45 protein-coding genes, 1 tRNA gene and 1 pseudogene are annotated in these 54427 nt (G+C 56.4%); 14 read left to right on the top strand and 33 right to left on the bottom strand.

What is annotated here, in order from left to right; genetic code table 11:
• Positions 1 to 123: 123 nt before the first annotated feature.
• A pseudogene (locus tag ARC85_RS17615) lies at positions 124 to 768 on the top strand (AEC family transporter); the annotation flags it as partial.
• 45 nt (positions 769 to 813) lie between these two features.
• Here the strand turns inward: ARC85_RS17615 and ARC85_RS17610 are convergent.
• Positions 814 to 904: transfer RNA gene (locus ARC85_RS17610), tRNA-Ser, on the bottom strand.
• Between the two features lie 202 nt (positions 905 to 1106).
• Here ARC85_RS17610 and ARC85_RS17605 point away from each other — a divergent pair.
• Together ARC85_RS17605 and ARC85_RS17600 are read left to right on the top strand one after the other, a co-directional pair.
• Positions 1107 to 1637 carry an isochorismatase family protein gene (locus tag ARC85_RS17605; protein WP_153740153.1) on the top strand — a complete coding sequence of 177 codons (531 nt, stop codon included), beginning with the start codon at positions 1107 to 1109 and terminating at the stop codon, positions 1635 to 1637.
• A 21-nt stretch (positions 1638 to 1658) separates the two neighbouring features.
• Positions 1659 to 2327 (top strand): cupin domain-containing protein, encoded by a 669-nt coding sequence (locus tag ARC85_RS17600; protein ID WP_153740189.1) that lies wholly within the window; start codon positions 1659 to 1661, stop codon positions 2325 to 2327.
• Positions 2328 to 2384: 57 nt separating this feature from the next.
• On the opposite strand, the gene ARC85_RS17595 is transcribed toward ARC85_RS17600, so the two are convergent.
• From ARC85_RS17595 to ARC85_RS17580, 4 genes are all read right to left on the bottom strand, one after another.
• Positions 2385 to 2750 (bottom strand): DUF7352 domain-containing protein, encoded by a 366-nt coding sequence (locus ARC85_RS17595; RefSeq protein ID WP_153740154.1) that lies wholly within the window; start codon positions 2748 to 2750, stop codon positions 2385 to 2387.
• 120 nt (positions 2751 to 2870) lie between these two features.
• Entirely contained in the window at positions 2871 to 3770 is a 900-nt protein-coding gene (locus tag ARC85_RS17590; RefSeq protein WP_153740155.1) for a LysR family transcriptional regulator, read from the bottom strand.
• 34 nt (positions 3771 to 3804) lie between these two features.
• On the bottom strand, positions 3805 to 4632 hold the full coding sequence (locus ARC85_RS17585) for a CheR family methyltransferase (protein ID WP_286715634.1): 828 nt from the start codon (positions 4630 to 4632) through the stop codon (positions 3805 to 3807).
• A 35-nt stretch (positions 4633 to 4667) separates the two neighbouring features.
• On the bottom strand, positions 4668 to 5597 hold the full coding sequence (locus ARC85_RS17580) for a chemotaxis protein CheV (RefSeq protein WP_113879677.1): 930 nt from the start codon (positions 5595 to 5597) through the stop codon (positions 4668 to 4670).
• Between the two features lie 185 nt (positions 5598 to 5782).
• On the opposite strand from ARC85_RS17580, the gene flgA reads away from it, so the two are divergent.
• From flgA to ARC85_RS17565, 3 genes are all read left to right on the top strand, one after another.
• Positions 5783 to 6490, top strand: a complete 708-nt coding sequence (gene flgA / locus ARC85_RS17575) for a flagellar basal body P-ring formation chaperone FlgA (RefSeq protein WP_153740157.1) — start codon at positions 5783 to 5785, stop codon at positions 6488 to 6490.
• A 127-nt stretch (positions 6491 to 6617) separates the two neighbouring features.
• Complete coding sequence (gene flgM, locus ARC85_RS17570; protein ID WP_153740158.1) at positions 6618 to 6944, top strand: flagellar biosynthesis anti-sigma factor FlgM; 327 nt, start codon at positions 6618 to 6620, stop codon at positions 6942 to 6944.
• Positions 6945 to 6951: 7 nt separating this feature from the next.
• Positions 6952 to 7422: a flagella synthesis protein FlgN gene (locus ARC85_RS17565; RefSeq protein ID WP_014421703.1), complete on the top strand. Its 471-nt coding sequence runs from the start codon at positions 6952 to 6954 to the stop codon at positions 7420 to 7422.
• A 71-nt stretch (positions 7423 to 7493) separates the two neighbouring features.
• Here ARC85_RS17565 and ARC85_RS17560 read toward each other — a convergent pair whose 3' ends face one another.
• Entirely contained in the window at positions 7494 to 8237 is a 744-nt protein-coding gene (locus tag ARC85_RS17560; protein ID WP_014421704.1) for a cyclic di-GMP-binding domain-containing protein, MshE-related, read from the bottom strand.
• A 204-nt stretch (positions 8238 to 8441) separates the two neighbouring features.
• On the opposite strand from ARC85_RS17560, the gene ARC85_RS17555 reads away from it, so the two are divergent.
• The 3 genes from ARC85_RS17555 to ARC85_RS17545 all read left to right on the top strand — a co-directional run bounded on the left by ARC85_RS17555 (position 8442) and on the right by ARC85_RS17545 (position 11685).
• Positions 8442 to 9050, top strand: coding sequence for a peptidylprolyl isomerase (locus ARC85_RS17555; RefSeq protein WP_153740159.1), 609 nt, complete (start codon positions 8442 to 8444; stop codon positions 9048 to 9050).
• Positions 9051 to 9055: 5 nt separating this feature from the next.
• Positions 9056 to 10951 (top strand): bifunctional tRNA (5-methylaminomethyl-2-thiouridine)(34)-methyltransferase MnmC2/FAD-dependent 5-carboxymethylaminomethyl-2-thiouridine(34) oxidoreductase MnmC1, encoded by a 1896-nt coding sequence (gene mnmC / locus ARC85_RS17550; protein WP_153740160.1) that lies wholly within the window; start codon positions 9056 to 9058, stop codon positions 10949 to 10951.
• Between the two features lie 89 nt (positions 10952 to 11040).
• Positions 11041 to 11685: a CBS domain-containing protein gene (locus ARC85_RS17545; RefSeq protein ID WP_011784677.1), complete on the top strand. Its 645-nt coding sequence runs from the start codon at positions 11041 to 11043 to the stop codon at positions 11683 to 11685.
• 27 nt (positions 11686 to 11712) lie between these two features.
• Here the strand turns inward: ARC85_RS17545 and ARC85_RS17540 are convergent, their stop codons facing one another.
• From ARC85_RS17540 to ARC85_RS17520, 5 genes are all read right to left on the bottom strand, one after another.
• The gene (locus ARC85_RS17540; RefSeq protein WP_286715633.1) at positions 11713 to 14451 is read right to left on the bottom strand and encodes a hypothetical protein; all 2739 of its coding nucleotides are present in this window, start codon (positions 14449 to 14451) and stop codon (positions 11713 to 11715) included.
• A 147-nt stretch (positions 14452 to 14598) separates the two neighbouring features.
• The gene (gene ligA, locus ARC85_RS17535; protein ID WP_286715631.1) at positions 14599 to 16635 is read right to left on the bottom strand and encodes an NAD-dependent DNA ligase LigA; all 2037 of its coding nucleotides are present in this window, start codon (positions 16633 to 16635) and stop codon (positions 14599 to 14601) included.
• A 24-nt stretch (positions 16636 to 16659) separates the two neighbouring features.
• Entirely contained in the window at positions 16660 to 17676 is a 1017-nt protein-coding gene (gene zipA, locus ARC85_RS17530) for a cell division protein ZipA (protein WP_286715629.1), read from the bottom strand.
• A 130-nt stretch (positions 17677 to 17806) separates the two neighbouring features.
• Positions 17807 to 21298, bottom strand: a complete 3492-nt coding sequence (gene smc, locus ARC85_RS17525) for a chromosome segregation protein SMC (RefSeq protein WP_286715627.1) — start codon at positions 21296 to 21298, stop codon at positions 17807 to 17809.
• A 1-nt stretch (position 21299) separates the two neighbouring features.
• Complete coding sequence (locus tag ARC85_RS17520) at positions 21300 to 21980, bottom strand: GntR family transcriptional regulator (protein WP_014421712.1); 681 nt, start codon at positions 21978 to 21980, stop codon at positions 21300 to 21302.
• Between the two features lie 272 nt (positions 21981 to 22252).
• Between ARC85_RS17520 and ARC85_RS17515 the strand changes: the two genes are divergently transcribed.
• The gene (locus ARC85_RS17515; RefSeq protein ID WP_286715625.1) at positions 22253 to 23179 is read left to right on the top strand and encodes a GGDEF domain-containing protein; all 927 of its coding nucleotides are present in this window, start codon (positions 22253 to 22255) and stop codon (positions 23177 to 23179) included.
• A gap of 9 nt (positions 23180 to 23188) precedes the next feature.
• Here ARC85_RS17515 and rluB read toward each other — a convergent pair whose 3' ends face one another.
• The 14 genes from rluB to ARC85_RS17445 all read right to left on the bottom strand — a co-directional run bounded on the left by rluB (position 23189) and on the right by ARC85_RS17445 (position 38930).
• Entirely contained in the window at positions 23189 to 24175 is a 987-nt protein-coding gene (gene rluB / locus ARC85_RS17510) for a 23S rRNA pseudouridine(2605) synthase RluB (protein WP_011784670.1), read from the bottom strand.
• A 41-nt stretch (positions 24176 to 24216) separates the two neighbouring features.
• Positions 24217 to 24882: an SMC-Scp complex subunit ScpB gene (gene scpB / locus ARC85_RS17505; RefSeq protein WP_011784669.1), complete on the bottom strand. Its 666-nt coding sequence runs from the start codon at positions 24880 to 24882 to the stop codon at positions 24217 to 24219.
• A gap of 16 nt (positions 24883 to 24898) precedes the next feature.
• Positions 24899 to 25726: a segregation and condensation protein A gene (locus ARC85_RS17500; protein WP_011784668.1), complete on the bottom strand. Its 828-nt coding sequence runs from the start codon at positions 25724 to 25726 to the stop codon at positions 24899 to 24901.
• Positions 25727 to 25763: 37 nt separating this feature from the next.
• Positions 25764 to 26978, bottom strand: coding sequence for a tryptophan--tRNA ligase (locus ARC85_RS17495; protein ID WP_011784667.1), 1215 nt, complete (start codon positions 26976 to 26978; stop codon positions 25764 to 25766).
• A gap of 195 nt (positions 26979 to 27173) precedes the next feature.
• A complete protein-coding gene (gene sucD, locus ARC85_RS17490; RefSeq protein ID WP_011784666.1) occupies positions 27174 to 28046 on the bottom strand; it encodes a succinate--CoA ligase subunit alpha in 873 nt (290 codons plus the stop codon).
• Positions 28046 to 29212: an ADP-forming succinate--CoA ligase subunit beta gene (gene sucC, locus ARC85_RS17485; RefSeq protein ID WP_011784665.1), complete on the bottom strand. Its 1167-nt coding sequence runs from the start codon at positions 29210 to 29212 to the stop codon at positions 28046 to 28048. Before sucC ends, sucD begins: the two co-directional genes overlap by 1 nt.
• 196 nt (positions 29213 to 29408) lie before the next feature.
• The gene (lpdA, locus tag ARC85_RS17480) at positions 29409 to 30851 is read right to left on the bottom strand and encodes a dihydrolipoyl dehydrogenase (protein WP_011784664.1); all 1443 of its coding nucleotides are present in this window, start codon (positions 30849 to 30851) and stop codon (positions 29409 to 29411) included.
• Positions 30852 to 30886: 35 nt separating this feature from the next.
• A complete protein-coding gene (odhB, locus tag ARC85_RS17475) occupies positions 30887 to 32110 on the bottom strand; it encodes a 2-oxoglutarate dehydrogenase complex dihydrolipoyllysine-residue succinyltransferase (protein ID WP_011784663.1) in 1224 nt (407 codons plus the stop codon).
• 25 nt (positions 32111 to 32135) lie between these two features.
• Positions 32136 to 34973: a 2-oxoglutarate dehydrogenase E1 component gene (locus tag ARC85_RS17470; protein ID WP_011784662.1), complete on the bottom strand. Its 2838-nt coding sequence runs from the start codon at positions 34971 to 34973 to the stop codon at positions 32136 to 32138.
• Between the two features lie 316 nt (positions 34974 to 35289).
• Positions 35290 to 35994: a succinate dehydrogenase iron-sulfur subunit gene (locus tag ARC85_RS17465; RefSeq protein WP_011784661.1), complete on the bottom strand. Its 705-nt coding sequence runs from the start codon at positions 35992 to 35994 to the stop codon at positions 35290 to 35292.
• 15 nt (positions 35995 to 36009) lie between these two features.
• Positions 36010 to 37782 carry a succinate dehydrogenase flavoprotein subunit gene (sdhA, locus tag ARC85_RS17460; protein WP_011784660.1) on the bottom strand — a complete coding sequence of 591 codons (1773 nt, stop codon included), beginning with the start codon at positions 37780 to 37782 and terminating at the stop codon, positions 36010 to 36012.
• A 3-nt stretch (positions 37783 to 37785) separates the two neighbouring features.
• Positions 37786 to 38127 carry a succinate dehydrogenase, hydrophobic membrane anchor protein gene (gene sdhD / locus ARC85_RS17455; RefSeq protein WP_011784659.1) on the bottom strand — a complete coding sequence of 114 codons (342 nt, stop codon included), beginning with the start codon at positions 38125 to 38127 and terminating at the stop codon, positions 37786 to 37788.
• Positions 38124 to 38501 carry a succinate dehydrogenase, cytochrome b556 subunit gene (gene sdhC, locus ARC85_RS17450; RefSeq protein ID WP_011784658.1) on the bottom strand — a complete coding sequence of 126 codons (378 nt, stop codon included), beginning with the start codon at positions 38499 to 38501 and terminating at the stop codon, positions 38124 to 38126. The genes sdhD and sdhC overlap by 4 nt, the downstream gene beginning before the upstream one ends.
• Positions 38502 to 38705: 204 nt before the next feature.
• Complete coding sequence (locus ARC85_RS17445) at positions 38706 to 38930, bottom strand: hypothetical protein (protein ID WP_014421719.1); 225 nt, start codon at positions 38928 to 38930, stop codon at positions 38706 to 38708.
• Positions 38931 to 38977: 47 nt separating this feature from the next.
• On the opposite strand from ARC85_RS17445, the gene gltA reads away from it, so the two are divergent.
• Entirely contained in the window at positions 38978 to 40252 is a 1275-nt protein-coding gene (gene gltA, locus ARC85_RS17440) for a citrate synthase (protein ID WP_011784657.1), read from the top strand.
• Between the two features lie 80 nt (positions 40253 to 40332).
• Here the strand turns inward: gltA and ARC85_RS17435 are convergent, their stop codons facing one another.
• Both ARC85_RS17435 and ARC85_RS17430 read right to left on the bottom strand, forming a co-directional pair.
• On the bottom strand, positions 40333 to 41094 hold the full coding sequence (locus ARC85_RS17435) for a pilin (RefSeq protein WP_049756860.1): 762 nt from the start codon (positions 41092 to 41094) through the stop codon (positions 40333 to 40335).
• Entirely contained in the window at positions 41064 to 41540 is a 477-nt protein-coding gene (locus ARC85_RS17430) for a M48 family metallopeptidase (protein ID WP_049756858.1), read from the bottom strand. The genes ARC85_RS17435 and ARC85_RS17430 overlap by 31 nt, the downstream gene beginning before the upstream one ends.
• A 341-nt stretch (positions 41541 to 41881) precedes the next feature.
• Here ARC85_RS17430 and ARC85_RS17425 point away from each other — a divergent pair, with 341 nt between their 5' ends.
• Complete coding sequence (locus ARC85_RS17425; protein WP_011784656.1) at positions 41882 to 42757, top strand: NAD(P)-dependent oxidoreductase; 876 nt, start codon at positions 41882 to 41884, stop codon at positions 42755 to 42757.
• A gap of 64 nt (positions 42758 to 42821) precedes the next feature.
• On the opposite strand, the gene topA is transcribed toward ARC85_RS17425, so the two are convergent.
• The 3 genes from topA to fadB all read right to left on the bottom strand — a co-directional run bounded on the left by topA (position 42822) and on the right by fadB (position 49082).
• Positions 42822 to 45461 (bottom strand): type I DNA topoisomerase, encoded by a 2640-nt coding sequence (gene topA, locus ARC85_RS17420; protein ID WP_286715623.1) that lies wholly within the window; start codon positions 45459 to 45461, stop codon positions 42822 to 42824.
• Positions 45462 to 45726: 265 nt separating this feature from the next.
• Positions 45727 to 46902 carry an acetyl-CoA C-acyltransferase FadA gene (gene fadA, locus ARC85_RS17415; protein ID WP_011784654.1) on the bottom strand — a complete coding sequence of 392 codons (1176 nt, stop codon included), beginning with the start codon at positions 46900 to 46902 and terminating at the stop codon, positions 45727 to 45729.
• A gap of 32 nt (positions 46903 to 46934) precedes the next feature.
• Complete coding sequence (fadB, locus tag ARC85_RS17410) at positions 46935 to 49082, bottom strand: fatty acid oxidation complex subunit alpha FadB (protein ID WP_153740168.1); 2148 nt, start codon at positions 49080 to 49082, stop codon at positions 46935 to 46937.
• Positions 49083 to 49397: 315 nt separating this feature from the next.
• On the opposite strand from fadB, the gene ARC85_RS17405 reads away from it, so the two are divergent.
• Together ARC85_RS17405 and ARC85_RS17400 are read left to right on the top strand one after the other, a co-directional pair.
• Entirely contained in the window at positions 49398 to 50216 is an 819-nt protein-coding gene (locus ARC85_RS17405) for a hypothetical protein (protein ID WP_222533652.1), read from the top strand.
• A gap of 142 nt (positions 50217 to 50358) precedes the next feature.
• A complete protein-coding gene (locus ARC85_RS17400) occupies positions 50359 to 50790 on the top strand; it encodes a universal stress protein (protein ID WP_011784651.1) in 432 nt (143 codons plus the stop codon).
• Between the two features lie 25 nt (positions 50791 to 50815).
• Here the strand turns inward: ARC85_RS17400 and ARC85_RS17395 are convergent, their stop codons facing one another.
• From ARC85_RS17395 to ARC85_RS17385, 3 genes are read right to left on the bottom strand one after another with little or no spacing between them, the layout of a single operon-like run.
• On the bottom strand, positions 50816 to 51487 hold the full coding sequence (locus ARC85_RS17395) for a DUF6901 family protein (protein WP_011784650.1): 672 nt from the start codon (positions 51485 to 51487) through the stop codon (positions 50816 to 50818).
• Complete coding sequence (locus tag ARC85_RS17390) at positions 51484 to 53421, bottom strand: ATP-binding cassette domain-containing protein (RefSeq protein ID WP_286715622.1); 1938 nt, start codon at positions 53419 to 53421, stop codon at positions 51484 to 51486. Before ARC85_RS17390 ends, ARC85_RS17395 begins: the two co-directional genes overlap by 4 nt.
• Positions 53422 to 53425: 4 nt before the next feature.
• Positions 53426 to 54223 (bottom strand): MOSC domain-containing protein, encoded by a 798-nt coding sequence (locus ARC85_RS17385; RefSeq protein WP_286715621.1) that lies wholly within the window; start codon positions 54221 to 54223, stop codon positions 53426 to 53428.
• Positions 54224 to 54427 lie beyond the last annotated feature (204 nt).

The raw sequence follows: 54427 nt of genomic DNA, 5'->3' as shown, positions 1-54427 counted from the left end.
CTTCCAGAGTTTTATGATCCAGTTTACGACCGTCAGTATGGCGCATGAGTAGGCAACTCCGATAAGGTCGGTTGAACAATGCCTACATTATAAATGATGTCCGCTTACTTTTGTACTTCTTAGTATGTCCAGGGCGCGTTTCGGGGCAATTGTGGCATCGTTGGTCTGGCGTTGGCAGCCAACCTTTACGGCGACTATGGGCTCTCGGCCGGGGGCCTGCTCCTGGCTCTGGTGATTGTGGTCTACAACTCGTTATCGGTGATCGTGTTGCTGGCGTATCAGCCCGGTAAAACCATGAGCCTGACCAACACCCTGCGAGACATTGCCAGAAACCCACTGATCATCGGCGTAGTGCTGGCTATTCCTTTTGCAGCCCTTGAAATCAGGCTTCCCGGATGGGTAATGACCAGCGGCGACTACTTTGCTTCGCTAACGCTGCCCCTCGCCCTGCTCTGTATCGGCGCAACGGTCTCACTGAAATCCATCCGCAGTGACAGCGGCCCGGCCGTGGGATCATCCATCTGGAAGATGGTGTCTTTGCCGGCCCTGTGCACACTTGTAGCCTGGCTGGCCGGCTTTGAAGGGCGCGAACTCGGGCTCATGTTCCTGTTCTTCGCCAGCCCAACGGCAGCGGCCAGTTTCGTGATGGTGAAGGCTCTGGGCGGCAACGATCGCATGGCAGCAAACATTATCGCGTTGACGACCTTGCTGGCGAGTGTGACGGTAACTACCGGGGTGTTTGTGCTGCAGTCGATAGGAGTTGCGTAGAGAGAACCAATAAAAAACCCCAGCATTTCTGCTGGGGTTTTGTATTGGCGGAGAGGGAGGGATTCGAACCCTCGATACGCTATTAACGTATACACACTTTCCAGGCGTGCGCCTTCAGCCACTCGGCCACCTCTCCAATAAACTGTTTCAAATCAGCGATGTCGTCGCTCATTTGAGGGCGCAAACTTTAATGGTTTTGGCGGCGTTTGGCAACTCCATGTTTTGAATTCATCAAAAAAATTTTCCGAAGGGACTTACGACGGCCTCGGACATAACAAACCCCGGATCCATGACGTATCCTTTCAGGAAACCCGCTCAACACGTCCAGGAGAATGACCATGCTGATGAAAGCTGACCAATCCACCCTGTTGCTCATTGATGTCCAGGAACGGCTGATGCCTGCCATTAGCGAAGGCGATGCGGTTGCTGAGCGTTGCATTACGCTGGCAACCATCGCCGGACTGCTTGGCGTTCCTGCGATTGCAACCGAGCAGCTACCTGAAAAGCTTGGGCCGAATCTTGAAGGCGTTAAGGAGCTCTGCTCCACAACCCTGGCGAAAACCCATTTCGACGCCTGCCCGGACGGGCTCATCGATGAATTGCCAGAAGGCCGGCAACATATTGTCATCGGAGGCTGCGAAACCCACGTATGTATGCTGCAAACCGCCCTGAGCCTCCTGGATGCCGGCTACAAGGTATGGGTGGTGGCCGACGCCACCGGGTCCCGTAGCGAACTCGATCGGGACGTTGCCCTGGATCGACTGCACCAGAGCGGCGCTCGCATTGTTACCACTGAAATGGTGGCTTTCGAGTGGATGGTTCACTGCAAGCACCCACACTTCCGGGACATTCAGGCTCTGATAAAGTGAATGACAGAAGGTAGACACGTTATGCTCAACATGGATTTTTCCCAGCGCGTTGTTATTCGTACCCACGAACAGCGCTGGGTCCCCAGCCCCGCCGCAGGCGTTGAGCGCAAGCCACTGGCCCGAGAGGAAGCCGAGCGGGGCCACGCTACCAGCGTTGTACGCTATAAGCCCGGCTCTTCCTTTTCTACCCACGAACACCCTCTGGGTGAAGAGATTCTGGTGCTTGAAGGCGTTTTTTCCGACGAGACCGGCCACTATCCGGCCGGCACCTACATCCGGAATCCTCCGGGCAGCAGTCATGCACCGTTCAGCGAAGAGGGCTGCACCCTGCTGGTCAAACTCCATCAGTTCGACCCGAGAGATACCGCGACGGTTCGAATCGATACCAATGCCGGCCACTGGCTGCCCGGCATTGGCGGTTTACAGGTTATGCCGTTGCACGAATTCGAGCATGAGCACGTTGCCCTGGTGAAGTGGCCACCCAACGAGACCTTTCAGCCACATCGTCACTTTGGTGGAGAAGAGATTTTTGTGCTGTCCGGCGAATTCTGTGATGAACACGGCCGTTATCCCGCCGGGAGCTGGATTCGCAGCCCGCATCTGAGCCAACACCATCCGTTCGTAGAGCATGAAACGGTCATCTGGGTAAAAACCGGTCACTTACCGGTCAATCATTCTCCTGAAACGTAAAAAGGGCCCCAATCGGGGCCCAAGAGAGCGTGCAACGCTGCTAGCTAGAGATGATAGTCAGGACGCGTAACGCCCTTGCCACCCGGCGCCACCCAGCAATTCATCACTGGCCCGCTCATGGCCATTCCCCGTGAGATGCAACTCACCTGCTGGCACCGCGAAGACGTGGTAGGCCTCAGGACCAAACGGATCAAGAGCGGTATCGATGTATTGGAACCGATCCGGAACCGGCTCACCCGACATTGCCACCCGGAACTGCCGTTCCACAGTGGGCGTGGTTACATTCAATGGCTGCTGTACCCAAAGGAAGACCGCTTTATGCGGCACCAGATACTCGCAGCGCACCACTTCATAACCCTCTCTCAAGGTCAGGGTGGTAGGCTCTTTACCAGGTTCGAGTCTGAACTTGTGAATCGTTTTCATAGCTGCGCTCCTCTGGATACTGCGGAATACAATTCCATAATGGAGCAGCGCAAGCTTCGATAAAATAAGTTTTCTTAAGCAAAAAACATCGTATTTTTCGCAGATCTAACAGCTTGAAGCCTAGCGTTCAAAGACCCCCTGACGAGCCTCACAGATTGCCCGCACTCCCTCATGGGCCAGCTTGCGGCTTCGGGTGACTGCAAACAGCTGGTCTGTCACTTCATCGAGCGAAGCAATCAAAGCCACCTGATACTGCCGGCACACCTCATCCTGAATCATCGTAGGGGCCGCGAATACACCAAGTCCCTCCCGACCAAACACCTTGATAAGGGCGCTGTCATCGACTCGGGCAACCAGGTTCATTCGGACATTATTGAGATTGAACCAGTGCATCAGTTTCTCGAAATACGGCGCATCGGTAGCGTTCGCCAGTAACGGCTGGTGATTGAGCGAGTGAGGAAAGCCGGTTTTGAGCTGCTCCGCCAGTTCGGGTGCAGCAAACAGACTGATGGTAGACCGGGATAGCGGATGAACCGCGAAACGTTCAGGAGATTCTGCCTGGGGCATTCTATCGGTCAGTACCACGTCCAGCTCCTTCCGCTTGAGGCTGAGAAGAAGATCTTCCGTCCGGCCGGTCCGGCATTCCAGTTGCACGGGCCGGTTCAGCTTCATCGCCGGGTGAAGGAGGTAATAGGCGATCAGTTTGTGGATAGACGCCGATATGCCCGCAGACAAGGAAAGCGGCCTGTGTTCAGGCCCCGCCCTCAGGGTTTCAGACAACTGACCGGTCAGCTCGAAGATCTCATCGGCATAACTGCGAACCATATGGCCGAGCTCTGTGAGTACCAGTTGCCGGCGCTCGCGGCTGAATAACCGGCCGCCCACCGCGCCTTCAAAGGTCGCAAGCTGACCACTGAGGGTCTGGGGTGCCAGGTCGAGTACCTCGCTGGCTCGGGCAATAGAGCCTTCGCGGCTAATAACCCAGAAATAATAGAGATGTCGGAGGTTCAGATTCTCCACATCGGTCCCCTACTCCGCATTGAAAAGTTCCCGGCTATTTTTTGCGATAGATGATGCCAGGGTGACACTGGACCATTTCGTAGAGATTGGGAAGCCCGTTCAAAGACTCAGAAGCACCAAGAATTAGATAGCCTCCGGGGTTCAGAGCACCATGCAGCCGGGTAAGAATGTCCTTTTTCAGTTCCGCTGAGAAATAGATCAGCACATTCCGGCACATGATGATGTCGAACTTGCCAAGCATGTATCGATCCAGCAGGTTCAATTCCTTGAATTCCACCATGGACTTGATTTGCGGTCGAATCTGCCAACCACCGTTGGCCGAGGGGGTAAAAAAGTGCTTTTGACGCTCCGGCGACAGCCCGCGGCCGATGGCGACCATTTCATACTCGCCTCTCCGGGCAACCTCCAGCACGCTTTTGGAAATGTCCGTTGCCGTGATTTTTACATCCCGCAGCTTACCCGGCCGGGTGCGGCGGAATTCGTCAATTACCATGGCTACGGAGTATGGCTCCTGGCCAGTAGAACAGGCGGAAGACCAGATTCTTAACGGCTGGAGTGAATTGCGCTCGGCAAACTCTGGCAAGAGCTTTTCCTGCAGAATCCGGAACGGATGGTTGTCCCTGAACCAAAGTGTCTCGTTGGTCGTCATCGCGTCGATGACCACCTCGCGCAAGCCTGCCCTTCCAGGCCTCTTTAATCGTTCCAGAAGCTCTCCAAGGGAATTCAGGCTGTTTTCTTCGAGAATGCGCCGAAGCCTGCTCTTTACAAGATACTGTTTGTTATCACCCAGCAGGATGCCGCACGCATCCTGCAGGAACTTTTTAAAGGCTTCGTATTCCTGGGGCGTTATGTCCGCTTTCATTGGATCTCTTCGTGGGTGAAACCATCAGCCGAGCATCAGTGCTGATCAATAATTTCCATTACTCGCTCGGCCAGCTCATCCGGGCTGAATTTCGCCATGAAATCGTCTGCGCCCACTTTCTGCACCATCGCCCGGTTGAAGACACCGCTCAGCGAGGTGTGCAGCATTACATACATTTCTTTCAGAGCCGCATCTTCTTTGATTCTGGTAACGAGGGTGTAGCCGTCCATTTCCGGCATCTCAACATCAGAGATAATCAGAGACAGGTGGTCGTTCGCTTTCGACCCGTCCTGAGTAAGCTCTCTGAGATACTGTAGCGCTTGCTTGCCATCATTTTTGGTAACCACTTCCATTCCGATGGCGGTCAGGCAACGCTCGATCTGCCTGCGAGCCACGGAAGAATCATCCACAACCAGCACGGGCAAATGACCCGGAACGCGTTCCGCACTTCGGCTCACCAGCTCTTCCGTCACATCTTCCCTGAGCGGAGAAACTTCTGCAAGAATCTTTTCTACATCTATGATTTCTACAAGTTTATCGTCAATCTTCGTAACCGCTGTCAGGTAGACATCCTTCCCTGCGCCCTTCGGCGGAGGCAAGATATCTTCCCAGTTCATATTCATAATCCGGTCTACGCCCGTTACCAGAAAGCCCTGGGTTTTACGGTTGTACTCGGTGATGATCACGAAACTGGTAGACAACTGCTCTTGCGGAATACCCGGCAGACCGATCGACATACTCAAATCAATAATGGGAATGGTCTCACCACGAATGTGGGAGACGCCTCTGACGACGCTCCGGCTATTGGGAATCGACGACAGTTTCGGGCACTGAAGAACTTCCTTAATCTTGAATACGTTGATGCCGTACAACTGCCGCCCCCGTAAACGGAACAGCAATAGCTCAAGCCGGTTCTGACCGACTAGCTGGGTGCGCTGGTTAACGCTGTCTAATACCCCTGCCATGATGCTTTACTCCTGGCGTGCCTATACCGGCATCAATATTGCTTTGACCTTTGCAAGGTGTTTTCAGGCCTGTCCAAGACAAATCTTTGACGCCTGCAAACCTGTTAAGGGTTAACGGCCCGACAACCCGAATCCTTAACGTGTTTCGACAAAATCCACAGATACAGACAGCATAGGACAAACCGGTGCGTATGCGAATCATCTTTTTGGCTGCATTGTGTCTATCACTGAGCCCAATCACTCTGTCTTCGGAGAGAACCAGTGCTGAAGCCATCCGTGACGCTGCCCAGACGTTCCTGGCAGAGTGGTCCAGAACCCTTGCTGCCGAGGGCTACACGAGCCGCTACGAAGTTGGCGCTATCGACAGCCGCATCGCCCTTGCTGCCTGCAACAAGGGGCTGAATGCCGAGTTTGCGGGCGATCCGCTACAGACCACCAGCCCGTCGGTCCTGGTTTCCTGCAGTGGTGAGCGCCCCTGGAGAATGTACGTTACCACCAGCGTCGAGGTTCACGGCCCTGCCCTGATAGCAGCCCGTCCTCTGGCACGTGGCGAACGCCTGACGCCGGACCTGGTCACCCTAAATTCGGTGCAGATCAATGCCAGTCGTCGCGGCGTACTCACCCGCAAAGAGTCCGTTTCAGGCATGATGATGCGCCGCCCGGTGAACGCCGGCACGGTAATGACCCCGGATCTCCTTGAAGCTCCCAACGCGATTGAGCGGGGTGACCATGTTATTATCACCGCGCGCTCAAGCTCATTCTCGGTATCATCTCGCGGTAAGGCACTGGCGAGCGCGGGCGTTGGAGAACAGGTACTGGTGGAAAATCTCCGCTCGTCCCGGACAGTCAAAGCTCGTGCCGTTGGCCCCGGGCGGGTCGAAATTCCGATGTAAGGCGGCAAACAGCAAGAGCGGCAAATGTTTTCCGTTTTGTAACTAAAGTATGGCGCGGATTTGCCGTTAAGCAGATATAAACCCGAATACGCCACTTTCTTGTGGCCCCAGGCAAGCAGGTATTGATATGTCAGTTGACTTAAATGGAATTGGCCCCGGCCAGGTCAACACCACGCGCACCACGGCCGACAAAGCCTCAGGCAATCAAACGTCACAGGCGCCCTCAGGCGAGCAAGCCAAGGCCCAGAGCCCCGCTGCCCGTGGCGAAAACGTGAACCTGAGCAATCAGGCGAAAAACCTGAAGCAACTTGAGCAGAAGCTGGGGGACTACCCCGAAATGGACGATGATCGCATCGAACAGATTCGTTCTGCTCTTGAGAACGGCACCTACAAGGTAGATGCCCAGAAACTGGCCCAGAAAATGCTTGAGATGGATAAAAGCATTTTCGGGTGAGTAAAGCATGACTGCACATGAACAGTTGAAAGCGATTCTTCAGGAAGATATCCGCCAGCTTGAGTCGCTGGCGGAAGTACTCCACCAGGAAAAATCCGTGCTCTCCTCTGCGGATATCCAACCCCTCCAGGAAATGACCAGCCGGAAAAACCAGATTCTTGAGGGCATACGCGAACGCGCCAAAAAGAAGATTCACCTGCTGGTGAATATGGGCTACAAGCCCAATGCCGGAGAGCCATCACGCTTCATTCGCGCCGCTGGTATGGATGAGCTGTACCAACTCTGGAAAGAAGCCGACACCCGTTTGCGCGAATGCCAGGCCGTGAATCAGAACAACGGCCGAATTCTTGGACACCTGCAAAAGCGCCTGTCACGCCTTACCGACATCTTCCGAGGTGCTTCCGCCCAGCAGAAGCTCTATGGTGCCAAAGGCCAGCAGACCAACGTCTCAAGCACCAACATTCTGGCCAGCGCCTGATACGCCCATCGCTCACAGACAACGAAATGCCCGGAGATCTTCCGGGCATTTTTCGTTTCAGGGCAAGGTTTTCAACGCGTATAGATGGTCATCTGGGAATCCGGGTGAAAGCGGATATCGCGAATGCTGACATTGCCCATGGGTGGAGTCTGGCCGCCCATCACGCGAATATTATCCATCCGGATTTCCTCGATACGCTCCGGAAATGCCAGCCTCAGGCCTCCGTCTTCCTGTAGCGAGTAGCGAGGCTCTGAGTCCCGGTAATGCACACCCGTAATTGTAAGGTCTGAATCCAGAAAACTGAGCACCGGCACGAATACATTTGCCGCCAGTCTGATCCCTTCCACCACATCGACATCGGGAGATTCTCCTGAGAGATCGTCCCGGGCGCTGGCGGGCATGGAAGACACGGCCTCCAGACGCTCCATCAGGCCAATACCGCTTTGTGCAGACACCCCTGACATTTCCTCTTCCGAGAGGGGGGTGAGTCCGCTCCGCTCGTAGAGTTCGCCCGCTCCGGCGCCTATCTGCGCTGCATTGGTGTTGCTGGACGCCAGTGACACCAGGGGCTGAAATGGCAAGGTGACCATGGTAACAAGCGCTGCTGCATTGCGGTAACGCGACTGATGCTTGAGTACGCGGTGGAGTTCCCTCTCTGAGATCCAGCCGGCAGCAATTAACACCTCACCGAGGCGCTGCCCGGTTTCCCTCTGAGCACGAAGCCCTTCTTCCAGCTGACCTTCAGACAGGTAGCCACGATTGATCAGCAACCGGCCAAGCCGGGATTTCTCTTCAAAACCCTGACGGATTCTCACCAGATTCCTCCTGCAGTATCAGTGATCACCGTACAACCCGGCCCGGTATTCAACAGTCAAGTGAAGCGTAGCCCACAACCTCTGAGCGTGCTGTTCTGATTTGCCCTTAATGGCGTAATGATCTGTTAAGATCTGCACAAACTACGTAATAACCGGATTATCTCAGTATTCTGGTCACCACCTGTAACAGAGAGCTGCCTTGAAATGACAAATCCCGTAAAACTCGTCCCGATTGTGATGTCTGTCCTGTTTGCCTTCGTTGCCACTCTGCTGACCACCTCACCAGCCGTGGCGCAGAACGAGGAACCGGCACTTCCTGAGGTCCGTTTTGTCACGACGGAGGGCTCTTTCGTGCTTCAGCTTCGGCCCGATGTTGCGCCCAAAACCGTGGAAAACTTTCTGGCTTACGTAAACAGCGGTTTTTACGATGGCACCATCTTTCACCGGGTTATTCCCGGCTTCATGGTTCAGGCCGGCGGATTCGATGAGAACCTGGGGCGTAAACAGACCCGAGCTCCCATCGTGAACGAAGCTACCAGCACTCTGCCCAATCTCCGAGGCACCATCGCCATGGCCCGAACCAATGCACCGGATTCTGCCACCAGCCAGTTTTTCATCAATGTGGCCAACAATGATTTCCTGAACGCCGGAGTTCGGGGCCCAGGCTATGCGGTTTTCGGCAAGGTGACCGAGGGCATGGGTGTGATTGATCGTATCGCAGGAGTCCAGACCGGCTACCAGCGCGGAATGGCCGATGTTCCCGTGAGCCCGGTCATTATCGAGTCCGCCGAAGAAATCACAAAAGACAACTGAGTTCCATGATCACCGACCTTCGTCCGCCGGCAATGGAACCGGCGGAGCTGATATGGCAAGACGGAGTGCCTGAATCAGCCCGCTTTGGCGACGTCTACTTCAGCCGAGATGACGGCCTGGCCGAGACCCGTTACGTGTTCATCGAAAGAAATGGACTACCCGGGCGCTTCGCCGAACTCGACAGGAACAGCCACTTTGTGATCGCCGAGACAGGTTTCGGCACCGGGCTCAACTTCCTGGCGACCTGGGCGGAGTGGCTGGCTCAACGACCTGACGATCAAGACCACGCGATTCTTCACTTCATCTCGGTGGAGCGCTACCCCCTGGCTCTGGCTGATCTGGAAAAGGCCCTGGAGAGCTGGCCGGGGCTGCAGCCCCTGGCACGGGAGCTGATTGAGAACTACCCACCGCTGATCAAAGGCACTCACCGCCTGGTACTTGGCGGCGGCGCGATCAGGCTTACCCTCTGTTTTGGCGATGTACTGGACGCTTGGAACGAACTGGAATTCGTGGCCGACGCCTGGTTCCTTGATGGATTTGCGCCGTCGCTGAACCCGGACATGTGGCTTGAAAAAGCCATTCATCAGATTCGGGCTCACAGCCAGCCCGGCACCACCCTGGCCACCTTCACCTCGGTCGGCAGGGTTCGTCGTGCGCTGGCAGATGAAGGCTTTGAGATGGCGAAAGTTCCCGGCTTCGGGCGCAAGCGGGAAATGCTGACCGGCAGGCTGCCAACGTCGGAAGAGGTCACTGCCCCCACTGTCGGAACTGACCCCATCGTCATCATTGGCGCCGGGATCGCCGGTGCCGCTCTGGCCCGCAACCTGGCGGAACGGGGCGTTCCGGTGGTGCTTGCCGACCAGGCCAGTGGCCCCGGTGCAGGAGCTTCCGGTAATGACCAGGGTGCCCTGTATGTAAAACTCGGTGTCGAGTACAACGACCAGACAGAGCTCGCAGCCACCGCGCTTTGCTTCAGTCAGCGCTTCTACCAACGCTGGCAGGGCGAGTTCTGGTACCCATGCGGGTTGCTGCAGCTCGCAGCCACAGACCAGGAGCAGGATCGCCAAAAGCGGTTTCTGGAACGCAGCAGCTACCCCGAAAACCTTCTGGCTGCCGTATCACCCACAGAAGCTAGTCGTATTGCCGGCATACCGGTCCAGTGCGAAGGGCTATGGTTTCCGGGTTCCGGGTGGTTACAACCGGCCCGTGCGTGCAAAACGCTGATTGAGCACCCGCTCATCCGCACGATTTTCGGATTCAAGGCCGATACGCTGAGGTGGACAGACAACCACTGGGTCATTCAGGCCAGTGACGGGAGATCTCTCAGAGCCGCAAAGGTTGTGCTTGCTGCCGGCCATGAAAGCACTGCCCTCGCGCCTGTACCTGAGGGTCAGTCGCTGCGCCTCAAGCCCATTCGCGGACAGGTCACTCGTATACCCGCAGACGGCTGCCGGTTTCCAGACGTAGTCATTTGTGGCACCAAATACCTGAACCCCGCTTATGACGGCAGTGCCATAACCGGTGCCACATTTGATCTTCGCGACGATAACCCCGAACCAACGCCCGAGGGACATCAGGAAAACCTGGACCAGCTTCGGGAACTGCTGCCCTCCATAAACATCTCAGAGCACATACAGGCAGAACACCTGGAGGGACGCGTCGCATTCCGCTGCGCCACACACGACTATCAGCCGGTGGCAGGTCCGTGCCCCGACAACAATGAGATATCCCGGACCGGCGTGTATCTGCTCACCGGTTTCGGCAGCAAAGGCCTGGTGTGGGCTCCCCTGCTGGCGGAATATCTGGCCGACCGGATCTGCCAGCAACCGGCCTGCCTGAATACCCGGCTCGCCCGTCGTGTGGAAACGGGACGCCTTTACCGGAACCAACTAACCGTATAGTAATAAACTTGAGCTATAGCGAACGGTCCGGCGGCCGATAAACCTTCATAAGGTGGCAGTAAAGGGGAAATCCCCGGAGAGGTGGAACCATGTCCATTTTCGTCAGTGAACCCGGACGCCCGATCGGGACCCGGTTACCCGAAGCGTTCCGAAGTCGCCGGGTGGGCGATGTCACCGAGCTGTCGGAGTCTGCGTCCATTTCTGCCGAACACAGCGAGGCTACCGACGCCGAGTTCCAGCAGGCCGTGCACAGCGGCGGTGGTGGTAGCAGCTTCCGGGCACTTCAGGAGTATGGTGCCGCTGCTGCGGGCGAACGTCGGGAGGAAAGGGTTTACCTGCCCGTCGCCGACATCAGCTCGCCAGCGCAGTTTTCGGTTCCTGCTTCTGCCACCGTCGCAGAGGCACTGGAGACCATGGAAGAACACGGCGTTCACCATCTGGTCGTGCTCTCGGATAACAATGTCGCAGGCCTGATCGACCTGCGATGGCTTCTTTCGTGGATTCACGAGAACAGTTCGGAAGCTTTGAACCAAAGCCTGATTCACATTGAACTTCCGGCTTTTCTGACTGCATCTCCCGAAACCGATGCCCATCAACTGGCACGCCTGATGCTCGCTCACCGGCTGAATGCGGCCCTGGTCATCAATGCTGCCGGACAACCCGCCGGCGTGGTCACCAGCACCGACTACCTGAAGCTCTATGCCAATGGGGGCCGACAGGAAGGGGCAGTCTGACCCACCCCGGACCTGCAACCCGGAGGATTACGGCGTTATCGGTGTCAGTAACTCACCTTCCGGGCTGAAAACAAGCAGCATCCTTTCGCCATTTCGGTTTACCAACGCCACCACTTCATCGTCGCGGTAATTCTCCAGATCGAGAATGTCCAGACCTTCGAATGCCAGTTGCCTACGCCAGTTGCGGAAGGCTACGCCAGATTCGGATGTATCCACTCTCGCCAGGATACTCTCTGTGCCAGTCACCGGCGCCGCCTGGCCTTCAACAAAGCTCCCGTTGGTATTGCCCGACACCACAATATCACCGTCAAACCGGACACCACTGGTCAGGAATTCGTTGGATAGATCGCCCGCATCATCAACGGTGTACGCGCTCAGAGGTTCGCCTGACGTATTGAATCCCAAAACAAAGCCGGCCCGATTATCCAGCCGCGAGCGAATAATCTCATCCTCCGCATTTTCGGTACCGGCATCCTCTGGCTGAGCTTCACGGAATCGGTAGCTATAGGGTGCGTCGCCGACCAGCACCACCCCGGCACCACCATACAGACCGTCCCCGAGCGATTCAGAACTGTCTTCACCCACCTGATGCACGGTCGGTGACTCTCCGGTGTTGCCATTGAAGAAATACGGGCCAACATTTCCCAGGCCATCCAGCGTCATTGGCGACGCCCCGAACAACAGAGCCAGGGAGCCTTGTGAGCTACCACCGACTACCGTCTCATCACCTGATGAGCCAACCTGCCGCGTCCAGGCCAGGGTCGGCTCCAGAGCTCCTGCGTTCTCCGCCGTATCAATGCGGGCCAGGAAACTGTCGGTGCCGCCCTGGTAGGCACCGGTATTCCAGGCACCGAGGGTTTCGCCGCCCACCAACACATAACCAGTGGTGCCGTTAATGCCCACCCATCGCACCGAATCGTCCGCCGGCGTGCCAATTCTGAAGATATTGTTTCCGGTCCAGCTCGGAAGATAGTTCCCCGAAGCACCGTCATAATGGAACAGGGCCGTTACCGCATCAGACCCGCCAACGGGAGCACCCGGTTCTGCTTGGTCAGAGCTAAAAGCAACGGCAATTTCATAACGATTCACACGGTTATTGTTTTCAGTGACCGTTCGTACCCCAACGTCCAGGAATACGTCTGAAGGTTGCAGCGCTATCGCCGGGTCTGTCACCTCAACAATCTGCAGCTCCGTACCCGCCTGGTCATAAATGCGGACCTGGACCTGATTGTTCCCTGGAAGGTAACCAGCAACAAACACCCGGCCCTCATGGCCCAGCGACACATCCGTTGCCATAAAGCCATCACTCCAGACCAGCGGTTCAATCAGACGGTTAAGGTTCAACCTCAGCAGTGTTTCAGACTCGCCCCTCGCATATCCGGCCCGGCCAGCCTGGTAATTTACATCGACGCCAATAGGCGCTGCGTTGTCGTCCAATTCATCCTGAAGATTGTTGTAAACAAGCGCACGCACACCAAAGGTGATTTCATCCTGCTCCAGCGGGAATACCAGCTCCTCAATTGGGTCGTAGGTACCCTGAGCATTCTTCTCAACAATCTCGAAAGTCTCGTCCTCGACAACACCGGTCAGCTCACCAATTCTTGTCAGCTTGGCTCTGAACAGGGTTTTACGGTCACCCGTGAGAATGGCGCGATACTCACGAGTCGTCTCGGTATTGATCGTATCGCGACTACCGCCATTGACGGTTTCTATGCTGAGTAGCGGCTCGTTATCCTCAATTGAAAGGTTGGCCTTGACCTCAACGCTACCATTGCCCAGGGAGGCAATGCCCTGGCGTACTTCGGTCAGAACCATGGTCGCCACTTCTGTTGGCTCGGGAAGCAGGTCGTCAACCACTTCAAAGGGGATATAGCACTCGGTAAGACCGGGCTTCAGTGTCACAACACCGCCGGTTACCGTATCGCCAGTCGTGTCATACTCGACGTACTCGAGGGGGTTACCCTCTTTATCAACGGGGTGATTCAGTTCGTCGCTGAGCGCAACAAGGTCTTCGCCAATAATAATCGCACCGGTGTTGGCGCGGCTATATTTGCAGGCCTGATGGGCGGGATCAGTTTCGTCATTGTCACAGGCAGTTGGGTCGAAATCAGAACGCAGCTCAAAGGCGATTTTGACTTCGGTAACGGAGGGTTGATCCAGATTTACTTTTACATACGCGCGCTTTGTTGGGTAGGTGACTGACTCAGTTCCATCCGGCGCGCCCTCACCCGTGAACTTCTGGAGCTCGTAAGAATAGGAGCCGGCATCAAGCTCAGGCACCGCACACCCTTCTTCCAACTCGTCTTCGGAGTCCTGGCTTTCACCTTCTTTCAGATTGGCTCCGGCTAAGGTGATAACGTTCCGCTTGACGTCGATATCAAACGGCTGAAAACCCGCCATGCGGCCGTCCGTGGTGACTATCTCGATATTCTCGGTCTGGCCAAGATCAGCTTCACCCCGGTTGCCCCCGGATAGCCCAGGCACACCGCGCATGATAATACCCTGACGCGCCTTATTGCTGGTGTCTTCCAGCGCAAGCCAGGATGGTGCATTAGTCAGTGAGTAATCGAGAATGCTTTCGCCGCCATAGGCGCCCCAGTTGTAGTAATACTCCACCCCCAGATAGGCGGTGGTCGGTGGCGCCCCCAACAACGTGGGCTGGTCAGGATCTTTTTCGGTCTTGCAGCCGGTTGCTGCCAGGGCAATCAGGGCAACACCAAGGAGGCGGCCCGAGGCGGTTGAGCGGGAGAACAAATCGGCGCGCATGCAAAAATCCGTTTCATGACGTTATTGTTATGGCCGTGCCCGGATGCCTGGCATCCGGTTTACACACCGTTACAGATCAACGCCATGGTAGCCAATTTGAATCCGGAGCGATCTGCGCGAGTTCTCAGATTCTTTGGCCAGCAGCCCTCAGACCTCGATACCATGCTCCCGCAGCAGATTGGCCAGCCCCTCCTCGTCCAACACCGGCACCCCCAACTGCTCAGCCTTGGCCAGCTTGGAGCCAGCGGCCTCGCCTGCGACAACGCAGGCGGTTTTTTTGGAGACACTACCAGCAACCTTGGCACCGAGCTGCTCAAGCTTTTCCTTGGCTTGATCCCGTGTCATGCCTGAGAGAGTGCCGGTCAATACCCAGGTCTGACCACTGAGAGGCTGTTCATCGACTGACAGCACTTGCTCTTCCTGCCAGGTGACGCCGGCCTTTTTCAGCGCCGCCAGTGTTTCCTGATTATGGGGCTGACCAAAGAAGCTCCGGATATGACCGGCCACAATCGGCCCGACGTCAGGCACCGTCTGGAGAGACGCTTCATCCGCTTCGGAAATCGCTTCCAGCGTGCCGAAATGGGCTGCCAGCCCCTTGGCCGTGGCCTCACCCACTTCACGAATACCAAGTGCATAAAGGAAACGCCAAAGCACCGGTTCACGGGAGCGATCGATGGCGGCAACAAGATTTGCCGCAGATTTGTCGCCCATGCGCTCCAGACTTGCGATCTGAAATTTCGTCAGCCGGTAAAGATCCGCCACGGTGCTGACCATACCTTCGTCCACCAACATCTCGATCAAGCGGTCCCCAAGGCCCTCAATATCCATGGCTTTCCGGGAGGCATAATGCCGGATCGCTTCCTTGCGCTGAGCCGGGCAATAGAGACCGCCCGAACACCGCGCAACGGCTTCTCCTTCAATCTGGACAATATCCGAGCCACAGACCGGGCAGTGCTCGGGCATTTCAACCGTCGGCGCCTTGGCCGGGCGCTTTTCCGGCACCACCTTCACTACCTGCGGGATAACATCGCCAGCCCGGCGAATAAACACCGTATCGCCGATATGAACGTCCAGGCGTCGGATCTCATCCATATTGTGCAGGGTCGCATTTGACACGGTCACGCCGCCGACAAACACCGGTTTCAGGCGGGCTACCGGTGTTACTGCTCCGGTTCGGCCCACCTGGAATTCCACATCTTCAATGATCGTCAGCTCTTCCTGGGCCGGAAACTTGTGGGCGATCGCCCAACGCGGGGCGCGGGAAACAAAACCCAGCTCCTGTTGAAGATCGAGACGGTTTACCTTGAACACGATGCCATCGATTTCGTAAGGCAAGCTGTCGCGCTTGGCCATCAATTCGTTGTAGGCATCCAGACAGGCTTCCACGCCCTCAGCCTTGCGCATTTCCGGATTAATCCGGAAGCCCCAGCCCCGGACAAGCTGCAAACTGTCCCAATGAGTTTCAGGCAGTACACTTTCATCAGTTACCGCCATACTGTAGGCACACAGCTCCAACGGGCGCCTGGCGGTTACCGTCGATTTCTTCTGGCGCAGGCTTCCGGCAGCAGCGTTGCGGGGATTTACAAAGGTCTTCTCGCCCTGCTCTGCCAGGCGCTCATTCAGCTTCTCGAAACCGGCACGGGGCATGTACACCTCGCCGCGGACCTCAACAAGATCCGGATATCCCGAGCCACGCAGCTTGAGAGGTACCGACGGAATGGTACGAATATTGGCGGTGATATCTTCGCCGGTATAGCCGTCACCCCGGGTCGCGGCACGGGTTAATGTACCGTTTTCGTAGTGCAGGCTGACGGCGAGACCGTCCAGCTTGGGCTCACAGACATACTCAATGGCCCCGTCCGCTCCCAACCGGTCACGAACCCGACGGTCAAAATCCCGGAGTTCGTCCTCACTGAAGGCATTATCCAGTGACAGCATTGGCAGGCGATGGATAACTTCCTCGAAACTGGTCTCAGCGCTGCTGCCTACCCGGCGGGTCGGCGAATCCTCCGTCGCCAGTTCCGGGTGTTCGGCTTCGAGCTTCTGCAACTCCCGAAACAACCGATCGTACTCGGCGTCGGGGATCCTGGGGTCGTCCTGAACGTAATAGTAGTAATTGTGGTCTTCGAGGGTAGCGCGCAGAGAGTCCACGCGCTTCCGGATAGTTTCGGGAACGTTGGTCATCGGGTCTGGGGTCCGGACGGGCTGCTAGGCTCGCTGGGAGCGTTGTTTGCGTTCAAACTCACGAATGCGCTGGCGACAGTGCTCAATGGTTTGCGGCGTCATTACGCTTCGGCGCTCATCTTTCAGTTCACCACCAAGGTTTCGGACTACGCACTGGGCAGTTTCAAGCATAAACTCGAAGGCCTGCAACGCATTGGTGGGCCCCGGCAGGCTCATGAAGAAACTGATACCAGGGGTGCTGAGGCCGGCCATGTCCTGCGGGCGGAAGGTACCCGGCTCCACGGCATTGGCCACACTGAACTGCACAGGCGTGGTGGTGTCCTCGGATTCATGGCGGTGGTAAATGTCCATATCGCCATGCTCCAGGCCGCAGGCCTCAAACAGGCTCTTGAGCTTGCTGCCCTGGAACTGCTCGCCGCTGCGAGCCAACACGTTAATCACCAGCACTTCCCTGGCCTCGGGGCGATTGGCTCCGGCCAGGGGCTGATTCTTGCGCGACTTGTTGGGCGTTCGCCTGGCGGTATCTTCCTCAACCTCGGTGGTAACCACCGGCGGCTCTTCCGCTCTGGGTTCGGGTTCGGCTTTGGCCTTTTCAGGAACGGAGGGCCTGGTTTTCGATCTATCCACCTCCGTTGCCGGAGTTTTGACCGCCTCGGGCTCAACGGGCTCGGATTCTTCTGTTTCCGGTTTCACGACCCTGGGCGGACTCAGGATACCGTCATCCTCATCGTCGTCCCGGGCGCTCCAGCCAGATTCCGGGGTTACATCGTCTTCTTGATCAGTACTTACGGGCGCGGACATATCGCGCTTCAGATAGCCCCGGTCTTCCAGTGTCGAGCGGGAAACCGTGCGAGCACCACCGTTTGGCAATTCCGGGTTGAAGTCATCATCCAACGGGGAATCCTTGAGCTCGTCAGCCCCCATACCGGACGAAATGGCCATGGATTCCTTCCGGGCACGCCGCATACGGCGCACACCGTCAATCACAATTCCAATAATAACCAGGGTACCTATGGCAATTAACCATTCCCTAAGTGACATAATGCTGCTGTCCTGTTTGCAGTTTGGAACGTTGCTACTCTAAGAAAAGCCCGTAATGAATACAACGCACACCGGGCCCAGATGGCGTTATTGTCATGGTTGGCGAGCATTTCACCAACCACTGCGCCTATCAGGCCTCAGCCAGCGCGGCGGCCTCATCCACATCAACAGATACCAGCCGCGAGCAGCCGGGTTCGTGCATGGTGACCCCCATTAACTGATCCGCCATTTCCATGGCGATCTTATTATGGGTAATGTAGATGAACTGAACCTGTTTCGACATCTCCTTAACCATATTCGCGTAGCGACCCACGTTGGCGTCGTCCAGCGGCGCGTCCACTTCGTCCAGCATACAGAACGGAGCGGGATTGAGCTGGAAAATCGAGAACACAAGCGCGATGGCTGTCAGCGCCTTCTCACCCCCCGACAACAGGTGGATGGTGCTGTTCTTCTTGCCCGGCGGCCTCGCCATGATGGCCACGCCAGTCTCCAGCAAGTCTTCCCCGGTCAACTCGAGATAGGCATTGCCGCCACCGAATACTTTCGGGAAAAGGGCCTGCAGGCCGCCATTCACCTGATCAAACGTCTCTTTGAAGCGCTGCCGGGTTTCCCGGTCAATTTTCCGGATAGCATTGTCCAGGGTTTCCAGCGCTTCCATCAGGTCGTTGTGCTGCTCGTCCAGGTAGGTCTTTCGCTCACTTTGTACCTGATACTCTTCAATGGCCGCGAGGTTAATTGCTCCCAGACGCTGGATACGGTTACCGATTTTCTCCAGCTCTTCAGCCCAGACCTTTTCTTCAGCATCCTCTGGCAGCTGTTCGAGCACTTCCTGGAGCTTAACGTCGAGTTCCTTGAGCTGCTCAATATGGTTGCCGGAGCGAATTTCCAGGGCCTGGGATTCCATCTTCAGTTTTTCCAGCCGAGCCCGGATTTCCTGAACCTGATGCTCGGTTCGGCTCCGCCCCTGTTCGCGATCACGAACCTGTCGATCAATCTCTTCCAGGGCATCCCGGGCGGCACTGAGCTTTTCTTCTTCGGCCAGTCGTCGTTCCAGCAAGCCTTCAAGTTGCAACTGGAGATCCTCAATAGGTTCCTCGGCACTTTCGCGGGATTCCCTGAGTACATCCAGCCGCTCTTGCAGGCGCTCTTTCTGCATCTGCATCCGGTCGATAGTCTGCTGCAGTCCGTCGCGCTGGCTCTGGAGGGTCTGCAACTGTAGTTGCAGTTGATGAGCGTGATCACGGTCATGCCGGGCTTCCTGGCGCAGGCGGTCCAGTGTTTCCCTCAGGGAATCCCGTTGCTCCAGCAACTGCTCTTTCTCTTCCTCACTGTCCTCGCTGGATGCGAGTGCAATATCCCACTCTTCACGGGCTTCCTGGAGGTTGGCCTGCTGCTCTTCCAACGCCAGGCCCACATCCGCAATGTCTTCCCTGATCCGGGACAGCCGGGCTTCAATCTGCTCTGCCCTGGCTTTCAGACCACTGGCACGTGAGGCCAGAGCCCCAAGCTCCCGCTCAACGTCGCTGTGGCGGGCTTGAGCCTCGTCCCGTTCGGTTTCGGCACGCTCCGCCCTCTCCTGGAGATGCTCGAGTTGCTCGGTTGCCTGCTCCAGCCTGGCTTCTGCTTCCGCCAGCTTTGCCTGCAATTCCGTTACCTTTTTCTGACGCTCAATCACACCAACCTGAGCAGCATCGGAGTCAGGCATCAGCAACCAGTCACGAGAGAGCCAGACACCGTCCCGGGTGATGATGCTCTCGCCAGGCGCCAGACCAGATCGGTTGGCCATGGCTTCAGAAAGGGTATCCGCAGCCTGAACCGAAGAAAGCAGCTGGCTGATCGCCCCGACACCACTGACCTTGGCCGCCAGGCCACGGGTTTCGGAGGCAACGGCACGGTCACTGACCACCGCAAAACCTTTGGGGGCCGATTCCAGCGCCGTAGCCAGTTGATCGAATTCCGGCAATGTCAGGCCCTGAGTGAAGCGGCCAATGACCTGCTCGACGGCAAACTCCCAGCCGTCCTCAATCGACAATTTCGCAGCAAGTCGCGGCGCGTCGGTCAGCCCATGATCGGCCAGCCACGATTGCAGGGCATCGTCGCCTGCACCCATTTGTTCGTCCAGCAGTGCCTGCTGGGACTCCATCGTGGCTTTGAGGCTTTGTACCGTCTGGCGATATTCAGATGAACTCTGTTCGGCGTCGCGCAAAGCCTGTCGGCTCGAATACACCTGATCCTGCAGTTGCTGAATACGCTCCGCGGTTTCTTCCCTTTTCAGTTCCAGGGTTTCCTGTTCTTCCAGAAGCTGCTCGAGCTCCGAGCGATCCAATTGTCCGTCCAGCAGCGCCTGCTCATCGCGCAATTTCTGTTGTCGGGTTTTCAGCTGTTCGATGGCGTCTTCAAGAGAGCGAATTCGGGATTGCGCCAGTTCGGCCTGCCGGCGGGCATCCGATGAACGGGTACTGAACTCATCCCAGCGGTGCTGCCAGTCACTCATGGCCTCTTCTGCCTGCTGGAGCTTCTCGGCCGACTCCTCTGAACGTATCGCCAATGCCTCCTGCTCAGGCTCGATCATGTCGAGCTCTTCCCGGAGCGTGGCCAGCTTTTCTTCATCCTGTTCCAGTTCGCGGCCTAATTCGCGCTCGTTGGCCATGGCCTGATCCAGCTCTGCCGCAGTCTGTCGGCTGCGCTCGCGCTGGTGCTCCAGACTTTGCTCAATACGGGCAATGTCGGCCCCGGCCTCATAGTACCGGGCCTGAGCCCGGTTAAAGTGCTCGGTCCGTTCATGGTGGTCTTCCCGGAGCGATTCCAGCGAAGTTTCCAGGTTCACCCTTTCGGTCAGGAACTTCTCAAGTTCCAGCTCGGTATCGCGGATTTTTCCGCGCCAGGTCTGAAGATCGTCATCAAGGGCTTTCCAGCGCAACACCGTTAGCTCGGCTTTCTTTTCGCGCTCTTCCTGTTTATAGGCTTTGTATTTTTCCGCGGCTGCAGCCTGACGTTCCAGGTGCTGCAGTTGGCGTCCAAGCTCTTCGCGAAGGTCTGTCAGCCGCTCCAGGTTCTCCTGGGTGCGGCGAATACGGTTCTCCGTTTCCCGCCTCCGTTCCTTGTACTTGGAAATGCCCGCAGCTTCCTCGATGTATACCCGCAATTCTTCGGGTTTCGCTTCAATCAGCCGGGAAATCATGCCCTGCTCGATAATGGCGTAACTGCGCGGCCCGAGACCGGTGCCAAGGAACAGATCGGTAATGTCACGACGACGGCATTTGGAGCCATTCAGGAAATACTCGGATTGCCCTTCCCGGGATACCCGGCGTTTTACCGAAATCTCGTTGAACTTCACAAACTCGCCGGGCGCCGATCCGTCACTGTTGTCAAAAACAAGTTCAATCGACGCCTGTCCCACCGGCTTGCGGGCACTGGAACCATTGAAGATAACGTCGGTCATCGATTCGCCACGCAGGTACTTCGCGGAACTTTCACCCATTACCCAGCGAACGGCATCGATAATATTGGACTTGCCACAGCCGTTAGGGCCCACCACCGCGGTCATGTTGGAGGGGAAAGGCACCGTAGTGGGATCAACGAAGGATTTGAACCCCGCGAGCTTGATGGACTTCAGCCGCATATCAGGCGGTCTCCTCCGTGAGAATACTCAGAACCTGGTGGCGCTGATGCTCGCCAAAGTCCTGAATAACCCGTTGCAGACGCTCGGAATCACCCTCAACGGCAGCATCGGCCAGACGACGGAAGAAGGTACCGGTTTCTGCGATCTCACTTCGGAAATGATCCAGCGCCACGTAATAGGTCCGGCTGATGGCGGGACGGAAGTTTTCCAGGGTTTCCTCAAGAAAGGGATTCTCGACCAGGCGGTAGGCATACTGCATGACCCCGAACCCCGCTTCAATGACCCGCTCAGCGGCATCGGGCGCATTGGAGTTGAGGGCATCAATAACCGCCTGCATTTCATTAACCTGACCCATCACACCGCCGAGCTGTTCACCTGGCCAACGCTCCAGCACCTTGCGAGCCAACATGCACAGCAGATCAATGTAAATATCGTAAAGGGCATTCACCGAGTCTATCGTCAGCTCCGACACCACCGCCCCGCGCCGGGGATAGATCTCAACCAGATGACGCCGCTCGAGAATCAGCAGAGCCTCACGCACGGAGCCGCGGCTGACATTCAGATCGCCGGAGACCTTGAGCTCCTGAATTCGCTCTCCCGGCTTGAGATCGCGAACAACAATGCGCTGCCCCAGATGCTGGGCAATCTGTTCGGATAGGCTTTCCGGTGCCTGAAATCTCATAAATCGACAGCTCACTTGGTACATTCAAGCGCAGGAGTTTATCACAGGCTTTTGGCAGCCCCACCCCTTTGTCCGACATTTCGATTGCACGTCTTCAGAACCGGCAACCCGCTGCCGGAATTTTGACAACCAGGCAAATATTATCTGCCAGTTTATAGAATCGACTTTAAAAGGAGACATTTACCTGTTGTTTTTATTGGTTTTTTATATTATGGCATTTTTTCTGCTTATTGGTACAGCAAATCACTTTGTCACCAGCAGAGCGTCCTACTGTGAAAAACCTGACATCGATCCGGCCAAACACTTCCCGCCCCGCGCGGCTTGCCGCTTTGAAGCAGTCGTTCCAGGACTGGAACAACACCTCCGATGTCATGGCCCGGCTGGCCAGACGCCTGAGCACCACTCTCTCCCTCGAGGCGCAACTGTCGATTCTGGCGGAGGAGATGACAGACATGGTGCCTTTCGACTCACTCAATTACCGGCACCGCATCGCCCGTCAGGACTTTGTTTTTTCCACTGGCATGGGCGGACCCCATCGCTGCGAATACCGTCTCTCTCTGGAAGGTCACCAGTATGGCACTCTGACGTTACACCGTCGCCAGCGATTCAGCGAAGAGGAACTGACGGGTATCGAGATGATGCTCTCCGGTGCGATCTGCCATATTCGCAATGCCTGCCAGTTCATTGCCATCGAACAGACCGCACTGACGGATTCCCTGACTGGCATTGGCAACAAACGGGCACTGGTCGAGGCGCTCCAGCGCGCCAGCGCCATGGCGGACAGACACGGCGCCCCCTGGAGCTTGATCCTGTGCGATCTGGATCACTTCAAACTGATTAACGACAACCACGGCCACGTGGTTGGCGACCACATTCTCGCTCGCACCGCAGAAAAGCTTGAGCAGGCCCTGCGTAATTCCGACACGGTCTATCGCTTTGGTGGTGAGGAGTTTGCCATTCTCCTGCCTCATACCAACGAGCAGGAAGCCCGTGACGTAGCAGATCGGATTCGGGGTGCCATTGAAAGCATTCGAGTGGACGGTGGTGAAACACCTTTGACGGTTACCGCCAGTTGCGGTGTGGCGATGCATCTGACGGATGAACAGCCCGAGCAATGGCTTGCCCGGGCCGACGAAGCACTCTACCGGGCCAAGGCGGCCGGCAGAAACTGCACGCGGGTATTCGCAAGTATTTCCTGAAGAGAGGCCTCAGCGTGCTGGCTTTCTGCCCTTGCCTGCAGATGGCTTCCCGCGGGAATCTGACCGGGCTTTTGGCGGCGCACCATCGGCGACTTGCCAGCTTCCACCTTTACGCGTCCGTTGCAGTGATTTACCAGGACTCTTGCGGCGCTTGCGATCATGGGCAGCCTGCTCTCCCGGAGTTTTCTGAGGTACAGCAACGCTGCCGAGCCCGACGGCACGGCTCAGCGCATCAACACCCTTCTGATCCAGCTCTTCCCAACGGCCCATGGTCAACCGGCTGGGCAGGAAGATCGGTCCATACCGTACCCGCTTGAGACGACTCACCCGAACGCCCTGAGATTCCCAAAGACGGCGCACCTCCCGGTTGCGACCTTCCAGCAAGGTTACGTGGAACCACTGGTTCATACCTTTGCCACCCGCCGGGCTGATATCGGTAAACTTGGCCATGCCGTCTTCAAGCAGCACACCTTCCTTCAGGCGCTCAATCATGGCGTCATCCACTTCACCGAATACCCGAACCGCGTATTCCCGGTCAATCTGACTGGAGGGATGCATCAAGCGATTCGCCAACTCACCGTCAGTGGTAAACAACACCAGACCGGTAGTGTTGATATCCAGACGCCCAATGGAGATCCAGCGCTGGTCCTTGAGCCGCGGCAGGCGGTCAAACACCGTGGGCCGCCCTTCCGGGTCTTTCCGGCTGGTCACCTCACCTTCCGGCTTGTTGTAAATCAGCACCCGACGCACAACTTCGGCAGCTGAACTCACGTCCAGCAGCTTGCCATCAAGCTCAAAACGATCAGAAGTGGAAGCCTTCTGGCCAGGCTGAACCGGAACGCCATTGACCAGCAGTCGACCGGCCTCTATCCAGCCTTCCACTTCCCGCCGGGAGCCAACGCCGGCGCGGGCAAGCAGCTTCTGCACCCGCTCGGGGCCTGCACTTAGAGACTGATCGCTACGGGCTGTTTTGTTTTCGGGGCCTTTTGCCGCCATAAGGGTAGATATCCTTGATATACGGGGCTGAAACCTGGGTTTCAGTGAAGTGTCTGATCCGATTCAGGCGCCTGGGACTCCGAGTCAGAGTCCGGACTGGCACCGGAACCATCAGGAGAGTCGAATTTGATCTCTCCCTGCATGTTCTGCTCTATTTCCCGACCGATTTCCTCAAGGTCACGCACCTCAGAAAGCGGAGGCAGTTCATCCAGCCCGGTCAGGTTGAAATAATCGAGGAACTGGCGTGTGGTGGCATACATGGCAGGCCGCCCAGGGACATCCCGATGACCGACCACGCGCACCCACTCTCGCTCAAGCAGTGTTCGAATGATATTGCTGCTTACCGTAACACCACGAATATCCTCGATCTCGCCACGGGTGATGGGCTGACGATAGGCAATCAGGGCCAGAGTTTCGAGAAGCGCCCGGGAATAACGCTGGGGCTTTTCCTCATACAGCCGACCAACCCATGGCGCAAACTCTTCCCTGACCTGCAATCGGTACCCGCTGGCAACCTTACTAAGCTCGAAGCCGCGGCCTTCGCAGGATTGCTCCAGCATCATCAGCGCATGCTCCATCACCTGCCGGGCCGGGCGCTCATCTTCGCCAAACAGCTCGCGCAGCTGCTCCAGAGACAACGGCTTGCCGGCCGCCAACAGTGCCGCCTCCGCAATAGCCTGAATACGGGCCAGATGTTCTTCGTTCATAGTGTCACTCGATCCTTCAGCTTGCCGCCCGCGCCCTGACATGAATGGGGCCGAGCACTTCCGCCTGAACGATTTCAATCAGCTGTTCTTTCACCAGTTCCAGTGTGGCAAGAAAGGTGACCACCACGCCAAGCCGGCCCTCTTCAAGGGTAAACAGGCTCTCGAATGTTACGAACCGGTCGCCCTGCAGCACAGACAGAATGTGGGACATCCGCTCCCTTGTCGATAACCGCTCTTTCTCGACATGGTGGCTGGTAAACAGATCCGCCCTCTGCAAAACACCCTGCAACGCCAGTAACAGCTCCTTCATATCAACGTCCGGATGGGGTTGCGATGACGGAAGCTTGGGTAAAGCAGCGGAAGCCGGATAGGTATCCCGTTCCATGCGCGGGATCTCATCGATATCCTCCGCAGCCTTCTTGAAGCGTTCGTACTGCTGCAGCCGGCGAATCAGCTCTGCCCGGGGGTCAATATCGTCTTCATCGTCACTCTCCTGGCGGGGTAGCAACATACGGGATTTAATCTCCGCCAGGGTCGCAGCCATCACCAGGTACTCGGCTGCCAGCTCGAACCGCATCGCTTCCACCGCACCAATGTAATCCATGTACTGGCGTGTGATTTCACTGACATCAATATCGAGGATATTCATGTTCTGGCGGCGAATGAGGTAGAGCAGCAAATCCAGCGGCCCCTCAAAGGCCTCCAGAAAAACCGCGAGGGCATCCGGCGGGATATATAGATCCTTGGGGATATCCACCAGGGGTTTGCCGGATACGAGCGCCAGCGGCACCTGTTCCGGTGTCGTTGCCTGCGCTTCTTCCGGCTCCCTGGTGTCTTCGGTCATGCCTTTGCCAGCCTTTGACGTTATTGGCGGTCAGGAATCAGCGGTAGCTGAGCCCCATCGCTGCACGGACTTCTTCCAGGGTATCACGGGCGGCATCGCGCGCATGCTCTCGCCCTTCCTGCAGAATGGAATGCACCAGATCCGGATTGCTCTCGTATTCCCGGGCACGCTCATGCAACGGCTTCTGTTCCTCGATGATGGCATCGATCAGCGGCTTTTTGCAGTCCAGGCAGCCAATACCGGCGCTGCGGCAGCCTTCCTGTACCCACTGGCAGGTCTGCTCGTCCGAGTAGACTTTGTGCATACCCCAGACCGGGCACTTCTCCGGCTCGCCCGGGTCTGTCCGTCGCACCCGCTGCGGGTCGGTTTGCATGGTCCGGATCTTTTGAGCAACACTGTCCGGATCTTCACGCAAGCCAATGTAATTGTTGTAAGACTTGGACATCTTCTGTCCGTCCAGCCCCGGCATCTTGGATTCCGGCGTCAGCAACGGCTGCGGCTCCGGCAGTATCACCTTGCCGCCGCCTTCAATGAAACCGTATAGCCGCTCGCGGTCACCCAGCGAAATGTTCTGCTGTTCTTTCAGCAGGGCCCGTGCGGTCTCAAGCGCCTCAAAATCGCCTTCTTCCTGATACCGTTTTTTCAGGTTGCGATAGAGTTTCGCGTTCTTTTTGCCCATCTTGACGATAGCGGCCTCGGCCTGCTCTTCGAAACCGGGCTCGCGACCATAGATGTGGTTAAACCGACGGGCGATTTCACGGGTAATCTCAACGTGGGATACCTGATCAGCACCAACCGGCACCTTGCCTGCACGATACATCAGGATATCCGCAGTCTGGAGCAGCGGGTAACCGAGGAAGCCGTAGGTGGCCAGATCCTTTTCCCGCAGCTTTTCCTGCTGATCCTTGTAGGTAGGAATGCGTTCCAGCCAGCCCAGGGGCGTGATCATAGACAACAACAGGTGCAGCTCGGCGTGTTCCGGTACCTGGGACTGGATAAACATGGTGGACGAGCCCGGATTAACTCCGGCCGCCAGCCAGTCGATGACCATATCCCATACGCTTTGCTCAATGCCTGAGGGATCATCGTATTGCGTGGTCAGGGCGTGCCAGTCCGCCACAAAGAAGAAGCACTCATACTCGTGCTGGAGCTTGACCCAGTTTTTCAGCACACCATGGTAGTGGCCGAGGTGCAGCTTGCCGGTCGGACGCATGCCGGACAACACTCTTTGCTGGGAATCGACAGAACTCAAAGCACGAACTCCTTCTTTCTGTTTATAGAGCGCCGGAGATCAGCGCCTAAACCGGCCGCTGAAATCAGGCTGACCGGGCATTATAGTCTTTACACTCGCCGGCGTTAAGCAATGCGGCACAAAACCGAGGCTCTATAACGCAAAACCCCCGGAATTCTCGCGAATCCGGGGGTTTTGGTGAAGCTCAGGGCTGCTTTACCAGCCAGTCACTTCCTTCAGGGCCTTGCCGATTTCGGCCAGGCTGCGCACGGTTTTAACACCGGCGTCTTCCAGGGCAGCAAACTTCTCGTCCGCCGTACCCTTACCACCAGAGATGATGGCGCCAGCATGGCCCATACGCTTGCCCGGAGGTGCAGTGACACCGGCAATGTAGGAAACCACCGGCTTGGTGACGTTCTCTTTGATGAACGCAGCCGCTTCTTCCTCAGCGGTACCACCGATCTCACCAATCATGACGATGGCTTCGGTTTCCGGATCTTCCTGCAGCAGCTTCAGAATGTCGATGAAGTTGGAGCCAGGAATCGGGTCGCCACCGATACCGATACAGGTGGACTGACCGTAGCCGAAGTCCGTGGTCTGCTTGACCGCTTCGTAGGTCAGGGTGCCGGAACGGGACACGATACCAACCTTACCCTTCTTGTGGATATGGCCAGGCATGATGCCGATCTTGCACTCGTCCGGAGTGATCACGCCCGGGCAGTTCGGGCCGATCATGCGAACGCCTTTACGATCAACGTATTCTTTGGCGTACAGCATGTCGATGGTCGGAATACCTTCAGTGATACAAACGATCAGCTGAATACCGGCGTCGGCCGCTTCGATGATGGCGTCTTTACAGAACGGAGCCGGAACGTAAATGACGGTCGCTTCAGCGCCGGTCTTTTCTACCGCTTCACGTACGGTGTTGAACACCGGCAGACCCAGATGCTCAGTGCCGCCCTTACCGGGGCTGACACCACCTACCATCTTGGTGCCATAAGCGATGGCCTGCTCAGAGTGGAAGGTACCCTGTGCGCCGGTAAAGCCCTGGCAGATAACCTTGGTGTCTTTGTTGATCAGGATGCTCATTATTTACCCCCTGCGGCTTTAACGACTTGCTCTGCGGCGTCCGCCAGGCTGGTGGCGGCGATGATGTTCAGGCCACTTTCGGCGAGTACCTTGGTACCCAGCTCCGCGTTGTTGCCTTCCAGACGAACCACAACAGGCACTTTAACGCCGACTTCTTTAACCGCACCGATGATGCCCTCAGCGATCATGTCGCAGCGAACAATACCACCGAAGATGTTAACCAGAACGGCCTGTACCGCGTCGTCAGACAGGATGATCTTGAACGCTTCGGATACGCGCTCTTTGGTTGCGCCGCCGCCTACGTCCAGGAAGTTGGCAGGCTGGCCGCCGGACAGCTTGATGATGTCCATGGTGCCCATGGCCAGGCCAGCACCGTTAACCATGCAGCCGATGTTGCCTTCCAGCGCAACATAGTTGAGCTCCCACTTGGCCGCTTCCGCTTCCCGGGAATCTTCCTGGGAGGGATCGTGCATCTCGTGGATTTTCTTCTGACGGTACAGTGCGTTGCCGTCTACACCTACTTTGGCGTCGAGGCAGTGCAGGTCACCAGCCGGGGTGATCACCAGCGGGTTGATCTCAACCAGAGCCAGGTCGCACTCTTCAAACAGTTTGGCCAGGCCCAGGAAAATCTTGGTGAACTGACCGATCTGCTTGCCTTCCAGGCCCAGCTTGAATGCCAGTTCACGACCCTGGTACGGCTGCGCGCCGACCAGCGGATCAATTTCGGCTTTCAGGATCTTTTCCGGAGTTTCTTCGGCAACCTTCTCGATTTCCACGCCACCTTCAGTGGAGGCCATGAAAACGATACGACGGGAACCACGGTCTACCACAGCGCCCAGGTAAAGTTCCTGATCGATGTCGGTGAGGGATTCAACCAGAATCTTGCTGACTGGCTGGCCGTTTTCGTCGGTCTGGTAGGTAACCAGGTTCTTACCCAGCCACTTTTCGGCGAATTCACGGATCTCTTCTTTGCTCTTGACCAGCTTTACACCGCCGGCCTTGCCGCGACCACCGGCGTGAACCTGGGCTTTCACTACCCAGCCGTCACCGCCGATTTCGTCTGCCGCTGCTACGGCTTCCTTGGGAGTATCGCAGGCAATGCCTTTGGATACGGGCAGGCCGTACTCAGCGAACAGCTGCTTGCCCTGATATTCGTGCAAATTCATAGTTAATGTCCCGTCTATTGATGGAGGATAACCACGTACGGAAATGAACCCGTCAGTGCACCGCCATTGGTGCAGCTGGAACGAATTCGTTCTGGCAGGCCAGGGATCGCCTCGGCCTGCCGGTCACACATGCGAAAAGCCGCCGTTATGATGGCAGCGGGGCGCCCCAGTTGGCGCCCCGTATTCCGACAATGCGTTACTTCTTCTTGCGACGGTTGGCGACGTGAATCGCACCGCCAGCAACGGCCAGGGCCGCTTCGTGCACAGACTCGGACAGAGTCGGGTGCGCGAAACAGGTCAGGGCCAGATCTTCTGCGCTTGAACCGAATTCCATGGCGATCACGCCCTGGGCAACGATTTCAGACGCCTGCGGACCCACCACGTGGAAGCCAAGAATACGGTCGGTCTTCGCATCTGCGATGATCTTGACCATACCGGAAGCGGCATTGGCAGCCATGGCACGACCGTTCGCCGCAAACGGGAAGGTTCCGACGTTGTATTCTTCGCCTTCAGCTTTCAGCTGCTCTTCGGTCTTGCCGACCCAGGCAACCTCAGGGAAGGTATAGATGACATTCGGGATGCAGTCGTAATTGACCTGAGGCTTATGCCCGGCAATACGCTCAGCAACCATCACGCCCTCTTCAGACGCTTTGTGGGCCAGCATTGGACCACGAACCACATCACCGATGGCCCAGACACCCGGTGCTTCGGTCTTGCAGTTGTCGTCTACGAAAATAAAGCCCCGCTCATCCATGGTCACGCCGGAGTCTTCAGCCAGTGCACCATCGGTGTACGGACGACGGCCAACAGCCACGATCAGCTTGTCAAACTTGGCGTCTTGCTTACCCTTGGAGTCTTCGTAGCTGACGTTAACCAGCTTGCGCTTGACTTCCGCGCCAGTCATGCGGGCGCCCATCACGATGTTCAGGCCCTGCTTCTGGAACTGCTTCAACGCATCCTTGGCACACTGCTGGTCAACCGCCGGCAGGAAACTGTCCTGCGCTTCGATCACGGTTACTTCTGAACCCAGGCGGGCCCAGACGCTACCCAGCTCCAGACCAATAACACCGGCACCGATCACACCAAGACGCTTGGGCACTTCGGTAAACTCCAGCGCACCCTCGGAATCGACGATGTACTCACCGTCGAACGGCGCCGGCGGAATCTCGATCGGCCGGGAACCGGTGGCGATGATCACGTTGTCGGCTTCGTAGGTCTTGGTTTTGCCATCCTTGTCGGTGACTTCCACCTTACGACCGGCCAACAACTTGCCGTGGCCGTGGATCGAGGTGACGCCATTGGCCTTGAACAGGCCAGCAATGCCACCGGTCAGCTGCTTAACGATACCAGCCTTGCGCTCCATCATCTTGGCAACGTCGATTTTCACGTCCTTGGCCAGGATGCCCATAGAGTCGTAATCGTGGCTGGCTTCCTCAAACTTGTGAGTCACTTCCAGCAGGGCCTTGGACGGGATACAGCCTACGTTCAGGCAGGTACCACCGAGCACCTGGCTCTTGCCGTCTTTACCAGTCCAGGACTCAACACAGGCGGTCTTAAGACCCAACTGAGCGGCTTTAATGGCAGCAACGTAACCACCGGGGCCTGCACCAATGACAATAACGTCGAACTTATCGGACATAATCTTTCCTGTTATCGAATTCGTTGAGTGTCAGATTACACATCCAGCAGGATACGTGCCGGGTCTTCCAGCATTTCCTTGATCGCCACCAGGAACTGCACCGCTTCCTTGCCATCGATCATACGGTGATCGTATGACAGCGCCAGGTACATCATCGGCAGAATCTCAACCTTGCCATTTACCGCCATCGGGCGCTCCTGGATCTTGTGCATACCCAGAATGGCAGTCTGGGGCGGATTCAGGATCGGCGTGGAGATCAGAGACCCGAAAATACCACCGTTGGTGATGGTGAAGGTGCCACCGGTCATATCTTCAATGGCCAGCTTGCCTTCCTTCGCCTTGGTACCGTACTCGACGATCTTCTTCTCGATGTCGGCCAGACCCATGGCGTCGGTGTCACGCAGAACCGGTACCACCAGGCCACGGTCGGTGGATACTGCTACGCCTACGTCCTGATAGCCGTGGTAAACCATGTCGTTGCCGTCAATGGAGGCGTTTACTGCCGGGAAGCGCTTCAGAGCTTCGGTAGCCGCTTTGGTGAAAAACGACATGAAGCCCAGCTTGATGCCGTGGCGCTTCACGAAGCTGTCCTGGTACTGCTTACGCAGTTCCATGATCGGCGCCATGTTCACCTCGTTAAAGGTGGTCAGCATGGCTGCTGTCTGCTGGGCATCAACGAGACGCTTGGCGATGCTGGCACGCAGGCGGGTCATCGGAACCCGCTTCTCGGCGCGCTCGCCCTGGCCAACGTTCACCTCAGGCATCGCTGCCGGCTTGGCGGCAGCCGCTCCACCGGAAGATTTGTTGCTGTCCACGTAGTTCTGAACGTCTTCCTTGGTAACACGGCCATCTTTACCGGTGCCCTTTACCGCGCTCGGGTCAACGTTGTTTTCTTCGGCCAGCTTGCGGGCAGCCGGGCTCAGAATGGCGTCGCCGGAAGCAGCTTCGGATTTCTCCTCGGCTTTCGGTGCTTCGGCTTTCGCTTCAGACTTGCTCTCGGCCGGCTTGGATTCACCTGCTGCGCCTTCCTTGAACTTGCCGATGACCTCACCGCTTTCCACGGTGTCGCCTTCGTTCTTGAGAACTTCTTCGATCACACCATCCGCCGGCGCAACCACTTCGAGCACAACCTTGTCGGTTTCGATATCGACAATCAGCTCGTCACGGGAACAGGCCTCACCCGGCTGCTTGTGCCAGGTCGCGACGGTGCCTTCGGCAACCGACTCAGGGAAAACGGGGGCTTTAATCTCTGTTGACATTACGGATCCTTAGTTCGGTAGCTCGTCAGATTTCAAACGCGTCGTTAACCAGTTTCTTCTGCTCTTCGATGTGAACAGACATGTGTCCACAGGCAGGAGCAGCAGAAGCCTCACGACCGGCATACTGGAGATATAGCTTGGGATTCAGGCGCTGCAGTGCGTTCCGCATGTGATGCTGACTGCAATACCAGGCTCCCTGGTTCATCGGCTCTTCCTGACACCAGACCACATGCTTGAGCTTGCTGTACTGGCTCAGCAGTTCGTCCAGGTCATCGCTCGGGAATGGGTACAATTGTTCGATACGAACAATCGCGACATCGTCCCGCTCATCCGCCTTCTTCTTCTCCAGAAGATCATAGTAGACCTTGCCACTGCAGAGGATCAGGCGAGTCACTTTTTTGGGATCGGACGGCTCTTTCTCCGGCAGAATTGTCTGGAATGTGCCGGATGTCAGGTCGTCCAGACCCGAAATGGCTTCCTTATGGCGCAGCAGGCTCTTGGGCGTAATGGCAACCAACGGCTTGCGCAACGGACGCTTCACCTGCCGACGCAACATGTGGAATACCTGAGACGGTGTAGTCGGCACACAGACCTGAATATTGTGTTCTGCACACAGCTGCAGGAAACGCTCCAGACGGGCGGAACTGTGCTCCGGCCCCTGCCCTTCATAACCGTGCGGCAGCAGCAGTGTCAGGCCACACAGTCGACCCCACTTATGCTCACCACTGGTCAGGAACTGATCAATCACCACCTGTGCACCGTTGGCAAAGTCACCAAACTGGGCTTCCCAGACAATCAGCGCGTTCGGCGTTGTGGTGGAATAACCGTATTCGAACGCCATCACCGCTTCTTCAGACAGCAGTGAGTCATAGATGTCGAACTTCGGCTGATCGTCTTTCAGATTCTGCAGGGAAATATGAGTAGACCCATCTTTCTGGTTATGCAGAACAGCATGACGGTGCGAGAAGGTGCCCCGGCCCACGTCCTGACCAGTCAGGCGGATCGGGTGGCCTTCGTTCAGCAAAGTGGCGTAGGCCATCATTTCGCCGTAGCCCCAGTTCAGGGACAGCGCGCCGGCCGTCATCTTCTCGCGATCATTAACAATCTTGGAAACCTGGCGCTGGATGCTGAACCCTTCCGGCACTTCAGTCAGCTTCTTGCCCAGTTTCTGGACGGTTTTCAGCGCAACGCTGGTCTTGCACTTCGCTGTCCACTCATGGCCCAGATACGGAGCCCAGTCCACGTAAAGCTCTTTGTTAGGCTCTTTAACCAGAGACTTGACCACGTGATCACCCTTGTCCAGGGCGTCCCGGTAATCAGTCTCCATCTGCTTGGCTTCATCTTCGGTGATCACACCGGCTTCAACCAGCTGATCCGCGTAGATCGCACGGGTGGTCTTCAGCTTGCGGATCTTGTCGTACATCAGCGGCTGGGTCGCTGCCGGCTCATCCGCCTCGTTATGGCCTCGACGACGGTAGCAAACCAGATCAATCACCACATCACGCTTGAATTCGTTGCGGTAGTCCATCGCCATCTGGGTGGCAAACATCACCGCTTCAGGATCGTCTGCGTTCACATGCAGAATCGGCGCCTGAACCATCTTGGCAACGTCGGTGCAATACTCGGTGGAACGAGCATCTTCCTGCTTGCTGGTGGTGAAGCCAACCTGGTTGTTGATCACGATGTGGATGGTACCGCCAACACCAAAGCCCCGGGTCTGGGACATCTGGAAGGTTTCCATCACTACGCCCTGCCCGGCAAACGCAGCGTCGCCGTGCATCACAATGGGCACCACGGTACTGCCATCGGTATCGCCACGACGGTCCTGACGGGCGCGTACCGAGCCTTCCACTACCGGGGATACGATTTCCAGGTGAGACGGGTTGAAGGCCATGGCCAGGTGAACCTCGCCACCCGGCGTCATTACGTTTGAGGAGAAGCCCTGGTGGTATTTCACGTCGCCGGAGCCGGAATCCGCGAGCTTCTTGCCCTCGAATTCATCAAACAGTTCTTTCGGATTTTTGCCCAGGGTGTTGACCAGCACGTTCAGTCGACCGCGGTGGGCCATGCCCAGCACGATCTCTTTGGCGCCATAGGAGCCCGCACGCTGAATCAGCTCGTCCAGGCAGGGGATCAGACTTTCACCGCCCTCGAGACCAAAACGCTTGACGCCCGGATAACGGGAACCCAGGTATTTTTCCAGCCCTTCGGCAGCCGTCAGGCGCTCAAGGATATGCTTGCGGGTTTCGGTCTCGTATTCCGGACGGGAACGAACCGGCTCCATACGTTGCTGGAACCAACGCTTGATGCGCGTGTCTACCACATGCATGTATTCAGCGCCGATGCTCTCGCAGTAAGTCTGGCGCAGGCCTTGGACAATATCGCCGAGTTTCATGCTCTCGGAACCAAAGTTCAGAGAGCCGGTCTGGAACTCCAGATCAAGATCGGATTCGCCCAATTCGTGGAATCGCGGGTCCAGATCTTCTACCTGAGGACGTTGCCAGACACCCAGAGGATCAAGCTTTGCTTCCTGGTGACCGCGGAAACGGAAAGCGTTGATCAGCTGCAGAACACGGATCTGTTTTTTATCAGCGTCGGACGTAGCACTGGCAGGCACGCCATTGGTCGCCAGAAAACGCTGATTGCGGGAGATGTGCTCAAACTGCTCGCGGATGGTGGAGTGAACGATGTCGCGGCCCTGATAGCCATCGACGCTCGGGAGTTTGTCGAAGTAACTCCGCCACTCTTCTGGAACTGCATTGGGGTCTGTCAGGTAGGTTTCAAAAAGCTGTTCAACATAGGCAAGATTACCACCCTGCAGGTGGGAAGTCTGCCATAACTGCTCCATGATGCTTTCGTGCATTTTGAATAGCTCACCTTGGGCTGGTGCGGGGGAGCCAGTATGGTCGGCCAGGGGTAATTCTCAGTCAATACGGGTTATTACGGCATGACTTTGGCCACCACACCCGGCAAGGATGTTTTCCGTCCCCAGTGATTTTTATACTCAGCAATACTGTCCGGTGACTGGATAAGCGCACCGAAACAGCGTGCATAAGTTTGCACCCCGGTAAGACTTTTGACTATAAGCCTTTGGTTGAAGGCCCCGCATATAGCGAGGCCTTCAGGGGTACTAACTGGTGTCAGAACACCAGTATAGCTGGTGCTGCGAATTTTGCCGGTCAGGTGGCTCTTTGCAGCAACAGGTTCCGGATATGGCCAATTGCCTTTGTGGGGTTCAGGCCCTTCGGACACACACTGACACAGTTCATGATGCCACGGCAGCGGAACACGCTGAACGGATCGTCCAGGTTCGCCAAACGCTCTGCCTGGGCGGTATCACGGCTGTCGGCCAGGAAGCGATAAGCTTGCAACAGACCAGACGGACCGATGAACTTGTCCGGATTCCACCAGAAAGACGGGCAAGCGGTAGAGCAGCAGGCACAGAGAATACACTCGTACAGGCCGTCCAGCTTCTCACGATCTTCCGGAGACTGCAGACGCTCGATGGCTGGCGCGGGGTTGTCATTCACAAGGTACGGCATCACTTTTTCGTACTGCTTGTAGAACAGGCCCATATCAACCACCAGATCACGAATGACCGGAAGACCAGGCAGCGGGCGCAAAACCAGCTTGTTGTTCTTGACCACATCGGAAACCGGTGTGATGCAAGCCAGGCCGTTCTTGCCATTCATGTTCATACCATCTGAGCCGCAAACGCCCTCACGACAGGAACGGCGAAATGCGACAGTCGGGTCCTTTTCCTTGGCCAGCGCCAAAACATCCAGAACCATCAGATCTTTGCCTTCCGGCAACTCAATCTCAACGTCCTGCATGTAAGGGGCGTTGTCAGTTTCCGGGTTATAACGGTACAGACTTACCAACATTTTCAGGATACCCCCTTAGTAGGTCCGGATCTTCGGCTCGAAGGTCGGAACCGTTTTCGGTGCAAAGTTCACGTCACGCTTGCCAACGCGCTTGTCCAGCGGGAAGTACATGGAGTGCTTCAGCCAGTTCTCGTCGTCACGCTCGGTGAAATCGTTACGGGCATGGGCACCGCGACTTTCTTTACGCTCAATCGCAGACTTGGCGGTCGCATAGGCAACTTCGTACAGGTTGTCCAGCTCCAGTGCTTCGATACGGGCGGTGTTGAATGCCTTGCTGGTATCAGTCAGCTTGGTCTTACGAACCCGCTCACCGATTTCTTCCAGCAGCTTCAGACCCTTCTCCATACTTTCGCCGTCACGGAACACGCCGAAGTAGAGCTGCATGCAGTTCTGCAGGTCTTTACGAACCTGAGCCACATCCTCACCCTCACTTGCACTGTCCAGACGCTCCAGACGAGCCATGGCACGCTTGATGTCTTCGTCGCTTGCGCCGTCGACCTCGAAACCACCACGCAGCTGCTCCTCAATGTGCAGGCCAGCCGCACGACCAAAGACCACCAGATCCAGCAGAGAGTTGCCTCCCAGACGGTTAGCACCGTGCACAGACACACAAGCGGCTTCACCGCAGGCAAACAGGCCCGGAATCGGCTTGTCATTGCCGTTTTCATCCTGAGTCAGCGCCTGACCACCAACGTTGGTCGGAATGCCGCCCATCATGTAGTGACAGGTCGGAACCACTGGCACCGGCTCTTTGACCGGATCAACGTGGGCAAAGGTACGGGACAGCTCACAGATACCCGGCAGACGCAGGTTCAGCGTTTCTTCGCCCAGGTGATCCAGCTTCAGCAGTACGTGATCCTTGTCGGGACCACAGCCGCGGCCTTCCAGAATTTCCAGAACCATGGAGCGGGCAACAACGTCGCGACCAGCGAGGTCTTTGGCGTTCGGAGCATAACGCTCCATGAAACGCTCACCTTCGGAGTTGATCAGGTAACCACCCTCACCCCGGCAACCCTCAGTTACCAGCACACCGGCACCGTGGATACCGGTCGGGTGGAACTGCCACATTTCCATGTCCTGAACCGGGAAGCCGGCACGCAGGGCCATACCGATACCGTCACCGGTGTTGATCAGGGCATTGGTGGTTGACGCATAGATACGACCGGCGCCACCGGTTGCCAGAACGGTCGCCTTGGCCTTGATGTAGCAGACTTCACCGGTCTCAATTTCGATACCGACAACACCGACCACTTCGTCTTTACTGTTCTTGACCAGGTCCACGGCGTACCACTCGTTCAGGAACGAAGTGCCGCCTTTGAGGTTAGCCTGGTATAGCGTGTGCAGCAGAGCATGACCGGTACGGTCGGCTGCGGCACAGGTACGGGCAGCCTGACCGCCCTTACCGTAGTCCTTGGACTGACCACCGAACGGACGCTGATAGATACGACCCTGCTCGGTACGGGAGAACGGGAGGCCCATGTGCTCGAGCTCGAACACTGCCTGCGGACCGACGGAGCACATATACTCAATCGCGTCCTGGTCACCGATGTAGTCAGAACCTTTCACAGTGTCGTACATGTGCCAGCGCCAATCGTCGTTGGGATCAGCACTTGCGATCGCACAGGTAATACCGCCCTGGGCGGATACCGTGTGCGAACGGGTCGGAAATACTTTCGTGATACACGCGGTATCGAGACCGGATTCGGTCAGCTGGAGGGCGGCTCGCATACCGGCACCGCCACCACCGATAACAATCGCGTCGAACGACATGGTCTTGATGTTAGCCATCGATTAAAGCCCCCAAAGAATCTGAATGCCCCACACGACATATACAAACATTACGAGCACACAGGCTGCCTGAAGCAGAAAACGCGGCATCGCGGATTTGATGTAGTCGGTAGAAACTGTCCACAAGCCAACCCACGCGTGCCCGGCAATGGACAGCAGCGCAAGCAGACTGAAGATCTTGAACCATCCCTGAGCAAACAATGCAGACCACGCCTGGTAGTCAACATCGGTGGTCACAAAGAAGCCAAGCAGGAACAGCGTGTACAGAGCTAATACGTAGGCTGTTACGCGCTGGATGATCCAGTCCTGAATACCGTTACGACCAATATTCGTTACACTGTTCATGCCCATACCCAGACTCCTGCCAGAACGATGAGAACAACGGAAACCGCAATCGTGGCTTTCGCGGCGAGGCGCCCGCTTTCAAGCTCTTCGCCAATACCAGCGTCCATCAACAGGTGTTTGATACCTGCAACCAGGTGGTACAGCAGAGCAGACAGGATGCCCCAGATGATCAGCTTCGCCAGGAAGCTGTCCAGCAGCTCATTCACCCGGTTAAAGCCATCTTCTCCGGAAAGGGAGAGATCCAGGCCGTACATCAGGAAGGCAACACCTACGAAGATGATGATGCCGCTGATGCGATGCAGGATCGAAGTAATGGCTGGCAGCGGGAAATGAAACTTGCCGAGATCGAGATTTACTGGTCGTTTGCTATTCACAGCGCTCTCACACTCTCTCTTGGTTCCGCGGGACCGCAAAACGGTGGCGGATGGTTGGTATGTTGGGACCGGAGAATCGGTACGATACCGATAACCGATTGGTTCAGGAGGGCGGATGACTACCCGGTAGCTTGCTATACTCAAGCCCATAAGCCGGTGCATCCCCGATTCCGGGCTACGGATTATAAGGAGACACCCCGGTAATTACAAACTTGCAATCGCCCTCCAGGCCTTGCAGCTTGCAGCCTCTACCCATCTATAAGGCTTATTGACAAAACCAATTTCCGCCCCAGGGGCCCGATATTCCGGATATCCCTCATTTACAAACGGGAAGAAATTTGCCGTTTTCTCCGCCAGTGCATTGACAAAAAAAGCTGACGCCCTATATTTTGCCGCCAGTTTTGCGATAATACGCGCTTTCTGGCGCATCTACACATGCAGAAAAGCTGTTATAGCTAATCAGACAGGAGAGCACCATGACCGACAGGAAAGCCACGCTCTCGGTGGGAGATAAGTCCATTGAGCTACCGGTTTATTCCGGCACCGTCGGCCCTGACGTTATTGACGTACGCGGCCTGGTACAGGAAGGCGTTTTCACTTACGACCCCGGATTTGTATCCACCGCAGCCTGCGAATCGGCCATCACATACATCGATGGCGCCAACGGTGTTTTGCTGCACCGCGGCTACCCCATTGACCAGCTGGCCGAGCACTCCGACTTCCTGGAAGTCTGCTACCTGCTGCTGAACGGCGAACTGCCCAGCGAAGAAGAAAACAAGCGGTTCCACGACACCATCAAAAACCACACCATGCTGCACGACCAGATGCGCAACTTCTTCAACGGCTTCCGCCGTGACGCGCATCCAATGGCCATCATGTGTGGCGTTGTGGGCGCGCTGTCTGCTTTCTATCACGACCAGATGGACGTTTCCGATCCCAAGCAACGTGAAATCACCGGCCATCGCCTGATCGCGAAAATGCCGACCATTGCGGCATGGTGCTACAAGTATTCCATGGGACAGCCTTTCATGTATCCACGGAACGACCTGTCCTACGCAGAGAACTTCCTGCACATGATGTTTGGCACTCCGTGCGAAGAGTACAAGCCAAATCCTGTTCTGGCCAACGCCATGGACAAGATCTTCATTCTGCACGCTGACCACGAACAGAACGCGTCCACCTCCACCGTTCGCCTTGCAGGCTCTACCGGCGCCAACCCATACGCCTGTATTGCGTCCGGCATTGCCGCACTCTGGGGCCCGGCTCACGGCGGCGCGAACGAAGCGGTACTGGACATGCTGGCCGAGATCGGCGACGAGTCCAACATCGAGAAGTTCATTGCCAAGGCAAAAGACAAGGACGATCCGTTCCGCCTGATGGGCTTCGGCCACCGGGTTTACAAGAACTTCGATCCACGCGCCAAGGTCATGGCTCAGACTGCCCACGAAGTATTGAGCGAACTCGGCCTGGAAAACGATCCGCTGCTGAAAATTGCCCAGCGCCTGGAAAAGATCGCCCTGGAAGACGAGTACTTCGTTCAGCGCCAGCTGTATCCGAACGTCGACTTCTACTCCGGCATCATCCTGAAGGCCATCGGTATTCCGACCTCCATGTTTACCGTTATCTTCGCCATGTCCCGTACCATCGGCTGGTTCTCCCACTGGAACGAAATGGTCAGCGGTGCCAACCGTATCGGCCGCCCGCGCCAGCTGTACACCGGCTCGCCGAAGCGGGACTACCCGAAGAAGTAAGCACACCACTTGCCTTCAACCAGAAAAAAGCCGCTGACTTCAGCGGCTTTTTTTCATTTCCCGGTCAGTCTTTCACCATGCTAACGACAGTCCGCCGGCAGTAGTTTTTCAACAGCGTTCTGACCATAGCAACTCCAGAATAACCCGTTATCGGTGACCTCCGGTTCCAGAACGATGTATTCCGACTCTCCGGTTTCATCAACCCCCATCTCAATGCCGATCACACCACCGTCATAGACATCGATAGTATAGTCTTCACCAGAGCCCCCGAAGGTACCGCCATAACCAAGCTCCGCCATCGAGCCGGGCCAGGCCTGGTGTTCACTGACATAGGCATCGACAGAATCCGTAACCCCCAAGCCTTCCAGGTAGGCATCCTGATAGCGACTTCTCTCTACGTATTCCTGATACTGAGGAATCGCAACAGCGGCAAGTATGCCGACAATGGCCACCATCACGAGCAAGGACGCAGCCCCTCCCCCAACCCCGAGCCTCGGGACGAACAGAGCGAAGAACCAGGCTAACTTGCTCCGCCCCGGGTGAGATACTTCACGCCCTTCCGACAGGGCAATGGCCGCTGCCATTCGCTTGGTGAGCCAGGGGTAGTCTCCCGTTATTTCGTTGAAGGACATCCAGAAGCCGTTGGTCACAGCCACTTGCCCTACAAATGCGTCCACGTTGATGGTTTGCCAGCGGGTATCGCCAGCAGCGATTGCTGCCAGCGCTGCCTTGATGTCCTCCGGTGACTGACAGCAGGCTACACCGTAGCGATCACACGTGTATTCTTCGGCACGCCGCAACGCCGGCCCGATTACAGGCAGCCAGGCAGCGGGTGCCAGCACCGCGGCCCCCAGGAAAGATGGCGCCGGTGAATATGACCCAACTCATGACCGATGTAGAAATCAATAGCGTCCGGGCGCTCTTCCAACGCATCAACAACATCAGTGAACAGCACAACAAAATGCCGTCCAAGAAACTTGGTCGCAAGTGCATTGAAAAAGTCCGTCCGCAGGAGGTAGGCTTCCGGCACCTCCTTTACCCCAACCTTTTCGCAACAACGAATAAGCCGGTCATAGAGATCCGGATATTGCTCGCGACTGATTCGCACCCCAGACCCCTTCAGGTGTGAGATGAAAGCCGAATGGGCAAAGAGAAAGAACACGTACCCCACCAACAGATACAGCAATACAATACCGAGCGTCCCCAGTATCAGAGCCAGCCAGATGGCCACAGCAAGCACCGCCGTCACCAGCAGCAACGGTTTTTCATGTTTGTATACCAGATTCATTTACTTCCCTCACGAATAAACTACAGGCGGCATCACGGCCTCCCCCATTCGCTGAACAACAAGGATAAGAAGCACCGGGAGACCCAAAAACTGGTTTCTCACGGCCTGTAAGCATCCATGCGGCTAGCCTGCTAAGTATAAGAAGGCCTGGAAGCGCCTGCTATCGTATGCGCCTGAAATAGGCAGATAGTTTACCGGTCTGTGATTAGCGTCATGCCTGCATTGAGCATTCTGTGAGCCCAGACCAATGGATACCCCGCGAACGGTCGAAAAGGGTTTCAATCCTTTCGGCTCGATTTCATAATCAAAGCACACTGACACTCACCGACTGGAGTAAATCAATGACAACAACGGTAGCGTTTATTGGCCTGGGCGTAATGGGTTATCCCATGGCGGGGCATTTGGCAAACGCAGGACTTTCTGTCCGTGTCTGGAACCGGTCTGGCGAGAAGGCAACACAATGGGCGTCAGAACATTCAGGCGCCGCCTGTGATTCGATCGCGCTCGCTGTCAGAGACGCAGATTTTGTCATAACCTGTGTTGGCGCTGACAAAGATCTGATCGAAGTATTTGAAGGCGACGAGGGAATCATCGCAAACGCTCCAGAGGGCGCCATCCTGATTGACCACACGACGGCATCTGCGGGGATTGCCGAACGCCTGGCCGAGTCCGCTGGCGCCCGCAAACAGGCTTTTATCGATGCGCCGGTTTCGGGTGGTCAGCAAGGCGCCCAGAATGGCGCACTCACCATCATGTGTGGCGGCGCCGAGCAGGCGTTCGAAAAAGCCAGGCCGGTCATGGCGCACTACGCTCGTGCGCTCAACCTGATGGGCCCGGCGGGCAGCGGACAGAAAACCAAGATGGTTAACCAGATTGCTATTGCCGGGTTGGTTCAGGGGCTTTCAGAGGCGCTGCACTTTGCCGAACAGGCAGAGCTGGATGTACGCAAAGTGGTGGATGTGATTTCCAAAGGTGCAGCCCAGTCCTGGCAGATGGAAAATCGTTCGGGAACCATGATTGACGGTGAGTTCGATCACGGGTTTGCGGTTGACTGGATGCGAAAGGATCTGGGGATCTGCCTGGAGGAGGCGAGAAAAGTGAATGCGTCGCTGCCGGTTACCGCGCTGGTAGACCAGTTCTACGCAGACGTGCAATCCATGGGCGGGCGGCGCTGGGACACATCGTCTCTCATACAGCGACTACGCAAGTTCCGTTAACGCGGAGTATACGAGAATAACGCACCCTCGCCTTCTCAAAGGCGGGGGTGCGCCCCCATCTGGCCTACTTTTTCTTGTCTCGCGGCACCCAGCGTCCATTTTCATACCACGCTGACCACCCCGTCGCCTTGCCGTCTTTCTCCGACATGACGTACTGCTCTTTTGATTTTCGGCTATAACGAATTACCGTCGGGTTGCCTTCCGGATCCTTTTCCGGGGCATCCATCAGATAATCGTATTTCGGGTCGATTTCCTTGCGGTGCGGCTTGATCTCCATCACCAGTGGCGGCCGGGTTTCCCGATTTTTCGGGAACTTGCTGGCTGCCAAAAACAGGCCGGACGCCCCATCACGCAGTACGTAGGTATCGTCCACCTTATCGCACTTGAGCTCTGGCATCGGCACCGGGTCCATTTTGGGGGGTGCCGGCTCACCGTTCTTCAGCAACTTACGGGTGTTCTTGCATTCGCTGTTGGTACAACCGAAGTACTTGCCGAATCGGCCGGTCTTGAGCTGCATCTCGGAGCCACACTTGTCACACTCCAGCGTCGGCCCATCGTAACCTTTGATGCGGAACGTACCTTCTTCAACCTCGTACCCTGAGCAGTCTGGATTGTTACCGCACACGTGCAGCTTGCGCTTCTCGTCGATCAGGTAGCTATCCATGGCCGTACCGCATTTCGAACAGCGGCGCTTTTTCCGGAGCAGTCGGGTTTCGCCTTCCCCTTCCACGTCGTCATCAGCGCTCACCACTTCGTCACCAGACACCAGGTTAATGGTGGTCTTGCAGCGCTCCTTGGGTGGCAGCGAGTAGCCGGAGCAGCCCAGGAACACGCCGGTACTGGCCACTCGGATCTGCATATTCCGGCCACAGCTCGGGCACGGTATATCGGTTTCCGTGGGGGTATTGGCGCGCATACCGCCATCCGTCTTCTCGGCACTCTCGAGCTGATTACGGAACTTGGCATAGAAGTCGTTCAGCACTTTCTTCCACTGGACTTCACCCTCGGCGATCTCGTCCAGCTCATCTTCGAGGCGCGCGGTGAAATCGTAATCCATCAGGTTCGGGAAGGATTCCGCCAGCCGCTCGGTTACGATTTCGCCCATTTTCTCCGCGTAGAAGCGACGATTCTGAAGCTTTACGTAGCCCCGATCCTGAATGGTGGAAATGATTGACGCATACGTGGACGGTCGGCCGATACCCTGCTTTTCCAGCTCTTTGACCAGGCTGGCTTCGGTGTACCGGGGTGCTGGCTTGGTAAAGTGCTGGGTCGGATCCAGCTTCTTGAGGTTCAGAGGCTGATCCACCTTGATATCCGGCAACGCCACGTCTTCGTCTTTCTTGGTGGACTGCGGCGCAGCCTTCAGGAAGCCGTCAAACTTGACGATTCGACCCCGGGTGCGCAGCTCGTAGTCGCCGTTGGCCACCACAATAGAGGTACTCAGGAATTCGGCATCTGCCATCTGACAGGCAATAAACTGGCGCCAGATCAGGTCGTAGAGCTTCTCTGCGTCCTTTTCCAGGCCGGTAATATCCGTTGGCCTGCGAGCAACATCCGTCGGGCGAATGGCTTCGTGAGCTTCCTGAGCGCCTTCCTTGCTGCCGTAGACCCGCGGCTTCTCAGGCAAATAACGTTCGCCGAACTGCGTCTGAATGAACTCTCGACAGCTGACTACAGCATCCTGGCTGAGATTGGTGGAATCCGTACGCATGTAGGTAATAAAACCGGCCTCGTACAATCGCTGGGCCAGCATCATGGTTTTCTTGACACTGAAACCCATGCGGTTACTGGCCGCCTGCTGCAGCGTGGAGGTAATAAAGGGGGCAGACGGACGGGATCGGGTCGGCTTGTCTTCGCGCTTGGCCACCTTGTAGCCGCCAGCCTTGAGCCGCTCGACGTGCTCCTTGCTCTGAGCCTCGTTGACAGGGCGGTAGGGCTTGTCGTTATAACGGGTTACTTCGAAGCGCACCGGGTCTTTGGCGCCCTCGGCAGCAAGGTCTGCATGCAATTGCCAGAACTCTTCCGGAACAAACTTACGGATCTCCCGCTCCCGTTCCACAATCAGTCGCACAGCGACGGATTGCACACGGCCCGCTGACAGACCGCGGGCAATCTTTGCCCACAACAACGGCGAGACCATATAACCCACAACGCGGTCCAGGAACCGGCGGGCCTGCTGAGCGTTCACCCGGTTGTTATCCAGGTTGCCCGGATCCTTGAAGGCTTCCTGAATCGCCCGCTTGGTAATCTCGTTGAACACCACACGACGGTATTTGTCCGGCTCGCCGCCAATGGTCTCCTGAAGGTGCCAGGCAATCGCCTCCCCTTCCCTATCCAAATCCGTTGCCAGATAGATGTGGTCGGCAGACTTGGCCAAACGCTTGAGCTCGCTGACCACCTTTTCCTTGCCGGGCAGAATCTCGTAACGGGCGCTCCAGTCATGGTCAGGATCAACACCCATACGGGCTACCAATTGCTCCCGGGCCTTACGCTTCTTGTGCTCGGCTTTCTCGTCCGGGCTCATCTTGCGCGTGGCCGCTGCCTGTTTCGCCCGTTCTTTCGGGTCTGACTGGCTGCCACTGCCACTTACGGGCAGGTCACGGATGTGGCCAACACTGGACTTCACGATAAAATCCGAGCCCAGGTACTTGTTGATGGTCTTCGCTTTCGCTGGCGACTCGACAATAACGAGACTTTTACCCATATCGGAGATCTGTATCCTTGGCGATCAATCGGTCAATATCTGAACAGAACCGTAAACTCGCATAAAAATCAGGCAACTGGAAAACACAAAGGCTGCCATTCTGTATAGGCTCACTGTTTTACAGGGTCAAGATTGGCAAGACAACCCATTCTTTGATTTCAATCAGCCTTTTTTCCGGGTTCCGTCGCATTTTGCGCGTCCGGAAACAGGAAGGCCCGGCATATGCCGGGCCTCCTGACTGAGCTCACTAATCAGATACTCCTGATCAGATACGCTCCCACACAGTGGCAATGCCCTGACCAAGACCGATACACATGGTGGAAACACCAAGCTTACCGCCTTTGGCCTGCATGATATTCAGCAGTGTGGTGGAGATACGGGCACCGGAGCAGCCCAGCGGATGGCCAAGAGCAATCGCGCCGCCGTTCAGGTTCACCTTCTCTTCCATGACGCCCAGCAGTTTCAGGTCTTTCAGAACCGGCAGGGACTGGCCAGCAAAAGCTTCGTTCAGTTCCCAGAAGTCGATATCTTCAACTTTCAGGCCTGCACGCTTCAGCGCCTTCTTGGTGGCCGGTACCGGACCGTAACCCATGATCGCGGGATCGCAACCAGCCACGGCCATGCTGCGGATCTTGGCAATCGGGGTCAGACCCAGAGCTTCTGCCCGCTCAGCGGACATCAGCACCATGGCAGACGCACCATCGGTCAGCTGGGAAGAGGTACCGGCAGTCACCGTACCGTTTTTCGGATCAAATGCCGGGCGCAGCTGGCCAAGGGACTCAGCTGTGGTTTCCGGACGAATGGTCTCGTCTTCTTCGATCAGCTTCACAAAGCCGTTTTCGTCGTGGCCTTCAATCGGAACGATTTCGTTCTTGAAGCGGCCTTCCTGGGTGGCCTCGTGGGCCAGGCGATGGGAACGGGCGCCGAACTCGTCCTGCTGCTCACGGGTGATACCGTGCATCTTGGCCAGCATTTCCGCGGTCAGGCCCATCATGTTGGATGCCTTGGCGGAGTACTTGGAAGCAGCCGGGTTGTGGTCGAAACCTTCGGTCATGGGTACGTGGCCCATGTGCTCAACACCACCGACCAGGAACACATCACCGTTACCAGTCTGGATAGCCTGCGCCGCGGTGTGGATAGCGCTCATGGCGGAACCACACAGACGGTTTACGGTCTGGGCAGCAGACTCGTGCGGGATACGGGTCAGCAGGGAAATCTGCCGCGCCACGTTAAAGCCCTGCTCCTTGGTCTGGTTTACACAGCCCCAGATCACATCTTCTACTTCTTTCGGGTCGAGCTTCGGGTTGCGCTCAAACAGTGCTTCAATCAGCGCAGCCGACAAAGTCTCGGCACGTACGTTGCGGAAACAGCCGTTTTTGGCACGACCCATCGGAGTCCGCACGCAATCGACGACGACAACGTCTCTCGGATTAAGGCTCATAGATCTTTCTCCGTTCGGAAATCTCGTTAGGGTTAGCCAAAGAACTTCTTGCCAGTCTTGGCCATTTCACGCAGCTTCTCGGTCGGCGCGTACAGCGGGCCAAGATCTGCGTACTTGTCTGCCAGTTCGACGAACTTGTCGACGCCCATGTCGTCGATGTAGCGCAATGCACCACCACGGAACGGAGGGAAGCCGATACCGTAGATCAGGCCCATGTCTGCATCGGCCGGGTCTTCAACAATGTTGTCTTCCAGGCAGCGAACGGTTTCCAGGCACAGAGGAATCATCATGCGGGCGATGATTTCTTCTTCATCGAAGTCTTTGCTGCCGTCAACCACAGGCTCGATCAGCTTGTAGGTTTCTTCGTCGACAACCTTCTTCGGCTTGCCCTTCTTGTCTTCTTCGTACTTGTAGAAGCCCTTGTCGTTCTTCTGGCCGTAACGGTTGTTCTCGAACATCACGTCAATGGCAGACTTGAAGTCGGCCTTCATGCGCTCGGGGAAACCGTCAGCCATAACTTCGTTGGCGTGCTTGGCAGTATCCATGCCGACAACGTCCAGCAGGTAAGCCGGGCCCATGGGCCAGCCGAACTTTTCCATCACCTTGTCGATCTTCTGGAAATCGGCGCCGTCACGTACCAGCGCGGCAAAACCACCGAAGTACGGGAACAGAACACGGTTAACCAGGAAGCCCGGGCAGTCGTTGACGACGATCGGGGTCTTGCCCATCGCTTTGGCGTAGGCAACCGTAGTCGCGATAGCGCGGTCACTGGTCTTCTCACCACGGATAACCTCAACCAGCGGCATCATGTGCACCGGGTTGAAGAAGTGCATGCCACAGAAGTTCTCCGGACGCTTCAGGTTTTTGGCCAGAAGGTTGATGGAGATAGTGGAGGTGTTGGAGGTAAGAATGGTGTCTTCGCGAACTGCATCTTCAGTTTCACGCAGAACAGCATCTTTCACCTTGGGATTCTCAACAACCGCTTCAACCACCAGGTCGACGTTCTTGAAGTCGCCGTAGTTGAGGGTCGGAGTGATCGCGTTCAGCACGTCGCCCATCTGGCCGGCGTCCATCTTGCCCTTGGCAACACGCTTGGACAGCAGCTTCTTGGCTTCATTCAGGCCCAGCTTGATGCCGTCCTGATTGATGTCCTTCATGATGATCGGTGTGCCCTTCAGTGCAGACTGGAACGCAACACCGCCACCCATGATTCCGGCACCCAGTACAGCGGCCAGATTCACATCAGAAGCTTCTTTTTCCCAGGCACTGGCTTTCTTCTTCAGGGCCTGGTCGTTCAGGAACAGACCAACCAGACACGCGGCAACATTGGTCTTGGCCATCTTGGCAAAGCCTTTGGCCTCTACCTCAATCGCCTTGTCGCGGGTCATGCCGGCATGCTTCTGCATGGTCTTGATCGCTTCCACAGGCGCCGGGTAGTTCTTGCCAGCCTTGCCGGCCACGAACGCCTTGGAAATCTCGAATGCCATCATGCTTTCCATGGCATTGAGCTTGATCTTGCCTTTCTTTTCTTCACGGCGAGCCATGTGGTCCAGCTTGCCTTCATTGCACTGCTTGATGATCGCAACGGCAGCTTCAACCAACTTGTCAGCGCCAACAACAGCGTCAACAGCACCGGTTTTCAGAGCGGCATCAGCGCGGTTTTCAGTACCACCAGCAATCCACTCAACCGCATTGTCCACACCAACCAGGCGGGACAGGCGAACCGTGCCGCCAAAGCCCGGGAAGATACCCAGCTTCACTTCCGGCAGACCTACCTTGGCCTTGGGAGCCATGACACGGTAGTCGGTCGCCAGACACATTTCGAAACCACCACCCAGAGCGATACCGTTGATAGCGGTGACCGTCGGGAACGGCAGGTCTTCAATGGCGTTGAATACTTCGTTGGCCTTGAGGTTATTGGCCACGAGGTCTTCCTCGGAACCGGCAAACAGCTCGGTGAACTCGGTGATATCGGCACCGACAATGAAGCTGTCCTTGGAGCTGGTTACTACCAGGCCTTTCAGGTTCTTCTGGGATTTGAGTGCTTCAGCTGCGGCGCCCAGCTCTTCGATGGTGAGACGGTTGAACTTGTTGACTGACTCGCCTTGCAAGTCGAAGTCCAACTGAGCGATCCCGCCTTCGATCTCTTTAACCGTGATGGCTTTACCTTCGTAAATCATCAACTGATCTCCAGTCTGTGTTTGGAACTGCTGACAACCGGCGGGCGTTAGCCACCATGCCGGCTGTTTGTGCAGCGAGATTTCGGTCACTGCCCGATCTTCCGATCCAAAAATTCATACAGTCGTTTGAATCGTGAGGGCACACGATGAAAAAAAAAGACGCGTTTGTCAATTTGTTTCTGAATGAAACCTGCAGAAAAAAGGGAGCTGACTCTGTAAGCGCCGGAAACTACTTGATTAGCCGGCAGACTTACTTTAACTTCGGGTTACGACTTTAGTCCACAATAATAAAACAGCATTACGGAGACTCATCCGATGAAAGACGCCCGCCTGCGGATCCAGTCGTTGATTGCCGCGTTCATTCTTCTCGCCCTGACGGCTTTGAGCGCCAAAGCCCAGGAAACCGGAGCAGAGTTTCTGTCTGACCTCCACGATTTCCGGGTCAACAATTACCTTGCCCTCGATGCCTTTTACAACTTCAGTGCGACCGGCGATACCGAAACGCTGAACCGGATCGTTGTCGGAATCAACAACTCCAACGACGCCATGAATTCCGTAGTGGCGAGCACCAGCGGCGTTCTTTCTGAACAGCAGATTGAGGAACTGAACCAGGCCTTCGACCAGTTCAAGAATCTGATGCGCGGCAACATCAATGAGGTACGCGACCGGGGCTATCCGGATCTTCGCCTGATGGCCGACCTGGCAAACCAGGCCCTGAGTATGAATAACCTGGCTACCGAGCTCTATTCGGTAGCACAGGAAAGCAGCGGAATTAAGGCGGATACCCGTATTGAGTCGGCTCGTTCAGCCGCTGTAGTCATGGCCCAGATGATGGCCCGTTATGCCGCAAGAACGCACTCGTCCGTCGCCCAGACCTTCCAGGGAGCTTCCAGCGAAGTTCCGCTCGACGAGCAGGCCAAGACATTCGATCAACTCCTGTCCTCACTCAGGGCCGGCTCAACAAACGGCGAACTCAAGACTGCCCTGGACGATGTCGCTTCCAAATGGCAATTCATCCGTGGCTCGTACATCAACTACAACGAGAACAACGTGGGCTTTGTGATTGATCGCTACTCCAAAGGCATCATTGAAGGCCTGACCAACGCCATTGACCTGCTGCGCGCCAGCGCCTGACGCTCTTCCGGGGTGAGCGGCCAGCTCACCCCAGCCAAATCCCTCCCCCGGTTGATACCGGTCAGCATGACAAAACACTTTCCCCGGTATACTCTCGGTACTATTCTGAACATATTCCCCAAGTACGAAGGAGCGCTAAGTTATGTCCACCTATAAGAAAATGCTGGTTGCCATTGATCTGACCGAAGAGGCACCACAGGTTCTGAACAAAGCCAAGGCAATGTGTGATGCTCAGGGAGCCGAGTTGCTGCTGGTTCACGTTGTTGAGCCGGTTGGCTACGCCTATGGTGGCGATATTCCTATGGATCTGTCTGAACTGCAGGATCAGTTGGACAAAGCCGCTCGTGAACAGCTGGGCAAGTATGGGGATGAATATGGTATTGCGGCGGCCAACCAGGTGGTAACCGTCGGCCGGCCAGAATCGGAAATCCACCGGCTGGCCAAGGAGCACAACGTTGATCTGGTGATCGTGGGAAGCCATGGCCGTAAAGGCTTTCAGTTACTGCTTGGCTCAACGGCCAACGGTGTTCTTCACGGCACGGAGTGCGATGTACTGGCCATTCGTATTCATTGATACTCGCGATGGGAGGGGGAAGGCTCTAGCCCTCCCCCTTCATTCTGGCCTGAAGCTTCCTGAGCTGGCTTTCCAGAGAAACGCTGACACTGGAGGCCATTGAGAAAAAGTTGAGCAGTGCTTTCAGATTACTGTCGCCCTTGCAAACAGCGTGTATCCGCTGCCAAAGCGCCTGATTCACCAGCTGCAATCGCTGGTTACGCTCCACCAGACCTTTCAGTTCCCAGTCCGCTTCCTGCTGATTCCGCTTTGCGAAAAGCTGTTGAAGCAGATAATACCCCACACTGCGCATCACAAATTCGTCACTGTTGGCAAACGGCAGGTGGTGGAGTGCCATCGGCTTGAGCTCCGAAAGCACAGGACAGCCACTGGTAGCCATCTTGAGCCCCAGCAGAGAACGCAACGCCTCTTCCAGCGTCGTCTGCTTGAAATAGGAGCGGCGCTCGTCCGTCACGGTTACATCCACTTTCTGATACGCGTCTTCCGCCTGAAACGCCTCTACGACCGGCAGAATCTCGGTTGCCGCCGGGCAATACGGGGTCTCGCCAGGCTTCAGCGGGCAGTTCGAACACTGACAATGTTCGAGACGAACCCAGGCCGGCAGTGACTGACCCTGTGGCGGCGAGGAGGACTCCCCACTTACCTTGAACTCGATATCGCGGCCATCCTGAAATTTGAAATTGTAATTTATGTTCATTGGTTCGCCTGTTCTTCCAGCTCCATCCACCGTTCAATCACCGACTCCAGGCGAGACTCCGTTTCCGCCAGTTGTTCCAGAGTGGCCGATACATCTTCCGGTGGGCCTGAATAAAAATCCGGTTCAGAAATTTTATCCTGAAGATTAGCTACCTGCTGCTCCAGTTGTTCGATTTTGCCGGGCAATTGTTCCAGCTCAAGTTTAAGCTTGTAGCTCAGTTTGACGGGCTTTGATTTTGCCGACTGCCCCACAGTACCGCCATCCTGACCTGGCTTTTTACCGGAACTGTCGGGCTTATCACGCTTATCCTGTTTGTCCAGTCGGCTTCCCGATGTTTCAGAGGGAAAACGACCACCTTGCCGACGCCAATCGGTGTATCCACCCACGTATTCCATCACTGCCCCGGAACCATCCAGGAAGATGGTGTCGGTCACCACGTTATCGAGAAATTCACGGTCGTGGCTGATAACAATCACGGTGCCCTTGAACTCTGAAAGCTGCTCTTCCAGCAATTCCAGGGTTTCGACGTCAAGATCGTTGGTAGGCTCGTCCAGTACCAGAATATTGGCTGGCTTACTGAACAACTTGGCCAGCAAAAGCCTCGCACGCTCACCACCGGAGAACACACGCACAGGAGAGCGTGCCCGTTCCGGGGTAAACAGAAATTCCTGCAAATAACCCAAAACATGCTTGCTCTGACCATTGATATCGATGAATTCCCGGCCCTCAGCCAGGTTATCCAACGCATTTCTCTGGAGATCCAGCTCTCCCCGCAGCTGGTCAAAGTAGGCGACCTGAAGATTCGTTCCCAGCCGGATACTACCCTCAGTGGGTGTCAGCTCACCTAACAACAGGCGTACGAGGGTCGTCTTGCCCGTGCCATTCTCACCAACCAGTCCGATCTTGTCGCCCCGGAGAACGGTGAGATCCATATTGCGAACCACCGGCTCGCCATCGACATAAGAGAATCCGGCATTGCTCGCTTCCGCAACCAGCTTGCCCGAAATATCCGCCTGCTCCACGGCAAAACTGGCGGTGCCACCCCTCACCCGACGTTGCCTGTGCTCTTCCCGCATCGCTTTGAGCGCTCTTACCCGCCCCATATTCCGGGTGCGGCGAGCCTTGATCCCCTGGCGGATCCAGGCTTCTTCCTGTTTCAGGCGCTTGTCGAAAAGCGCGTTCTGGCGCTCCTCTTCTTCCAGCGCTTTTTCCTTAAGCTCCAGATACCGGTCATAACTGGCCGCAAAACTCACCAGCTGCCCCCGGTCCAGCTCCACGACGCGAGTGGCCATTCGCCGGATAAACGCACGGTCATGACTGACAAACAACATGGCCCCTCGGAACTGCGATAACGCCTCTTCCAGCCACGCAATGGCGGGCACATCCAGATGGTTGGTTGGCTCATCCAGCAACAGAATATCCGGGTCTGCCACCAATGCCCTGGCCAGAAGCACCCGGCGCTGCCAGCCCCCGGAAAGGGTATTCAGCACCCGATCCGGATCCACACCATATTGACCCAGAATCGTGGTTACCTTCTGGTCAAGCCGCCAGCCGTCCAGAGATTCCAATCGTTCCTGAACCTTCATCAAACGCTCAAGACTGGATTCGTCCGCCTTTTGGGATAGCCGGTGGAATTCCGCCAGCAGATCCCCGGTTTCCGGAAATGCGGAGGCCACCACATCATAGGCTGTACGAGTGTCATCCGATGGCAGGCTCTGGGGCAGTACCGACAATACAGAGCCATCTTCCAGGCGCACCACGCCGCCGTCCGGCGTCACTTCCCCGCTGACGATTTTCAACAGCGTGGATTTCCCCTCCCCGTTTCGGCCCAACAGACAAACCCGTTCACCGGGGTCAATGGTTAGGCTTGCCTCATCCAGCAATGGATGCATGCCATAAGCGAGGGAGATCCGGTCTAGCGTTAACAGTGGCACTGTATCAATTCTCCTGATTCAAAACGGTTACCTTGTCGCCCACAGCAATCACACCCGGTTTTTGATGCACAGCATTCTGCCCAAAAATAACGCCGTCCTGGGTCTTTCGATAGCTGGCCAGAGTCTTGAGGGGCTGAGTGGCGGAATCTTTCTCGCCAGTATCCGGATTGACCGTGGTCATCACACAACGGGAGCAGGGTTTGACAAGATCCAGCCGGCTTTCACCAACGCTGACGCTCCGCCAGGTGTCTTCCGCCCAGGCCCCCGCCCCCTCAACCACAATGTTCGGCCTGAAGCGACGCATATCAACCGGGGATTCGAGACGGGAATTGAGCTCATCCAGAGACGACTGGTTAACCACCAGCAACGGGAAGCCATCGGCAAAACCCACTCGACGTTCAGCACTGACACGATCAGGATCCACCCTCCGGAAACAGCTATCAGGCATATAAACCAGCCTGAGCGTTTCTCCGCAATAGCGGCTCAAAGCCTCACCAGCGCGGCCGGCTCCGGCAGTGGCCACCACCTGATCACGCCAGACCGTCACTTCCACCGCGTCAGAGCCCACCTCGAGAGGGAAAATCCCCTCGCCAGGCACATCAATAACGATCACTCCATCTTGCAGAGCCGTTGAAACATTGGCGAGCTGAGGCAACCGACGCTGAGTGACGAAGCGGTTATCCCCATCAACAATCATCCAGCGGCGATCACCTTGCGGGCCGAAATCATCCAAGCTGAAACGGGACACTTCGATTCCAGCCAACGATTTGACCGGGTAGATATAGAGGGTTTTCACCTTCATGGCTTCGCCTTCCTCAGTTGCCGGATTATTCAGGAAATGGCTGCCGAGTATAACTGACGAGACAGAGGTAGTGAGTGATTTTGCGAGGCTATAAACGAAGAAACCCGGCCTGAGGCCGGGTTTCCGAATTCTGGAGCGGGAAACGAGATTCGAACTCGCGACCCCAACCTTGGCAAGGTTGTGCTCTACCAACTGAGCTATTCC

Origin of the sequence: Marinobacter sp. tcs-11, from assembly GCF_002049515.1 — a bacterium.
In the GTDB taxonomy this organism is placed as follows: Bacteria; Pseudomonadota; Gammaproteobacteria; order Pseudomonadales; family Oleiphilaceae; genus Marinobacter; species Marinobacter nauticus.
This window is presented reverse-complemented; position numbering and strand designations above follow the sequence as displayed.

Coding starts and splice junctions, on each gene's coding strand:
- ARC85_RS17605 (WP_153740153.1), top strand. CDS start 1,107: ATGCTGATGAAAGCTGACCAATCCACCCTGTTGCTCATTGATGTCCAG.
- ARC85_RS17600 (WP_153740189.1), top strand. CDS start 1,659: ATGCTCAACATGGATTTTTCCCAGCGCGTTGTTATTCGTACCCACGAA.
- ARC85_RS17595 (WP_153740154.1), bottom strand. CDS start 2,750: ATGAAAACGATTCACAAGTTCAGACTCGAACCTGGTAAAGAGCCTACC.
- ARC85_RS17585 (WP_286715634.1), bottom strand. CDS start 4,632: ATGAAAGCGGACATAACGCCCCAGGAATACGAAGCCTTTAAAAAGTTC.
- ARC85_RS17580 (WP_113879677.1), bottom strand. CDS start 5,597: ATGGCAGGGGTATTAGACAGCGTTAACCAGCGCACCCAGCTAGTCGGT.
- flgM (WP_153740158.1), top strand. CDS start 6,618: ATGTCAGTTGACTTAAATGGAATTGGCCCCGGCCAGGTCAACACCACG.
- ARC85_RS17565 (WP_014421703.1), top strand. CDS start 6,952: ATGACTGCACATGAACAGTTGAAAGCGATTCTTCAGGAAGATATCCGC.
- ARC85_RS17555 (WP_153740159.1), top strand. CDS start 8,442: ATGACAAATCCCGTAAAACTCGTCCCGATTGTGATGTCTGTCCTGTTT.
- mnmC (WP_153740160.1), top strand. CDS start 9,056: ATGATCACCGACCTTCGTCCGCCGGCAATGGAACCGGCGGAGCTGATA.
- ARC85_RS17545 (WP_011784677.1), top strand. CDS start 11,041: ATGTCCATTTTCGTCAGTGAACCCGGACGCCCGATCGGGACCCGGTTA.
- ARC85_RS17540 (WP_286715633.1), bottom strand. CDS start 14,451: ATGCGCGCCGATTTGTTCTCCCGCTCAACCGCCTCGGGCCGCCTCCTT.
- ligA (WP_286715631.1), bottom strand. CDS start 16,635: ATGACCAACGTTCCCGAAACTATCCGGAAGCGCGTGGACTCTCTGCGC.
- zipA (WP_286715629.1), bottom strand. CDS start 17,676: ATGTCACTTAGGGAATGGTTAATTGCCATAGGTACCCTGGTTATTATT.
- smc (WP_286715627.1), bottom strand. CDS start 21,298: ATGCGGCTGAAGTCCATCAAGCTCGCGGGGTTCAAATCCTTCGTTGAT.
- ARC85_RS17520 (WP_014421712.1), bottom strand. CDS start 21,980: ATGAGATTTCAGGCACCGGAAAGCCTATCCGAACAGATTGCCCAGCAT.
- rluB (WP_011784670.1), bottom strand. CDS start 24,175: ATGGCGGCAAAAGGCCCCGAAAACAAAACAGCCCGTAGCGATCAGTCT.
- scpB (WP_011784669.1), bottom strand. CDS start 24,882: ATGAACGAAGAACATCTGGCCCGTATTCAGGCTATTGCGGAGGCGGCA.
- ARC85_RS17500 (WP_011784668.1), bottom strand. CDS start 25,726: ATGACCGAAGACACCAGGGAGCCGGAAGAAGCGCAGGCAACGACACCG.
- sucD (WP_011784666.1), bottom strand. CDS start 28,046: ATGAGCATCCTGATCAACAAAGACACCAAGGTTATCTGCCAGGGCTTT.
- sucC (WP_011784665.1), bottom strand. CDS start 29,212: ATGAATTTGCACGAATATCAGGGCAAGCAGCTGTTCGCTGAGTACGGC.
- lpdA (WP_011784664.1), bottom strand. CDS start 30,851: ATGTCCGATAAGTTCGACGTTATTGTCATTGGTGCAGGCCCCGGTGGT.
- odhB (WP_011784663.1), bottom strand. CDS start 32,110: ATGTCAACAGAGATTAAAGCCCCCGTTTTCCCTGAGTCGGTTGCCGAA.
- ARC85_RS17470 (WP_011784662.1), bottom strand. CDS start 34,973: ATGCACGAAAGCATCATGGAGCAGTTATGGCAGACTTCCCACCTGCAG.
- ARC85_RS17465 (WP_011784661.1), bottom strand. CDS start 35,994: ATGTTGGTAAGTCTGTACCGTTATAACCCGGAAACTGACAACGCCCCT.
- sdhA (WP_011784660.1), bottom strand. CDS start 37,782: ATGGCTAACATCAAGACCATGTCGTTCGACGCGATTGTTATCGGTGGT.
- sdhD (WP_011784659.1), bottom strand. CDS start 38,127: ATGAACAGTGTAACGAATATTGGTCGTAACGGTATTCAGGACTGGATC.
- ARC85_RS17445 (WP_014421719.1), bottom strand. CDS start 38,930: ATGCGCCAGAAAGCGCGTATTATCGCAAAACTGGCGGCAAAATATAGG.
- gltA (WP_011784657.1), top strand. CDS start 38,978: ATGACCGACAGGAAAGCCACGCTCTCGGTGGGAGATAAGTCCATTGAG.
- ARC85_RS17430 (WP_049756858.1), bottom strand. CDS start 41,540: ATGAATCTGGTATACAAACATGAAAAACCGTTGCTGCTGGTGACGGCG.
- ARC85_RS17425 (WP_011784656.1), top strand. CDS start 41,882: ATGACAACAACGGTAGCGTTTATTGGCCTGGGCGTAATGGGTTATCCC.
- topA (WP_286715623.1), bottom strand. CDS start 45,461: ATGGGTAAAAGTCTCGTTATTGTCGAGTCGCCAGCGAAAGCGAAGACC.
- fadA (WP_011784654.1), bottom strand. CDS start 46,902: ATGAGCCTTAATCCGAGAGACGTTGTCGTCGTCGATTGCGTGCGGACT.
- fadB (WP_153740168.1), bottom strand. CDS start 49,082: ATGATTTACGAAGGTAAAGCCATCACGGTTAAAGAGATCGAAGGCGGG.
- ARC85_RS17405 (WP_222533652.1), top strand. CDS start 49,398: ATGAAAGACGCCCGCCTGCGGATCCAGTCGTTGATTGCCGCGTTCATT.
- ARC85_RS17400 (WP_011784651.1), top strand. CDS start 50,359: ATGTCCACCTATAAGAAAATGCTGGTTGCCATTGATCTGACCGAAGAG.
- ARC85_RS17395 (WP_011784650.1), bottom strand. CDS start 51,487: ATGAACATAAATTACAATTTCAAATTTCAGGATGGCCGCGATATCGAG.
- ARC85_RS17385 (WP_286715621.1), bottom strand. CDS start 54,223: ATGAAGGTGAAAACCCTCTATATCTACCCGGTCAAATCGTTGGCTGGA.